45 protein-coding genes and 1 pseudogene (1 of these 46 running past the window's edge) are annotated in these 57671 nt (G+C 71.5%); 23 read left to right on the top strand and 23 right to left on the bottom strand.

The window, feature by feature from the left end; genetic code table 11:
- Together ACTWP8_RS25265 and ACTWP8_RS25270 are read left to right on the top strand one after the other, a co-directional pair.
- Positions 1-227 (top strand): AMP-binding enzyme (locus ACTWP8_RS25265; RefSeq protein ID WP_443324422.1); only part of this gene is annotated, 227 nt, incomplete at its 5' end.
- Positions 228-332: 105 nt separating this feature from the next.
- Positions 333-1052, top strand: coding sequence for a GtrA family protein (locus ACTWP8_RS25270; protein WP_443324423.1), 720 nt, complete (start codon positions 333-335; stop codon positions 1050-1052).
- Here the strand turns inward: ACTWP8_RS25270 and ACTWP8_RS25275 are convergent.
- A complete protein-coding gene (locus tag ACTWP8_RS25275) occupies positions 961-1458 on the bottom strand; it encodes a MarR family winged helix-turn-helix transcriptional regulator (protein ID WP_443318319.1) in 498 nt (165 codons plus the stop codon). The two genes, ACTWP8_RS25270 and ACTWP8_RS25275, sit on opposite strands and share 92 nt — an antisense overlap.
- Before the next feature lie 178 nt (positions 1459-1636).
- Here ACTWP8_RS25275 and ACTWP8_RS25280 point away from each other — a divergent pair, with 178 nt between their 5' ends.
- Both ACTWP8_RS25280 and ACTWP8_RS25285 read left to right on the top strand, forming a co-directional pair.
- On the top strand, positions 1637-2476 hold the full coding sequence (locus ACTWP8_RS25280) for a lysozyme (protein ID WP_443324424.1): 840 nt from the start codon (positions 1637-1639) through the stop codon (positions 2474-2476).
- Positions 2477-2775: 299 nt separating this feature from the next.
- The gene (locus ACTWP8_RS25285) at positions 2776-3591 is read left to right on the top strand and encodes a hypothetical protein (protein ID WP_443324425.1); all 816 of its coding nucleotides are present in this window, start codon (positions 2776-2778) and stop codon (positions 3589-3591) included.
- 98 nt (positions 3592-3689) lie between these two features.
- On the opposite strand, the gene lon is transcribed toward ACTWP8_RS25285, so the two are convergent.
- Positions 3690-6101 carry an endopeptidase La gene (gene lon, locus ACTWP8_RS25290; protein ID WP_443324426.1) on the bottom strand — a complete coding sequence of 804 codons (2412 nt, stop codon included), beginning with the start codon at positions 6099-6101 and terminating at the stop codon, positions 3690-3692.
- 276 nt (positions 6102-6377) lie between these two features.
- Between lon and ACTWP8_RS25295 the strand changes: the two genes are divergently transcribed.
- The 4 genes from ACTWP8_RS25295 (at position 6378) to ACTWP8_RS25310 (ending at position 13418) form a co-directional block, all read left to right on the top strand.
- Positions 6378-7088, top strand: a complete 711-nt coding sequence (locus tag ACTWP8_RS25295; protein ID WP_443324427.1) for a spermidine synthase — start codon at positions 6378-6380, stop codon at positions 7086-7088.
- 92 nt (positions 7089-7180) lie between these two features.
- Positions 7181-7930, top strand: coding sequence for a response regulator transcription factor (locus ACTWP8_RS25300; protein ID WP_443318324.1), 750 nt, complete (start codon positions 7181-7183; stop codon positions 7928-7930).
- A 22-nt stretch (positions 7931-7952) separates the two neighbouring features.
- Entirely contained in the window at positions 7953-9074 is a 1122-nt protein-coding gene (locus ACTWP8_RS25305; RefSeq protein ID WP_443324428.1) for a HAMP domain-containing sensor histidine kinase, read from the top strand.
- A gap of 258 nt (positions 9075-9332) precedes the next feature.
- On the top strand, positions 9333-13418 hold the full coding sequence (locus tag ACTWP8_RS25310; protein WP_443324429.1) for a multifunctional oxoglutarate decarboxylase/oxoglutarate dehydrogenase thiamine pyrophosphate-binding subunit/dihydrolipoyllysine-residue succinyltransferase subunit: 4086 nt from the start codon (positions 9333-9335) through the stop codon (positions 13416-13418).
- Positions 13419-13542: 124 nt separating this feature from the next.
- Here the strand turns inward: ACTWP8_RS25310 and fxsT are convergent, their stop codons facing one another.
- From fxsT to ACTWP8_RS25345, 7 genes are all read right to left on the bottom strand, one after another.
- Positions 13543-16509, bottom strand: a complete 2967-nt coding sequence (gene fxsT, locus ACTWP8_RS25315; protein WP_443324430.1) for an FxSxx-COOH system tetratricopeptide repeat protein — start codon at positions 16507-16509, stop codon at positions 13543-13545.
- 63 nt (positions 16510-16572) lie between these two features.
- Positions 16573-17850 (bottom strand): FxsB family cyclophane-forming radical SAM/SPASM peptide maturase, encoded by a 1278-nt coding sequence (locus ACTWP8_RS25320; RefSeq protein ID WP_443324431.1) that lies wholly within the window; start codon positions 17848-17850, stop codon positions 16573-16575.
- Positions 17847-18032, bottom strand: coding sequence for a hypothetical protein (locus ACTWP8_RS25325; RefSeq protein ID WP_443324432.1), 186 nt, complete (start codon positions 18030-18032; stop codon positions 17847-17849). Before ACTWP8_RS25325 ends, ACTWP8_RS25320 begins: the two co-directional genes overlap by 4 nt.
- Positions 18029-21343: an SAV_2336 N-terminal domain-related protein gene (locus ACTWP8_RS25330; RefSeq protein WP_443324433.1), complete on the bottom strand. Its 3315-nt coding sequence runs from the start codon at positions 21341-21343 to the stop codon at positions 18029-18031. The genes ACTWP8_RS25325 and ACTWP8_RS25330 overlap by 4 nt, the downstream gene beginning before the upstream one ends.
- Positions 21344-21378: 35 nt before the next feature.
- Entirely contained in the window at positions 21379-22434 is a 1056-nt protein-coding gene (locus tag ACTWP8_RS25335) for an AAA family ATPase (protein ID WP_443324434.1), read from the bottom strand.
- Between the two features lie 180 nt (positions 22435-22614).
- Positions 22615-24639 (bottom strand): VMAP-C domain-containing protein, encoded by a 2025-nt coding sequence (locus tag ACTWP8_RS25340; protein WP_443324435.1) that lies wholly within the window; start codon positions 24637-24639, stop codon positions 22615-22617.
- A gap of 46 nt (positions 24640-24685) precedes the next feature.
- Positions 24686-25069 carry a CU044_2847 family protein gene (locus tag ACTWP8_RS25345; RefSeq protein ID WP_443324436.1) on the bottom strand — a complete coding sequence of 128 codons (384 nt, stop codon included), beginning with the start codon at positions 25067-25069 and terminating at the stop codon, positions 24686-24688.
- A 180-nt stretch (positions 25070-25249) separates the two neighbouring features.
- Here ACTWP8_RS25345 and ACTWP8_RS25350 point away from each other — a divergent pair, with 180 nt between their 5' ends.
- The 3 genes from ACTWP8_RS25350 (at position 25250) to ACTWP8_RS25360 (ending at position 27537) form a co-directional block, all read left to right on the top strand.
- Entirely contained in the window at positions 25250-25432 is a 183-nt protein-coding gene (locus ACTWP8_RS25350) for a DUF6104 family protein (protein ID WP_443318334.1), read from the top strand.
- 111 nt (positions 25433-25543) lie between these two features.
- Positions 25544-26506, top strand: a complete 963-nt coding sequence (locus ACTWP8_RS25355; RefSeq protein WP_443324437.1) for a DUF4097 family beta strand repeat-containing protein — start codon at positions 25544-25546, stop codon at positions 26504-26506.
- Positions 26506-27537 (top strand): helix-turn-helix transcriptional regulator, encoded by a 1032-nt coding sequence (locus tag ACTWP8_RS25360; protein ID WP_443324438.1) that lies wholly within the window; start codon positions 26506-26508, stop codon positions 27535-27537. The genes ACTWP8_RS25355 and ACTWP8_RS25360 overlap by 1 nt, the downstream gene beginning before the upstream one ends.
- A 258-nt stretch (positions 27538-27795) precedes the next feature.
- On the opposite strand, the gene ACTWP8_RS25365 is transcribed toward ACTWP8_RS25360, so the two are convergent.
- From ACTWP8_RS25365 to ACTWP8_RS25380, 4 genes are all read right to left on the bottom strand, one after another.
- On the bottom strand, positions 27796-28758 hold the full coding sequence (locus ACTWP8_RS25365) for a zinc-binding dehydrogenase (protein WP_443324439.1): 963 nt from the start codon (positions 28756-28758) through the stop codon (positions 27796-27798).
- Between the two features lie 208 nt (positions 28759-28966).
- Complete coding sequence (locus tag ACTWP8_RS25370; protein ID WP_443324440.1) at positions 28967-30520, bottom strand: alkaline phosphatase D family protein; 1554 nt, start codon at positions 30518-30520, stop codon at positions 28967-28969.
- A 43-nt stretch (positions 30521-30563) separates the two neighbouring features.
- Positions 30564-31157, bottom strand: a complete 594-nt coding sequence (locus tag ACTWP8_RS25375) for a phosphoesterase (protein ID WP_443324441.1) — start codon at positions 31155-31157, stop codon at positions 30564-30566.
- Positions 31158-31448: 291 nt separating this feature from the next.
- Positions 31449-32657 carry an NAD(P)-dependent malic enzyme gene (locus tag ACTWP8_RS25380; RefSeq protein ID WP_443324442.1) on the bottom strand — a complete coding sequence of 403 codons (1209 nt, stop codon included), beginning with the start codon at positions 32655-32657 and terminating at the stop codon, positions 31449-31451.
- A 502-nt stretch (positions 32658-33159) separates the two neighbouring features.
- Between ACTWP8_RS25380 and ACTWP8_RS25385 the strand changes: the two genes are divergently transcribed.
- The 4 genes from ACTWP8_RS25385 (at position 33160) to ACTWP8_RS25400 (ending at position 36857) form a co-directional block, all read left to right on the top strand.
- Entirely contained in the window at positions 33160-34122 is a 963-nt protein-coding gene (locus ACTWP8_RS25385; RefSeq protein WP_443324443.1) for an ABC transporter substrate-binding protein, read from the top strand.
- A 56-nt stretch (positions 34123-34178) separates the two neighbouring features.
- Positions 34179-35117 (top strand): amino acid ABC transporter permease, encoded by a 939-nt coding sequence (locus ACTWP8_RS25390; protein ID WP_443318343.1) that lies wholly within the window; start codon positions 34179-34181, stop codon positions 35115-35117.
- A gap of 5 nt (positions 35118-35122) precedes the next feature.
- Positions 35123-35875, top strand: a complete 753-nt coding sequence (locus tag ACTWP8_RS25395; RefSeq protein ID WP_443324507.1) for an amino acid ABC transporter ATP-binding protein — start codon at positions 35123-35125, stop codon at positions 35873-35875.
- A 313-nt stretch (positions 35876-36188) separates the two neighbouring features.
- Positions 36189-36857 carry a CGNR zinc finger domain-containing protein gene (locus ACTWP8_RS25400; RefSeq protein WP_443324444.1) on the top strand — a complete coding sequence of 223 codons (669 nt, stop codon included), beginning with the start codon at positions 36189-36191 and terminating at the stop codon, positions 36855-36857.
- Positions 36858-36952: 95 nt separating this feature from the next.
- Here ACTWP8_RS25400 and ACTWP8_RS25405 read toward each other — a convergent pair.
- Positions 36953-37330: pseudogene (locus ACTWP8_RS25405) on the bottom strand (S24 family peptidase); the annotation flags it as partial.
- 149 nt (positions 37331-37479) lie between these two features.
- On the opposite strand from ACTWP8_RS25405, the gene sodN reads away from it, so the two are divergent.
- Positions 37480-37875, top strand: coding sequence for a superoxide dismutase, Ni (sodN, locus tag ACTWP8_RS25410; protein ID WP_443324445.1), 396 nt, complete (start codon positions 37480-37482; stop codon positions 37873-37875).
- Positions 37876-38131: 256 nt separating this feature from the next.
- Here the strand turns inward: sodN and ACTWP8_RS25415 are convergent, their stop codons facing one another.
- The gene (locus ACTWP8_RS25415; RefSeq protein WP_443324446.1) at positions 38132-39682 is read right to left on the bottom strand and encodes a UvrD-helicase domain-containing protein; all 1551 of its coding nucleotides are present in this window, start codon (positions 39680-39682) and stop codon (positions 38132-38134) included.
- Between the two features lie 352 nt (positions 39683-40034).
- Here ACTWP8_RS25415 and ACTWP8_RS25420 point away from each other — a divergent pair, with 352 nt between their 5' ends.
- From ACTWP8_RS25420 to ACTWP8_RS25430, 3 genes are read left to right on the top strand one after another with little or no spacing between them, the layout of a single operon-like run.
- Positions 40035-40448 (top strand): hypothetical protein, encoded by a 414-nt coding sequence (locus ACTWP8_RS25420; RefSeq protein WP_443324447.1) that lies wholly within the window; start codon positions 40035-40037, stop codon positions 40446-40448.
- Positions 40445-41380 (top strand): caspase family protein, encoded by a 936-nt coding sequence (locus ACTWP8_RS25425; protein WP_443324448.1) that lies wholly within the window; start codon positions 40445-40447, stop codon positions 41378-41380. The genes ACTWP8_RS25420 and ACTWP8_RS25425 overlap by 4 nt, the downstream gene beginning before the upstream one ends.
- The gene (locus ACTWP8_RS25430) at positions 41317-44163 is read left to right on the top strand and encodes a DEAD/DEAH box helicase (protein WP_443324449.1); all 2847 of its coding nucleotides are present in this window, start codon (positions 41317-41319) and stop codon (positions 44161-44163) included. The genes ACTWP8_RS25425 and ACTWP8_RS25430 overlap by 64 nt, the downstream gene beginning before the upstream one ends.
- Before the next feature lie 71 nt (positions 44164-44234).
- Here the strand turns inward: ACTWP8_RS25430 and ACTWP8_RS25435 are convergent, their stop codons facing one another.
- The 3 genes from ACTWP8_RS25435 to ACTWP8_RS25445 all read right to left on the bottom strand — a co-directional run bounded on the left by ACTWP8_RS25435 (position 44235) and on the right by ACTWP8_RS25445 (position 46570).
- Positions 44235-45170: a nitroreductase/quinone reductase family protein gene (locus ACTWP8_RS25435; protein WP_443324450.1), complete on the bottom strand. Its 936-nt coding sequence runs from the start codon at positions 45168-45170 to the stop codon at positions 44235-44237.
- Between the two features lie 398 nt (positions 45171-45568).
- On the bottom strand, positions 45569-45892 hold the full coding sequence (locus ACTWP8_RS25440; RefSeq protein ID WP_443324451.1) for a DUF6233 domain-containing protein: 324 nt from the start codon (positions 45890-45892) through the stop codon (positions 45569-45571).
- Positions 45893-45955: 63 nt separating this feature from the next.
- On the bottom strand, positions 45956-46570 hold the full coding sequence (locus ACTWP8_RS25445) for a hypothetical protein (RefSeq protein ID WP_443324452.1): 615 nt from the start codon (positions 46568-46570) through the stop codon (positions 45956-45958).
- Positions 46571-46820: 250 nt separating this feature from the next.
- On the opposite strand from ACTWP8_RS25445, the gene ACTWP8_RS25450 reads away from it, so the two are divergent.
- Complete coding sequence (locus ACTWP8_RS25450) at positions 46821-47756, top strand: siderophore-interacting protein (protein ID WP_443324453.1); 936 nt, start codon at positions 46821-46823, stop codon at positions 47754-47756.
- Positions 47757-47777: 21 nt separating this feature from the next.
- On the opposite strand, the gene ACTWP8_RS25455 is transcribed toward ACTWP8_RS25450, so the two are convergent.
- The 3 genes from ACTWP8_RS25455 to ACTWP8_RS25465 all read right to left on the bottom strand — a co-directional run bounded on the left by ACTWP8_RS25455 (position 47778) and on the right by ACTWP8_RS25465 (position 52950).
- Positions 47778-51176 (bottom strand): AfsR/SARP family transcriptional regulator, encoded by a 3399-nt coding sequence (locus tag ACTWP8_RS25455; protein WP_443324454.1) that lies wholly within the window; start codon positions 51174-51176, stop codon positions 47778-47780.
- Between the two features lie 69 nt (positions 51177-51245).
- Positions 51246-52496, bottom strand: a complete 1251-nt coding sequence (locus ACTWP8_RS25460; RefSeq protein WP_443324455.1) for an RNA polymerase sigma factor — start codon at positions 52494-52496, stop codon at positions 51246-51248.
- Between the two features lie 40 nt (positions 52497-52536).
- The gene (locus tag ACTWP8_RS25465; RefSeq protein WP_443324456.1) at positions 52537-52950 is read right to left on the bottom strand and encodes a YciI family protein; all 414 of its coding nucleotides are present in this window, start codon (positions 52948-52950) and stop codon (positions 52537-52539) included.
- 281 nt (positions 52951-53231) lie between these two features.
- On the opposite strand from ACTWP8_RS25465, the gene ACTWP8_RS25470 reads away from it, so the two are divergent.
- Positions 53232-54542: a putative glycolipid-binding domain-containing protein gene (locus tag ACTWP8_RS25470; RefSeq protein ID WP_443324457.1), complete on the top strand. Its 1311-nt coding sequence runs from the start codon at positions 53232-53234 to the stop codon at positions 54540-54542.
- 202 nt (positions 54543-54744) lie between these two features.
- Here ACTWP8_RS25470 and ACTWP8_RS25475 read toward each other — a convergent pair whose 3' ends face one another.
- Entirely contained in the window at positions 54745-55785 is a 1041-nt protein-coding gene (locus ACTWP8_RS25475; protein ID WP_443324458.1) for a family 2 encapsulin nanocompartment cargo protein polyprenyl transferase, read from the bottom strand.
- 321 nt (positions 55786-56106) lie between these two features.
- Between ACTWP8_RS25475 and ACTWP8_RS25480 the strand changes: the two genes are divergently transcribed.
- Together ACTWP8_RS25480 and ACTWP8_RS25485 are read left to right on the top strand one after the other, a co-directional pair.
- Complete coding sequence (locus ACTWP8_RS25480; protein ID WP_443318358.1) at positions 56107-56349, top strand: hypothetical protein; 243 nt, start codon at positions 56107-56109, stop codon at positions 56347-56349.
- Positions 56350-56581: 232 nt separating this feature from the next.
- Complete coding sequence (locus ACTWP8_RS25485; RefSeq protein ID WP_443324508.1) at positions 56582-57457, top strand: 1-aminocyclopropane-1-carboxylate deaminase/D-cysteine desulfhydrase; 876 nt, start codon at positions 56582-56584, stop codon at positions 57455-57457.
- A 112-nt stretch (positions 57458-57569) separates the two neighbouring features.
- Here ACTWP8_RS25485 and ACTWP8_RS25490 read toward each other — a convergent pair whose 3' ends face one another.
- Positions 57570-57671, bottom strand: the 3' portion of a protein-coding gene (locus tag ACTWP8_RS25490) for a Na+/H+ antiporter (protein WP_443324459.1). It continues 1488 nt past the right edge of the window; 102 of the gene's 1590 nt are visible here — the last part of the coding sequence; its start codon lies off the right edge, out of view; the stop codon is at positions 57570-57572.

The raw sequence follows: 57671 nt of genomic DNA on the forward strand, positions 1-57671 counted from the left end.
CCGAGGAACTACGCACCCACGTCGCCACCGCACTCGGCCCCATCGCCAAACCCCAGCGCATCCTCCCAGTCGCCGAACTCCCCAAGACCCGCTCCGGCAAGATCATGCGCAGACTGCTCCGCGACGTCGCCGAAAACCGCACACTCGGCGACGTGACCACCCTCACCGACTCCTCCGTCATGGAACTCATCCAGAGCAAACTGCCCACCGCCACAAGCGAAGACTGAGCGCGAAGCCCCGTGGCGGGGTAATTGCCGCCAACATGGAGGGGCTGGGGGACGACTGACACGGCAAGCGGGGTCCCAAATCCCTGGCTGAAGAGTGCAGTTAACATGTACCGGCCATGGCAGTCGACAGACAAGGCTCGCACCTTGACCATCGCGGGATTAGCGGTACTGCGGCAGAAATTGCAGCGGATTGGCGGTGAGGTCGGCAGATTCGGTGCCGTGGGCGCTGTCGGCTGGCTGGTGGACACGGCGGTGTTCAACCTCTGCTTGCACATGGTGAACCTGCAGACGGTCCGGTCCGGATTGATCGCCAACGCGGTCGCTATCGGCACCAACTACGTCGGGAACCGCTACTGGACCTACCGCCACCGGGACAAGAGTCGCACCACCCGTGAAGCGACCCTGTTCGTGCTGTTCAGCAGCGTGGGCATGGTCATCCAGAACGGTGTGCTCGCCCTGTCGCACTACGGCTTCGGCCATACCTCGCCCTTGGCCGACAACCTGGCAAAGAACGTCGTCGGCCTCGGCTTGGCCACCGGATTCCGCTTCTGGTCCTACCGCACGTGGGTGTTCCGCAGGGAGCCCCGGAGCGAAGACAACGCGTACAGAACCGATAACGCCCTCCAAAGTGCGGGAGCGGGGGAAACCGTGCTCGCGGCCTCTGAGCCATCCAGGTTACGAAGGCCGTGTTGCGCCCCGGAACTCCCGTCCGGGCGGGCCCGGGCGGCTTTCGTCAGTCGTCCGCACCGCCCAGCACATTCAACCGGTGGAGCAGCCGCGCCAGTTCGGCGATCTCAGCGCGGTCCCAGCCCTCCAGCTTCTTGACGTACTGCTCGCGGCGCGCGCTCCGTACCGCCGCGAAGCGGGCGCGGCCCTCGCTTGTGAGGGCGACGAGGGAGGCGCGTCCGTCGGCGGGGTCGGGGCGGCGGGCGATCAGGCCCAGGATCTCCAGCGCCCGCAGCTGGCGGCTCATGGTCGCCTTGCCGACGCCGAAGTACGCGGCGAGCTCGGTGGCGCGCTGCTCGCCCGCGTCCTCGAGCCGCAGGAGCAGCCCGTACGCGGCGGGCTCCAGGTCCGGGTGGACCTCGCGCGCCATCTCGCCGGAGGAGGCACGGGCGCGGCGCAGGAAGACGGCCAACTCCCGTTCGAGCGCCAGAAACTCACGGTCCACGCCACTCACGCCTTCCGCACCTTTCCTCCGCGGCCGATTTCTTTCAGCTGCCGCTGTCATCGCAGCTCGGCCAGTATCCCGCCAGTATTTCGCAGGAGTAGACCATCGGCAGCGCGTTGGTCCTCTTTGACCCCCGTGGCCAGCGGGTATGGGCCTTATGGCATGGCCACACCAATGGCCCGATGCCCACCCCCTGCTTCCCCCCTCCCTCCCCCGCACCTGGTCACCGGAGGCACGCATGTCCGTGCACGGCTCCCTTCGCTGCCTATTCGTCGCCCTCCTCGCCCTCCTGATCGCCCTGACCTGTCCGGCTTTCGCCGTGAGCACCGCGAGCGCCGCCGACCGGCCCGGCCCCGCCGGACGCCACCCCGAGCTCAACTGGATGGGCTCGACCGTCCAGAAGCACGAGCCGGGGATCGCCAACCCCATCCCCGCGCCCTCACTCGCCGCCGCGAGCGTCGAGGGCGTGGACGTCAGCAGCCACCAGGGGAACGTCAACTGGTCGGCCCTCTGGAACAGCGGCGTCCGCTTCGCCTACGTCAAGGCGACCGAGGGGAACTACTACCGGAACCCCTACTTCACCCAGCAGTACAACGGCTCGTACAACATCGGCATGATCCGCGGCGCGTACCACTTCGCGACGCCCAACGACTCCAGCGGCGCCAACCAGGCGAACTACTTCGTCGACCGCGGAGGCGGCTGGTCGCGCGACGGCAAGACGCTGCCGGGCGTGCTCGACATCGAGTACAACCCGTACGGCGCGACGTGCTACGGCAAGAGCCGGGCCGCGATGGTCAGCTGGATACGCGACTTCACCACCACCTACAAGGCGCGGACCGGGCGGGATGCGGTGATCTACACGACCACCGGATGGTGGACGCAGTGCACCGGGAACAGCGGGAGCTTCGGGTCGACGAACCCGCTCTGGATCGCCCGCTACAACACGACGCCGGGCACGCTGCCGAACGGCTGGGCGTACCACACCTTCTGGCAGTACACCTCGAGCGGGCCGATCGTCGGCGACCACGACAAGTTCAACGGATCGTACGACCGCCTCAAGGTTCTGGCCAACGGTTAACGCTCGCCTCTGTCTTCGGACCGTTCGGCTCCGAGAGTCGAACGATCCGAACGGCCCGACAGGGCAACGGTCCCTGCTGCGCGGGCAGTTCTCCTTCGCGGCAGGGGGCCGCCCATCCCCTCCGCCACTCTGGATGGCCCGTTACGCCGCCTCTCCCGGCTTCCTCGATCCAATTCCCCCGTGAGAAAAGCGCCTATTGGGGTGATCCGTCGTTGCCGGAAACGAGAATCATCGTTTCCCCGAGTAGCCCGCAGTTCCTCCCGGTAATTCTCTCAAGAATGGGGTTCACCGTGCGTTCTGTGCGTCCTCGGATCCGACGGAATGTGATCGTCGTCGGCATCGCTTCGGCCAGTCTCGTGGGCTGGTTCGCCTCTCCCGCTGCCCACGCAACCCATGACCGCCCAAAGATCTCCGACTGCGTCGGAAAGGAGAACGGCTACGACCGTTCCGGCCAACTGAGCAACAAGGAATGGGCCCGGGCAGAAAACCACAGTGAGGGATACGGCAAGTACGCGACGTGCCGTTTCGTCATCAAGGACAAGTCCAAGTACGTGGACCTCAGCCAAAGGGTCGTATCGGACACCTACGGCGCCTGCGAAGGGCCGGCGTGGGGCGTCGAGCTGACGGCCGGCGACTCGTTGGCCAGGTCGAAGGCGAAGTCGCGGGAGAAGCAGCGGCTCAAGAGGCACGAGCACTTCATCGAGAGAACCGTCTCGGCGGAGATCTCCGCGACCATCGCGGAAGTGCTGACCATCAGCCTCGGCCGATCCACGACCGTGGGCGACCTCTGGGCCCGCGAACACAGTCGTACGAAAGGTGAGTCCACGGAGTACACGGACACCAAGACGAAGGAGAGGACGATCAGCGTCGACATCCCGGAAGGAAAGAGAGCGTATTTCCAGTACGCTCCCTGGCTCCAGAAGAGCTCCGGCTACCTGGAGATGAGCTACTGGGGTGGTGAGCCCGGCGACAGAAACAACCGGGTCGTGAAGCACATCGACCTGACGACCCATACTCCCGTCCTGAAGGACGACAAGAAGCCGCGTCTGGACTACCAGACCAGGTGGCTGGACTGCCCCACGAAGAAGTCCGCGCGGAAGACGCGGAAGGCGTAAAGGCGTAGAAGGAAAAGCCAACGGCCCCTCTCCCTTCGGCGGCCAACGGCCCCTCTCCCTTCGGCGGGAGAGGGGCCGCGCCGCTCCGGTGGCATCCGTCACGCCGCCACCGGAACTTCCTTCTCCGGCGCAGTGCGGGCCGGTTCCAGCGCCAGCTTCAGCACCTGCCGGACATCGCTCACCGCGTGCACGTCGAGCTTCTCCAGCACCTCGGCGGGCACGTCGTCGAGGTCCGCCTCGTTCCGCTTCGGGATCACGACGGTGGTGATCCCGGCGCGGTGTGCGGCGAGCAGCTTCTGCTTCACGCCGCCGATCGGCAGCACCCGGCCGGTCAGCGACACTTCGCCCGTCATCGCCACGTCCGTGCGCACCCGCCGCCCGGACAGCAGCGAGGCCAGCGAGGACGTCATCGTGATGCCCGCACTCGGGCCGTCCTTCGGCACGGCTCCGGCCGGCACGTGCAGGTGCACGCCCCGCTCCTTCAGGTCGCCGACGGGGAGTTCGAGCTCCGCGCCGTGCGAGCGCAGGAAGGAGAGCGCGATCTGCGCCGACTCCTTCATGACGTCGCCGAGCTGGCCGGTGAGCTGCAGACCGGTCGCCCCGGTCTCCGGGTCGGCGAGCGACGCCTCGATGTAGAGCACGTCGCCGCCCGCGCCCGTGACCGCGAGCCCGGTGGCCACGCCCGGCATCGCCGTACGCCGCTCCTCCGGATCCTGGGCCGACTCCGGCATGTGGTGCGGCCGCCCGATCCAGGGGCGCAGGCCGTCGGGACCGATGGTCACCGGCAGTTCCTGCTCGCCGAGTTCGTGCTTGGCCGCGACCTTGCGGAGCAGCCGGGCGACGGCCCGCTCCAGGTTCCGTACGCCCGCCTCGCGCGTGTACTCGCCCGCGAGCCTGCGCAGCGCGCCGTCCTCGAGCACGACCTCGCCGGGCTCCAGGCCCGCCCGCTCCAGCTGGCGCGGGAGCAGGTGGTCGCGCGCGATGACGACCTTCTCGTCCTCGGTGTAGCCGTCGAGCCGCACGAGCTCCATACGGTCGAGCAGCGCCTCCGGTATCGCCTCGAGGACGTTGGCCGTCGCCAGGAAGACCACGTCCGACAGGTCCAGTTCCACCTCCAGGTAGTGGTCCCGGAAGGTGTGGTTCTGGGCCGGGTCGAGGACTTCGAGCAGCGCCGCGGCCGGGTCGCCGCGGAAGTCGGAGCCCACCTTGTCGATCTCGTCGAGGAGGACGACCGGGTTCATCGACCCGGCCTCCTTGATGGCGCGGACGATCCGGCCGGGCAGCGCGCCGACGTACGTGCGCCGGTGGCCGCGGATCTCGGCCTCGTCGCGCACGCCGCCGAGCGCGACCCGGACGAACTTCCGGCCCATGGCGCGGGCGACGGACTCGCCGAGCGAGGTCTTGCCGACGCCGGGCGGGCCGACGAGCGCGAGCACGGCCCCGCCGCGCCGCCCGCCGACGACACCGAGGCCACGGTCCAGGCGCCGCTTCCGTACGGCCAGGTACTCGGTGATCCGCTCCTTCACGTCGTCGAGACCGGCGTGATCGGCGTCGAGTACGGCCTTGGCGCCCGGGATGTCGTACGCGTCCTCGGTCCGCTCGTTCCAGGGCAGCTCCAGGACGGTGTCGAGCCAGGTGCGGATCCAACTTCCCTCCGGGCTCTGGTCGGAGGACCGCTCCAGCTTGTCGACCTCCTTGAGGGCGGCTTCCCGCACCTTCTCCGGCAGGTCGGCCGCCTCGACGCGGGCCCGGTAGTCGTCGGACTCGTCCCCGGGGTCGCCGCCCAGCTCGGCGAGCTCCTTGCGGACGGCCTCCAGCTGACGGCGCAGCAGGAACTCGCGCTGCTGCTTGTCGACGCCCTCCTGGACGTCCTTGGCGATGGACTCGGCCACGTCCTGCTCGGCGAGGTGGTCGCTGAGCCAGCCGGTGGCCAGCTTCAGGCGGGCGACCGGGTCGAGGGTCTCCAGCAGCTGGACGCGCTGCTGGGGGTTGAGGAACGGCGAGTAGCCGGAGTTGTCGGCGAGCTGCCCGGGGTCGTCGATCTGCTGGACGCGGTCCACGACCTGCCAGGCGCCGCGCTTGCGCAGCCAGCTGGTGGCGAGGGCCTTGTACTCCTTCATCAGCTCGGCGACCGGGACCGGCATGGGGTCCGGGGTCACCTCGTCGATCTGGGTGCCCTCCACCCAGAGCGCGGCCCCGGGCCCCGTCGTCCCGGCGCCGATGCGCACCCGGCTCACACCGCGGATGAGCGCGCCGGGGTCGCCGTCGGAGAGCCGGCCGACCTGCTCGACCGACCCGAGCGTGCCCACCGCCGCGTACGTCCCGTCGATCCGGGGGACCAGCAGCACGCGTGGCTTGCGCCCGGAGGATCGCGCAGCGGCCTGCGCGGCCTCCACGGCGGCTCGCACCTCGGCGTCGGACAGGTCGAGGGGCACCACCATCCCGGGCAGAACGACCTCGTCGTCGAGCGGCAGAACGGGCAGGGTGAGCGATGCGGACGTGGAAGCCATGATCTCCCCTTCGGCATTCAAGTTGAGCGTTAATGACTCAATGCGTCGGGGATCCCGGGTGTTCCCCGGGCGCCGTTCGCTGTGAGCGATCGGACACCGAGTCGGCCCGGCGTGGGCCCGCCCGGCTGGCCATGTTCACCGGAGTCTTCAACCTCCTGTGGGCGACGGTCACCGTCCTCATGATCGTGCGCCCCGGCTCGGCGACGGGGCCCTGACGGCGACGACTACCCTGGGCGCGTCAGAGTCCCGTCGAGCCCCTTCCGGAGACCGTCCGCCATGCCGCCCCTGCCCAGCGCCCCCGCCGCACCGGTCACGGTCGACCGCCGCGAGGGCCCGTTCGGCGAGGTGGTGCTGCGGCAGCGCGGCGAGCACTTCGAGATCATCGCCAACGGCTGCTTCCTGATGGACACCTCCGACGGGCGCTCGGAGCGGCTGCTCATCGACGCCGCGCTCGCCGCCCTCCCCGCGGACCGGGACGAGCCGTCCCTGCTCATCGGCGGTCTCGGCGTCGGCTTCTCGCTCGCCCGCGCCGCCGCTGAGCCGCGCTGGGGCCGGATCACCGTCGTCGAGCGCGAGCAGGCCGTCATCGACTGGCACCGCGCGGGACCGCTCGCACAGATCTCCGCCGAGGCCCTCGCCGACCCGCGCACCGCGATCCTCCACACTGACCTGGTCGCCCACGTCCGCACCCCGCGCGAGACATATCGCGAGGCATATGACGCGCTGTGCCTGGACATCGACAACGGCCCCGACTGGACGGTCACCGAGGACAACGACAGCCTGTACGGGCCGGCGGGTCTTGCCGCCTGCCGGGAGCGTCTCGCGCCGGGCGGGGTGCTCGCCGTGTGGTCCGCCAGACCGTCGGCCGCTTTCGAGGAAATGTTGCGGAATGCCGGATTCACTGGCGTAAGGACCGAAGAGGTCCAGGTCACCCGAGGTGTCCCGGATGTCGTCCACCTCGCCGTAAGGCCGGGGACTCCTGCGTAGCCGAGGTACGCACCGTGCCCGTACGCTGCTCCGTGCAGCGACGGTAAGTAAGCAAGGCTCGGCAGGACACGGGGAACATGCAGGGGCGGGCGATGGAGCAGACACACAACGGCGTGGCGAGCAGCGCGGCTGCCACTCCCGGCGCCCAGCGCCGCGTTCTGGTCGTCGAGGACGACCAGACGATAGTGGACGCCATTGCGGTGCGGCTGCGCGCCGAGGGCTTCCAGGTGCAGACGGCGTGCGACGGCCCGGCGGCCGTCGACACCGCCGAGGCCTGGCAGCCCGACCTGCTGGTTCTCGATGTGATGCTGCCGGGCTTCGACGGGCTCGAGGTCTGCCGCCGCGTACAGGCGCAGCGGCCGGTGCCGGTGCTGATGCTCACCGCGCGCGACGACGAGACCGACATGCTGGTCGGGCTCGGTGTCGGCGCGGACGACTACATGACCAAGCCGTTCTCCATGCGCGAACTTGCGGCCCGGGTGCACGTGTTGCTGCGCCGCGTGGAGCGGGCCACGCAGGCGGCGACCACCCCGCGCAGCGGCATCCTGCGCCTCGGCGAGCTGGAGATCGACCACGCACAGCGCCGGGTGCGGGTGCGCGGCGAGGACGTGCACCTCACCCCGACCGAGTTCGACCTGCTGGTGTGCCTGGCGAACACGCCGCGCGCGGTGCTCTCCCGCGAGCAGCTGCTCGCCGAGGTGTGGGACTGGGCGGACGCCTCCGGCACCCGCACTGTCGACAGCCACATCAAGGCGCTGCGCCGCAAGATCGGCGCGGAGCGGATCCGTACGGTCCACGGGGTCGGCTACGCGCTGGAGACCCCTGCGACCCCGGCGACCTGACCGGCGGACGGCGGACCCGCGGATGAACAACCGGCCGCCGGAGCCCGTGCGGCCCGGCCTCTGGGCCCGGGCCTGGGAGGCGCTGCGCCCGCTCGACCCGTACCGGTCGGTCAAGGCCGCGCTGGGCGCCCTGGTCCTCGTCTCGGTGACTATCACCACACTGCTGGTGCTCGTCGCCATCCGGACGTCGACCGAGCTGCGGATCGTCACCATCTTCTCGATCATCGCCACGATGCTGATCACCCAGTTCGTGGCGCACGGGCTGACCTCGCCGCTGGACGAGATGAAGACCGTCGCCCGCGCGATGGCGAACGGCGACTACAGCCGGCGCGTCCAGGCCGTACGGCGGGACGAGCTCGGCGAGCTGGCCGCGACCTTCAACCACATGGCGGCCGACCTGGAGGCCGTCGACCGGCACCGCAAGGAGCTGGTGGCGAATGTCTCGCACGAGCTGCGGACGCCGATCGCCGGGCTGCGGGCGGTGCTGGAGAACGTCGTGGACGGGGTCTCCGAGGCCGACCCGGAGACGATGCGGACGGCGCTGCGGCAGACCGAGCGGCTGGGCCGCCTGGTGGAGACCCTGCTCGACCTGTCCCGGCTCGACAACGGCGTCGTACCGCTGCGGACCAGGCGCTTCGAGGTGTGGCCGTACCTGTCCGGGGTCCTGAAGGAGGCCAACCTGGCGGCCGCGGCCCGCGCCCACATCGGCGGGGCCGGCGCCCGCGCGGACATCCACCTGCACCTGGACGTCTCGCCGCCCGAGCTGACCGCGCACGCCGACGCCGAGCGGCTGCACCAGGTCGTGGCCAACCTGGTCGACAACGCGGTCAAGCACAGCCCGCCGCACGGCCGCGTCACGCTGCGCGCCCGCCGCGGCGGCACCGGCCCCGGCAGCCTGGACCTGGAGGTCCTGGACGAGGGCCCGGGCATCCCGGAGCCCGAGCGGCACCGGATCTTCGAGCGCTTCAACCGGGGCAGCGTGTCCACGCCGCACGGGCCGGGGAGCGACGGCGGTACGGGTCTGGGGCTGGCGATCGCCCGGTGGGCGGTGGATCTTCACGGCGGCAGCATCGGGGTGGCCGAATCACCTCGGGGGTGCCGGATACGGGTCACCCTCCCCGGGGCCCCGAAGGCGCAGGGTTGACTTAGGTCGAACGGTACGGGCCCGGACGGCAGCGGCTGGGGCACGCAGCGGGTAGCTGAGGAAGCCGCAACCGCGCCCGGACGTGCTCGTTCCGGGCGTAACCGGCGATGTTTCCCGCCTGATCATTCGGCGAAACCAGTCGATCAATGTGACTTGCACGACGACTGACCGGCCCGGCCTGCACCGAACCGTCTAAGAGGCGTAGCCTTTATTTCCGCTGTCCACCACCTAAGGAAGCGGAAGAGGGCGGTTGCCGCCGTGTCGCCACAGTCCCCCAATACCTCGAGCATCTCGACCGACGAAGACGGGCAGGGGAAGTCCCCCGCGACCGCATTCGGTCCCAACGAGTGGCTCGTCGACGAGATCTACCAGCAGTACCTCCAGGACCCGCACTCGGTAGACCGAGCCTGGTGGGACTTCTTCGCCGACTACAAGCCGGGACACGACACCGGCTCTGCGGTGGCTTCGCCACCGCAGGCAACGACCGGGGCGGGGGCCCCGACGGCCCCCGCGCCCAGCGCCGCGCAGGCTGCGCCTGCCACGGGCGCTGCCGCTGCTGCCACGACCGGCCGGACGGCCGCGGGCAGTGCGGCTCCGGCCGCAGGAGCTGCAGGTGCTCCCACCACCGCCGCTCCGACGGCCCCCTCCGCGAACGGCGCCGCAGCCGCTGGCGCGAAGGCTCCAGCCGACGCGCAGGCAGCGCCCGGCGCAGGCACCGCCACCGCCCCGGCCAGGCCCGGCGCCGGCGCCCCGGCCGCACCGCGGACTGCTGCCCCGGCGGCGAAGCCCGCCGCGCAGGCAGCGCCCGGCGCTGCCGCCACCACCGCCCCGGCGAAGCCGGGCGGCGGGGCGGCCGCAGGCGCCGCGCCTGCCGCCGCGCCCGCCAAGCCCGCCGCAGGCGCACCCGCGCCCGCCCGGCCGGCGGCTGCCGCCGGTAAGGCAGCTGAGCCGGCCGCCCCCGCCGGGCCGGAGTTCGTGCCGCTGCGCGGCCCGTCCGCCGCCGTGGCGAAGAACATGAACGCCTCGCTGGAGCTGCCGACGGCCACGTCCGTCCGTGCCGTTCCCGTGAAGCTGCTGTTCGACAACCGCATCGTCATCAACAACCACCTCAAGCGCGCCCGCGGCGGCAAGGTGTCCTTCACGCACCTCATCGGCTACGCGATGGTGCAGGCGCTGAAGGCGATGCCGTCGATGAACTACTCCTACGCGGAGAAGGACGGCAAGCCCACCCTCGTCAAGCCCCCGCACGTCAACCTCGGCCTCGCCATCGACCTGGTGAAGCCGAACGGCGACCGCCAGCTCGTCGTCGCGGCGATCAAGAAGGCCGAGACGCTCAACTTCTTCGAGTTCTGGCAGGCCTACGAGGACATCGTCCGCCGCGCCCGCGCGAACAAGCTGACGATGGAGGACTTCACCGGGGTCACCGCGTCGCTGACCAACCCCGGCGGCATCGGGACCGTCCACTCCGTACCGCGCCTGATGCCCGGCCAGGGCGTGATCATCGGCGTCGGTGCGATGGACTACCCCGCCGAGTTCCAGGGCACCTCGCAGGACACCCTGAACCGGCTGGGCGTCTCCAAGGTCATGACGCTGACCAGCACGTACGACCACCGCGTGATCCAGGGCGCCGCCTCCGGCGAGTTCCTGCGGATCATGCACCAGCTGCTGCTCGGCGAGAACGAGTTCTACGACGAGATCTTCCAGGCGCTGCGCATCCCGTACGAGCCGGTGCGCTGGCTGCGGGACATCGACGTCTCGCACGACGACGACGTCACCAAGGCCGCCCGGGTCTTCGAGCTGATCCACTCCTACCGGGTCCGCGGCCATGTCATGGCGGACACCGACCCGCTGGAGTACAAGCAGCGCAAGCACCCCGACCTCGACATCACCGAGCACGGGCTGACCCTGTGGGACCTGGAGCGCGAGTTCGCGGTCGGCGGATTCGCCGGCAAGTCGATGATGAAGCTGCGCGACATCCTCGGCGTCCTGCGCGACTCGTACTGCCGCACCACCGGCATCGAGTTCATGCACATCCAGGACCCGAAGCAGCGCAAGTGGATCCAGGACCGCGTCGAGCGCCCGCACACCAAGCCGGAGCGCGAGGAGCAGCTGCGGATCCTGCGCCGCCTCAACGCCGCCGAGGCGTTCGAGACCTTCCTGCAGACGAAGTACGTCGGCCAGAAGCGCTTCTCGCTGGAGGGCGGCGAGTCCGTCATCCCGCTGCTCGACGCCGTGCTGGACTCGGCCGCCGAGTCGCGCCTGGACGAGGTCGTCGTCGGCATGGCCCACCGCGGCCGGCTCAACGTGCTGGCGAACATCGTCGGCAAGTCGTACGCCCAGATCTTCCGCGAGTTCGAGGGCAACCTCGACCCGAAGTCGATGCACGGCTCCGGCGACGTGAAGTACCACCTGGGCGCCGAGGGCACCTTCACCGGCCTGGACGGCGAGCAGATCAAGGTCTCGCTGACCGCGAACCCCTCCCACCTGGAGGCCGTGGACCCGGTCGTCGAGGGTGTCGCCCGCGCCAAGCAGGACATCATCGGCAAGGGCGGTACGGACTTCACGGTCCTGCCGGTCCAGCTGCACGGCGACGCGGCCTTCGCGGGCCAGGGCGTGGTGGCCGAGACCCTCAACATGTCGCAGCTGCGCGGCTACCGCACCGGCGGCACGGTCCACATCGTCATCAACAATCAGGTCGGCTTCACCGCCGCACCGGAGTCGGCCCGCTCCTCCATGTACGCCACGGACGTGGCGCGCATGATCGAGGCGCCGATCTTCCACGTGAACGGTGACGACCCGGAGGCCGTGGTGCGCGTCGCGCGGCTGGCCTTCGAGTTCCGCCAGGCGTTCAACAAGGACGTCGTCATCGACCTGATCTGCTACCGCCGCCGCGGCCACAACGAGTCCGACAACCCGGGCTTCACACAGCCGCTGATGTACGACCTGATCGACAAGAAGCGCTCGGTGCGCAAGCTCTACACCGAGTCCCTCATCGGTCGCGGCGACATCACGCTGGAAGAGGCCGAGCAGGCGCTGCAGGACTTCCAGGGCCAGCTGGAGAAGGTCTTCACCGAGGTCCGCGACGCCACCTCGCACCCGGCCCCGGCCCATGTCCCGGAGCCGCAGGCCGAGTTCCCCGTCGCTGTCGACACCAGCATCAGCCAGGAGGTCGTCAAGCGGATCGCCGAGTCCCAGGTCAACGTCCCCGACCGGGTGACTGTCCACCCGCGCCTGCTGCCTCAGTTGCAGCGCCGCGCGGCCCAGGTGGAGGACGACGCGATCGACTGGGGCATGGGCGAGACCCTCGCCATCGGCTCGCTGCTGATGGAGGGCACCCCGGTCCGGCTGGCGGGCCAGGACTCCCGCCGCGGCACCTTCGGCCAGCGGCACGCGGTGCTGGTCGACCGGGAGACCGGCGACGACTACACCCCGCTGCTGTACCTGACCGAGGACCAGGCCCGGTTCAACGTCTACGACTCGCTGCTCAGCGAGTACGCGGCGATGGGCTTCGAGTACGGCTACTCGCTGGCCCGTCCCGAGGCGCTGGTGATGTGGGAGGCGCAGTTCGGTGACTTCGTCAACGGCGCCCAGACCGTCGTGGACGAGTTCATCTCCTCCGCCGAGCAGAAGTGGGGCCAGACCTCCGGCGTCACCCTCCTCCTGCCGCACGGCTACGAGGGCCAGGGCCCGGACCACTCCTCGGCCCGTATCGAGCGCTTCCTGCAGGTCTGCGCGCAGAACAACATGACGGTCGCCATGCCGACGCTGCCGTCGAACTACTTCCACCTGCTGCGCTGGCAGGTCCACAACCCGCACCACAAGCCGCTGGTCGTCTTCACCCCGAAGTCGATGCTCCGGCTCAAGGCGGCGTCGTCGAAGACGGACGAGTTCCTGACCGGCGGCTTCCGCCCGGTCATCGGCGACACCGCGGTTGCTTCGGGCGCGATGGACGCGGGCGCGGTCCGTAAGGTCGTCTTCTGCTCCGGCAAGGTCTACTACGACCTGGTGGCGGAGCGGGAGAAGCGCGGCGCGAACGACACGGCCATCGTCCGGCTCGAGCGGCTGTACCCGCTGCCGGGTGCGGAGCTCCAGGCCGAGATCTCCAAGTTCCCGGGCGCGGAGAAGTTCGTCTGGGCCCAGGAGGAGCCCGCGAACCAGGGTGCGTGGCCGTTCATCGCGCTCAACCTGATCGACCACTTGGACCTGGCGGTCGGCGCCGACGTTCCGCACAAGGAGCGCCTGCGCCGCGTCTCCCGGCCGCACTCCTCCTCCCCCGCGGTCGGCTCGGCCAAGCGCCACCAGGTCGAGCAGCAGGCCCTGGTCAGCGAGGCATTCGACATCTGACCGGCACTGCGGCACGTACGGAAAGGGCCCGGCCCCGCGCGATGCGGGGCCGGGCCCTCCGGCGCTTCTGTCCCCTTCCGTTGGTCCACGCGCGCCCGTGGTGGCGCGCGTGGACCGGGATTCCTCAGATGGGCTGGGGCTCGAAGTCCCAGTACGGGCGGACGCCTTCGCGTATGGAGCGGGTGTGCGCGTGGTCCTCGCCCAGCAGCTCAGTGGCCGCCCCGATCACCTGCTGCCGCAGGGCGTCCGCCTCGTCGGCCCGGCCCGACGCGTGCAGGTCCTGGGCGAGGCCCGCCATGCAGTTGAGGGTCAGTGGGTGGCGCTCGCCGACCACCCCGCGCGCCCGGTCCAGGGCGTCCCGCCCCAGCCGGACGGCACCCGCCGTGTCCCCGGCGCGGTGCCGCGCCAGCGCGGTGTTGAGCACGCAGCCGACCGTCCAGGGGTGTCCGTCGCCCACGGCCCCGGCCATCGCGTCCAGGGTGGCCTGGGCGGCCCGCACCGCGGCGCCGGGGTTTCCCGTCTCGCCCTGGATGAGCGCGACGTTGGCGCGCGCCCCGAGAGCGTACGGGTGGTCCTCGCCGAGCTGGGCGCCGTAGAGCTTGGCGGTCGACTCGGCGAGCTCGCGGGCCTGGGAGAGCTCGCCCTCGTACCGCAGCAGCATGGCGAAGTCGGCCGAGACCATCAGCGTCTCGGGATGCTGCAGGCCGCGCCGCTTGACCAGCCGATCGCGGACCTTGCGCATCATGGCGCGGGCGAACTGCACATTGCCGTCGCGCCGCAGGCAGAGGGCGAGGTTGTGCTCGGCGAGCAGCGTCTGGGTGTGGTTCTTGTCCAGGACCTGCCGGTGCAGGCGGCAGTTGTGGTCCTGGATGGCCAGCGCCTCGTCGTACCGGCCGAGCAGCCGGAGCATCCAGGCCGTGTGCAGCGCGGAGTTGAGGGTGAGCGGGTTGCGCCCGCCGAGGAGGCCGACCCTGGCCTCGAGGATCGAGCGGTGGAGGCGGAGTGAGTCCTCGTACCGGCCCTGGAGGCCGAGGGCGACGGCGAGGTTGCTGCGTATGGCGAGTGTGCGCGGCACCTCCTGTTCGCCGAGTGAGGCGGCGGCCTCCTCCGCGGCCTCCTCGAAGAGGGCGGTCGCCTCGTCGTACTTGGCGAGCGCCATCAGGGTCCCGGCGAGGCCGTCCTTGGCGCGCAGCACCTCGATGACGCGGGCGCCGGTGTCGGCCGTGAGCCGGCCGAGGACGTCCCGGCCGACGGTTTCCGCCTCCGCGTACCGCCCGAGCCTGCGCAGCATGTTGGCCTGCTGGTGGACGGCGACGAGCACGGTGCGGTCAGTGGGGCCCGAGGCTTCGCGCCACCGGTCCACGGCCTGCCGGCTGAGCCACCAGCCGTCGTGGTACTCGCCGCGCGTCCGCAGGTACTCGATGCAGTTGAGGACCAGCTCCCGTACGTCCTCCTCGGCCGAGTCGAGCGCGCCCGACTGATCCAGGTGCGGGATCAGCTCGGCGTAGCGCGCCCAGTTGCGCGGGGATGCGGGCTCCCGGGGGTCGGCGGCGACCAGCACCCGGCAGGCGGTGGCCGAGGCCTTCTTGCGGTCGTCGGGCGGCATGCTGGTGCGCACGAAGCGGTGGAAGAGCCGGTGCATGCGGAGCGTGCCGACGGTGAGGATGTCCATGCGGGGCCCGGTCTCGTACTCCAGCCGCATGGAGGTGGCCTCGGAGAGCGTGCGCAGCGCGGTGTTCCAGCTGCTGGGCTCGGCGACCAGCTCGGCGAGGTGCGGCGGCAGGTCGCTCGCGCGCGCCGACTGCAGGAGCCGTACGGGGACGACGTCCGGCGAGAAGAAGGCGAGCAGTTTGAGGAGCTCGTCCACCTCCGGGGACTGTTCGCGGAGGGTGTTGAGGGTGATCGCCCAGGCGACCTGGAAGCCGCGGGGGTAGTCCTTGGAGGGCAGGACGCCGAAGTCGTTCGGGTCGCCGGTGCGGATGTCCGCCACGTAGTCGCCGACCGAGGCCGTGGGGTTGTTGTCCAGCCACGCCGCCATCTGGTCGAGCAGCAACGGCAGATCCTGGAGGGCGTCCGCCAGCCGGTCCGCGTCCTCCTCGGTCAGCCGGGAGGCGCGGCGGCACGCGAAGGCGACGCTCTCGTTGCGGTCGAACGGCGGCAGTCCGACCAGTTCGGCGCCCTGCTGGGACCAAGCGGTACGGCGCGTGGTGATCAGGACGTGGCCGGGGCCCTCGGGGACGAGGGACTCCAGTTCCTCGGGCTCCTCCGCGCCGTCCAGGACGACCAGCCAGCGGCGGCGAGTGGTGCGCAGCTCCTGCCTGACGGCTTCGATGAGGCCGCCGACCTCATGGTCCGCCCGGATGCCGAGCTCTTCTGCGAGCGCCGCGAACTGTTCCCGGGCCGCGGCCCGCACCGCGGCGCTGACGTGCCACACGATGTCGTACTCGCCCGCGAAGCGGTGGACGAACTCGGTGGCCACCTGCGTCTTGCCGACCCCGCTCGGGCCGTGCAGCGCCACGACCGCCGTCTGGTCACCGCCCGCCGCGAACGCGTCGTGGAGCCGCTCGAGGACCTGCTCGCGGCCGGTGAAACGGCGGTTGCGGCGCGGGGAGTTCCAGATCTCGGGCCGGTCGTCGGGGAAGCGGCGGCTGCGGGCCAGCTCGACCGGCGCGGGCCCGGTGGCCTCGGCCCCGACGGCGGCGAGCAGGCGCCGCCTGGCCTCCTCGGGCCCGAGTCCGCGCAGGCCGATGGGGTCGAGGGCGGCCGCGTCCTCGGGGAGCGGGCGGGTGGTGACGCTGACGGCGGCGATACGGTCGCGGTGGGGCGGCACGGCCAGTCGCAGCGCCTCGCCCCACGCCTCGTTCCGCCCGGACTCGAACCTGAGGTACCAGTCGTCGAGCACGAGGAGCACCCTGCCGTGGCCGCCCAGCAGGCCCGTGATGGCCGAAGCGGAGGGGGCACGGTGCACGGGATCCCAGCGGACCATGCCGGTGGTGCGGCCCGCCGCCTCGAACTGTTCCGCGATCCACTCGGCCCAGGACTGGCTGAGGCCCGCGAAGACGACCGTGACGTGCTCAGGCTTCTCGGTCACTGCGACCGTCTCCCTCTCCAGCAAAGCGATGACCCCCAGCGGGCGAAGCTCTTCAATTGTCCGTCAAAGTGCGGTTGCCGGGGCCGACTTGGTGCCACTCGGGCGGGTTGTGTGCAGTACGTCCCCGAGACGGCCCGCGGCGTGCCGGATGAGCCGTTCGAGGTCCGCGCAGTAGACGCTGGGGTGCAGAAATCCGGTCCCGCGCGCATAGCGGTGGGCGTAGTTGCCGCCGCCGCAGACCTGCCGCACCGGGCATCCCGCGCAGTCGGCGGCGAGCCCCTCCGCGCCGATCTGCCGCGCCGCGACACCGGGGTGCTCCAGCGCCTCGTCGAAGGTGCCGCGGAAGACGTCGAGGCCCGTGGCCGGGGCCCCGGGATACGCGGACTTGAGCGAGTCGACCTGCTCGATCGCCCCGTCCGTGTCGACGACCACGGCCGCCATCGGGGACAGTCCGACGGACTCGGCGGTGCTGGGCGCGCCGAGAAGCAGGGCCACGATCTCGCGGAAGAGCCGCACGTCAGTCGTGCTGTGAGGGGCGGTCCACCACAGGTCGAAGACCTGGGCCAGCCAGTCGCCGTACGGGGTGGGGCGGGGGCGGCTGCGGCCGGGGACGGGGGGCAGGTCTTCGAGGCCGGGGGGCGGCGAGGCCCAGTTGGCGTGCGGGAGGAGGAGGTCGACGGCGGGCGGGCGGAGGGCGAGGAGGGAGCGGTAGACCTCGGCGGGGCCGGCGGCGAGGTCCACCGTGCAGAGGATCCCGGCGTACTGCCCGGGGCGCTGGGCGAGCAGCCGTGCGGCACGGGAGGCCGCGGGCCATGAGGGGCGGCCCGCGTGATCGCTGCGGCGGCGGTTGAGAGCGTGGCTGCCGCCGTCGAGGCTCAGACCGACCCGGATACGGGCGGCGGCCAGGCGGTCGATCACGGACGGGGTGAGCAGGGTGCCGTTGGTCTGTACGGAGGCGGTGACCTCGCAGTCGGCGGGCACCGCATCCCGTATCGCCTCGGCGTACGCGATCACGGGTTCGGGCCCGGCGAGGAGCGGCTCGCCGCCGTGCAGCTCGATACGGATCCGGCGCAGGCGGTGGGCGGCGGCGTGCTCGGCGATCCTGCGGGCCACGTGGCGCACGGTGCGCGGGGGGACGCGGGCGGGGCGGTCGCGCCAGCTGTCGTCCCGGCCCTGGTAGATGTAGCAGTAGCTGCAGGCCAGGTTGCAGCGGCTGTGCACCTTGAGGACGAACTGCCGGAAGGGGACGGGGCGTACGCCTCTGCGGCGGAGGGCGGCGACGTCGAGGCCACGGTGCGGCCAGAGGGGGGCGGGGTCGTCGCGTGTGACGTCCGTGGTCACGGCGCGTCTTCGTAGTACGCGACGACGGTCTCGTCATCCGCGGCCGCCCTGTCCCTGAGGCCCGCGAGGATCGCGGAGAGGACGGGGTGGTCGGGGAGCTTCTCGGGGCCGGGGCCGGGGCCGAGGCCGAGGCCGGCGAATTCGGGCAGCGGTGTGTCGCTCTCGTCGGATGCGGGCGTCACGCGTCGCCCGCCTCGAGTGCCTCGATGCGGGCGGCGATGAAGACCGCGGCGATCGGATCCGCCTGATCGAGGCCACCGGCGTCCTCGAGCAAGGCCACCGCCTTGCGGTACTCCTCCAGGGCGTGTGCAGGACCGGCCGTGGTTTCCAGGACACTGCCTCGGCGCAGCCGAGCCTGAGCCGCCAGAACGGGGTTGCCCTGGCGCTCGGCGAACACGGCGGCGCGCCGGTAGTCGTCCGCTCCGCGTTGCCTGCGCTCACGCGAGCCCGTGATCCTGGCAAGGGCGACCGCCACGTCCCCGCGCAGCAAGGAAGCCCTGGCCACGATCTCGGGTTCCTCCGACTCGCGGGCGGCCGCTCCCAGTATCCAGTCGGCTTCATGAAGGTCGACGAGGGACCGCCCGTACTCGAAGCGCAGGCGCAGTGCGTCACCGAACAGCAGGCGGCGGCGGGCGAGTTCCGGGTGCCCGTCCGGGGTCTCGGCAAGCGCCTCGCGCAGGCACCGTACGGCCTGCTCGGCGTCGGCCGCCGATGCCCTGAGCGGCGCGCTCTTCGACAGCGCCTGTCCGCGGAAGGTGAGCAGCTGCGCGTGGAGGGGGTGGTTCCTTCCGGCGAGGTTGGCCGCGGCATCCAGCCACATCTCGGCAAGTGCGAGTTCGCCGATGCCCCCTGTCTGCTGGTGACGGGACCAGCCCGCTTCGGCTGACTTCCACAGGCATTCGATCCGGAGCTCCCGATTCTGCTCGGCCAGTTGCCGCGCTCGGCTGAGGGCCTCCTTGACCGAGCCGTACACCGCGTCGTCCATCAACCCGCCCGCCGCCAGCTCCCGCGCCTCGGCGAGGTCGAGCCACACCCGCGCCAGCTCATCGTCCGGCCACGGTTCCTCGGCGAGCTCCGCGAGACCCTCCTCGATACGGGTCCGTGCCGACGCGGCGTACTCGCGCACATGCCCGGGACGGGCCGGATCGGCTGTCCCGCTGACCGATCCGGTACCCGCGTAGTGGCGGGCGACGTCCAGCAGCAACCGCCCTTTGATGATCAGCACCGCAGCCAGCGCGTCGGCGACCGGCCCCCACTCCAGCAGCGCGTCCGAAGCCCGGACGGCACGGCCCATCGTCGTGACGTACCAGTCTTCACCGGGCTCGATATCCCAGGGGGCATGGGCCGGCGTGACGCCGATGTCCCGTCCCGCCTCTGCCGCCTTACGGAGCACGTCCACGCGCAGGAGCCCGTAACGCAGTCCGTGTTCGATCGAGGTCCGGGCCACGTCTGGCATGTGGGCCAGGGATTGATCCGCCTGGAGCAGCATCTGGAAGGCGAGCTGCTCGTCCTGCTCTTCCCCGGCCATCTCCGTCAGGATCCGCCCGAGGGTCAGCAGGGCAGACCTGTCCCGCTCGGCGGCACGGTCGGCCGCCGCCCACGCGGCGCGGAGGTCCTCGCTCACGCGCCGGGCCTCCCAGCGCAGCAACAGCGCATCGGCCAACAGGGAGTGGACTGCGGCCCCCGTCTCCTCCCGCGGCTCCACCTCCACCGCGACCTGGAGCAGCCGGACCGCCTCGTCCAGGTCGCGGGCGGTGCCGTCCCGTTCGAAGCGCACCAGGAACTGGCGCGCCTGCTCGACGAGGGCCACGGGGCCGCCCACGACGAACTCGGGCGCCACCGGCACCGCCCCGGAGGGCAGGAACCTCCGCAGCACCTGCTCCGAGACCCGGGCGAACCGGCGCAGCCCCGGGGCATCCGCCTCCCCCTGCCCTGCCGTCGGCCGCTCCACCGAGCCGGCCAGATACGCCGCGGCCATCGCCGGGAAGTTGCGGGCCCTGCGGCCGAAGTGCCGCTCCACGTACTGCGAGCAGTGCTTGAGGACGAGCTGCGCGTCGCCCATCGGCAGCTGCCGCAGCAGTTCCTCGCGTACGCCGTCCAGGAACTCGTACCAGAGCTCGCCGCCGCCGTCCTCGCCCCCATCGCCCTCCCCGCCCTCGGGGGTGGTCCGCCGCAGCAGTCCGCTGAGCAGCACCTCCGCGAGAACCGAGGGACCGGACCCGGCGAGCATCGCGCGCTGGACGAGCTGCATGACCGGCAGCACGAGCGGCACGGCGGACAGATGGACGGCGAGTTGTGCGGCCTCGGGGGAGGCGGAGCGGCGGAAGGCCTGGACCCGGGCGGGGGCTTCGCGCGGATCGGACGAGCGGCGGGCGGCCGTGGACCCGGCGTGGTCCGCGCGGACCCACCCCGCGGCCGCGTTGAGCGAGAGCCCCGCCGTGCCGGAGACCAGCCGGGCCCAGGTGCCGAGCGCCGCCTGCGCGGGCGCGAGCACCGGCACCGGGGTTCCGCCCTGCCCATCGCCGCCCCGCGAGGGCGTGAACTCCAGGCGCCCCGCCGGGCCTTCGCGCCTTCGCAGCACCCCCGGCACGGCCGGCAGGTGCGTGCGCCGCCACATGCGCTGCGGCAGGGGCTGTACGACGGCGACCGGCGCCGTGGCCGTCCAGCGGTGCAGCAGCCGCTGCATCCGCCCGCTGCGCCACATCGGCCCGGCGCAGTCGCTCAGCAGCAGGGTGAGCAGTCGCCCCGTCGGGTCGGCGAACTGCGCGGGAGCGTGCAGTACGGAGCCGGGTGCGGTGGTCGCGCCGATTCCGGGAGCCCCGCCCTCGTCCTCGTGCACGTAGTGCACCCGCACTTCGCGGAAGGCCCCGGCCCGCTCGCAGACCTGCCGTAACTCGTCGAGGGTCTGCTCCCATACGGCCATCGAAGTGGAGACGTCCATCAGCAGCTGGACGCGGGCCTCGCGCCGCCGCACGCCCCGGAGCACCGGTACGACGAGGCCGGTGTCGGCGGCCCGGTCGGCGGTGGTCTGCTCGTCGAGCGCCGTGCGTAAGGGGGGCGCGGGTGCCCGGAAGTGCTTCAGCGGGCGCAGCGCGCGCTGCAGCGAGCCCGGGTCGGGCAGCGCGGCCGCGACCGGTACGCGTACGGGAAGCGTGCCGCCTTCGCTGCCGTCTCCGCTGTCGCCGCCGCCCCGGTCCCGGTGCGGTGGACGGGCGAACAGCTCGGCCCGGCGGCGGCTGCCCGGCCGCCTCGCGTCGACCGGCTCCGGCTGCGCCGCGGCCGGTGGTTCGTTCGCGCCGGAAGCGGTGTCTTCGGAGGCAGGCTGCGCGGCCGGGTCCGCGGCGGCAGCCGATTCGGGACGGCCGCCGGCAGCACCCCGGTCCGGGCTGGCCAACGTGGCCAGCCACAGCGCGTCCGCCAGTTCCTCAGCCGTCGGCTCGATCCCCGCCTCCCGGAGCCGCGCGACCAGCGCCGTGAGCGTCTTCTGGCTCACGGCGCCGGCTGGGCCGGTACGGGAGGCGGACACGGTCACCGCTGCCGGTGGTCTAGCGGTCGCATCAGCAGGTCCGCGACGTCCTCGCGGCTGACGCCCGCCTCCCGGGCCGCGTACTGGGTGAGGAATATGGCGTTGAGGAGCTGGTCGGTGGGGCGGAGTTCGCCGGCGCGCGCACCCTGGGTGAAGAGGTTGATGAGGTCGAGGTGCTGCTCGTCGGTCCCCGCCCCGAAGTGGGCCTGAACCATGGCGGCCAGGCGTTCGTCGCGGGGCGGCGCGAGGTGGAGGTGGATGCAGCGGCGGAGCAGCGGCGCGGGGAAGTCCCGTTCGCCGTTGCTGGTCATGACGACGAAGGGGAAGGCCCGGCAGCGCACCCTGCCGCCCCGCACCGGCACCCGGCGGCCGTCGTCGTCCAGCACCGCCACCTCCTCCTGGCCGGGGCGGTCGGCGATGCGCTCGAGCTCGGGGAGGCCGAACTCGCCCTCCTCCAGGGCATTGAGCAGGTCGTTCGGCAGGTCGAGGTCGCTCTTGTCCAGCTCGTCGATGAGCAGGACGCGCGGCAGTTCGCCGGGCAGCAGGGCGGTACCGAGAGGGCCGAGTCTGATGTACCGGCCGATGTCGTCCTCGGGGCCGCCGCCGGAACCGCCGCCGGAACGGCCGGTGGGACCGCCGCTCGCGCCGCTGTTCCGCGACAGTTGCGCGTCCTGCAGCCTGCCGATGGCGTCGTACGCGTACAGCCCGTCCTTCAGCTCCGTGCGGCTGACGATCGGCCACTGCAGTACGCGCCCGAGGCCCAGCTCGTGGGCCACCGCGTGCGCGAGGGTGCTCTTGCCCGAGCCGGGCTCGCCGGTCACCAGCAGGGGCCGCCGCAGATAGAGCGCCGCGTTGATGAGCTGGAGGGCTTCCTCGTCCTCCGTGGGCAGCGGCACGGCCCGTTCGCCGAGCCGCCGCTTCGAGGCCGCGTCGATGGGAGGCGCTGCCGCCACGGCCGGGCCGCCCTCGAAGTTCCGCCAGGGCGGGGGCGGCGGGAGCTCGCGGATCCGCTCGGGATCGGGCTCTCCTGTGCCGCGGTAGATCAGCCACTCGCTCACTGCTCGCTCCTCGTCGGCGGTTGGTGGGATGCCGCGTCCTGGCCGACGGGGGCAGGCTGTGCCCACAACGGGCCCCTGAAAATGTACCCGCGTGGCGTCCGCACAACGGCCTTATCCGGACAGTGGTTTATGGGTCTCATGGCTCTCACGGGCTTCACCGGCTTCATCGGCTCCAGGTGTTCACGGCGAGTCCACGGTCCCGGCCTGTCCTGCGGGGACGGGCCGTCTGGGGTCGTCGTACAGCACGGCCACGGCCTCCGCCCAGTGGCTGGCGTCCCTCTCCTGGTAAATCTCCTCCCTGATACGGCGCAGCCGGTCGGGCAGTTCAGCCGCTGCGCCCAGCTGCCCCAGCAGCTCGGCCGCACCCGCATGGAAGGTCTCGCACGGGTCCAGGCAGCCGCTCGCGGTGTGTCCTTCGGTGTGCCAGAGCGCGATGCCGTGCCCGGCCTCCAGCGCCATGTCGATGGCCTTGCGGCCGAGGCCCCTGCTCGCGGGGCGGCACAGTACGGGGATGGCGGTGGCCGGCATCTCCTGAAACTGCCGGGACTTCGGCATCTGCCCGAGCGGCGGCGTACGGGACGCCCTGAACTCCCCGGCTCCGGCCGCGCGTTCCCAGCGCTCCCGCCACACGTTGTCCGGATCTCCCCGGCGCGCGATGTCCCGCAGCACCACCCGGCGGCGCGCCCCCAGCGGCAGATGCGCCGCGTCGTACAGCTTGGCCATCTGGCTGAGCTGCCAGCGGTGCACCGCGGTGTCGAAGTGGCCGACGGGCAGGGCCACTTCGAGCGGGGCCGGGCTGTGCGGGGTGTCGACGCCGTGGAAGACCTCGGCGAGCGGCTGGCGCAGCCGCTGGACGAGGTCCTCGGGGGCGACCCCGCGGCCCGTCTCCTCCGCCGCGAAGGGCTCGCCGCCACCGTCGCCGTCATCGCCGTCGTCGACCCGTATCCGCCAGTAGAAGCGGGTGGGTTCCTCGTAGAGCACGGGCTCCAGCTCGACGACGACCGTGGCGCCTTCGCCGGGTCCGGGGTACGGGATGACGACCTGGCCGGGGTCGCTCTCCGCCGCCTGCCGCACGGTGAGCCGCTCCGGCAGCCGGGCGTCGGTGACCACGGTGCGCAGCGGCGGGCGCACCGTGGTCAGCCGCCGCTCGACCCAGTCCGACAGCGCCTTGGCGTCGCCGTCCCTGCTCTCGACGAGGAGGGCGACGAGCCGGAGGTAGTGCAGAAAGGCGATGGCCTCCAGCGGTCTGTCGTTCTCGTAGAGCCTGCCGTGGCCGTCGCGCCAGGTGTGCAGCAGCGGGGCGCGGCCGGGCGGCGGGGGCTCGCCCCGGGCCCGGTCCACCAGGGCGGCGACATCGGGCGAGGCCCGCGGCGGGTCCAGTTCCGCGAGGAGGCGCAGCGCCTCGGTGCGGTCCTCCGGAGTCCACTGGTCGCCACTCGGGGGCACGCTGCTGCGTCCGGGCAGTTTCGCCTGCTCCGCGGTCCAGTGGTACGAGGTGACCGCGGACCGGCCGCCGTGCCAGCGGTCGTGCCAGGCCATGACCTCCTGGTAGACATCGCCGAACTGCCGCAGGGCCGCGGCCGCGATGGCCAGCCCGCCGTCCCGCTCGCTCCTGCGGGACTTGATGATGCCGACGACGGCACCGGCGGCGGGGTCGAGGACCGGCCCGCCCGAGGCGCCCTTGGGGAACTCGGCCTGCGGCGCGAAGCGCATCCCGTACGTGTCGTCGCGCTGGTTGATCTCGGCGTCGGCGCTCCAGGGGACGGCCTGCCCGCGCCCGTGCTCCCCGGGCCGGAAGCCGTAGGCGGTCTTGGGGGCGCCGCCCGGCTGCTCCGCGCGGTCGGTGAACCAGACGCACTCGTGCTCCACGCTGTCGTCCAGCAGCCGGACCAGCGCGAGATCCTCCGCCACCGGCACCTTGTCGTTCCGCAGGTCGGACAGGAGCCAGTGCGCGAGCCGCGCCTCCACCGGCGCGCCGCCGTTCACCACCTCATTGCGGACGGCGAAGACCCGGTCCTGCTGCTCCCGGAGATACGACCGCAGTACGTGGGCGCAGGTCAGCACCCAGCCGGGGGCGATGAAGAAGCCGCTGCCCCACATCGCCGCACCGGTCCCGGCCTGCGGGGGCCCGGCCTGTGGGGTCAGCGCCTGCGCGGTGCCGGCCTCAGCGGTGCCGGCCTGCGCGGTGGTGTCCGCGGCAGGCATGAGCTGAACGGTTGCCGCCCGGGTCAGCGCGTCGAGATGCCCGGCCTCACCCATTCGCGCGCGCCGGGTCGTGCCCAGGGTCGGCGGCCGCGGCGCGCCCTCCGGCTCTCCCACGGCCGAGCTGCCAGGTCAGGGTCACCTCGATCGACGCCTTGGCCTCTCCGTCGGCGAGCACGGCGAGGGCCTTGCCGGGCTTGGCGGCGAGCTCGATGCCGAAGGTGATGCTCGCCTCGTCCGGCCCGACCGCGGCGGCGGCGTCGAGCACGGCCGCGCCCACCCCGCTGATCACCTCTCCGAGCTGCTCGACCTTGGCCGCGGCGGCGTCGAGCACGCCGACGTCCTCGTCGTCCTCCCCGTAGCCCCCCGCGCTGCTGACGCGGGCGAACACCTCGGCGCCCCCGGGCAGTTCGATCTTCTGGATGCGTGTCACGGCTCCCCCGCTCCTGACAGCAACTCGCTCTCCCCTGCTCCCACTTGGAGCTCTGCAAGGGTACTGGCCTGCACCGACGGCAGGCGAGACCCCGGCCTCCCCGAACGGGGGCCCCGCCAGGCGCCGCAATACCCTGGAGGGGAGGAACCATCCGGACCAGGCTGTATCAGGAGCGCCCCCTTGTACTTCACCGACCGCGGCATCGAGGAGCTGGAGCAGCGGCGCGGCGAGGAAGAGGTCACCTTCGAGTGGCTCGCCGAGCAGCTGCGTACGTTCGTCGACCTCAACCCGGACTTCGAGGTCCCGGTCGAGCGGCTCGCGACCTGGCTGGCGCGCCTCGACGACGAGGACGAGGACGAGTAGTACACGTCCGGGTACGGGCCTGGCGCCGGCGCTCGCCCGGCGCCATCCCCGTGCCCCTCTTCCCTTGACTTCCGACCTCCGCGATATATCGTGTCTTTTGAGAGACGCGATATGTCGCCGTACGCCCGTACGCCTGTCCCAGGGGAGGCCGGAGCAGTGTCAGCCAGCAACGAGTGGTCGGTCTCCGAACCACGCACCCTCGACCTCGAGGAACCGGTCAAGCACCTCAGCGTCCGCATCGTCAACGGCGCCGTGAACGTCGTCGGCACCGACGAGGACACCGCCCGCCTCGAGGTCAGCGAGATCGAAGGCCCGCCGCTCACCGTCACGTACGAGGGAGGCACGCTCACGGTCACGTACGACGACCTGCCCTGGAAGGGCTTCCTCAAGTGGCTGGACCGCAAGGGCTGGCGCCGCAGCGCCGCGGTCTCCCTCGCCGTACCGGCCGGGACCCGGGTCGAGGTGGGGGTCGTGGGCGCGAACGCCGTGGTCTCGGGCATCGAGGGCCCCACCGATGTGCGCGGCATCAGCGGTGACACCACACTCGTCGGGCTCACCGGCGCGGTCCGCGCCGACACGGTCTCCGGCGGCGTCGACGCCCAGGGGCTGACCGGGGACCTGCGCTTCAATTCCGTCTCGGGCGACCTCACCGTGATCGAGGCGTGCGGTTCCTCGGTACGGGCCGACTCGGTGAGCGGCAACATGATCGTGGACGTGGACGGCAAGGGCGCGGACCTCGCCCTCACCACCATCTCCGGTGAGATCGCGATCCGTCTCCCGCACCCCGCGGACGCCGAGGTCGAGGCCAACACCACGAGCGGCTCGATCTCCAACGCCTTCGAGGACCTCAGGGTGACCGGCCAGTGGGGGGCCAAGCGGATCACCGGCACGCTGGGCGCGGGCAGCGGCCGGCTGAAGGCGACCACGATCTCCGGAGCCATCGCGCTGCTGCGCCGCCCGCCGGCCGAGGACGGAGAACCGTACGACGACGGCCCGGACGGCGGCCCGGACGACGGCCCGGACGGCGACGGCCCGGACGACGCCGCCCCGACCAGCCCAGGAAAGGTCCTCTGATGCCTCCCGTCTTCGCCCACGGCCGACTCCGCCTCTACCTCCTGAAGCTGCTGGACGAGGCCCCGCGCCACGGCTACGAGGTGATCCGCCTGCTGGAGGAGCGCTTCCAGGGCCTGTACGCGCCGTCCGCCGGCACCGTCTACCCGCGCCTCGCCAAGCTCGAGGCCGAGGGCCTGGTCACCCACGCCTCCGAGGGCGGCCGGAAGGTCTACTCGATCACCGACGCCGGACGCGCCGAGCTCGCCGACCGGCAGGGCGAACTCGCCGATCTCGAGCTGGAGATCCGCGAGTCCGTCTCCGAACTGGCGGCAGAGATCCGCGAGGACGTCCGCGGCGTGGCGGGCGACCTCCGCCGCGAGATGCGCGCGGCCGCCCGCCAGGCCCGGACGGAGGGGGCCGCCAAGGAGGGCTGGGAGGGGTCATGGGGCGACAAGGAGGCCTGGCGCCAGGCCAAGGAGGAGATGCGGCGCGCCAAGGACGAGTGGAAGGAGCAGGCCCGCCGTGCCAAGGAGGAGAGCCGGCGCGCCAAGGAGGACGCCCAGCGGGCCCGTAAGCAGGCGCGGGACGCGCAGATCTTCGCGCGCGAGGAGATCCAGAAGATCGTCAAGCGGGTGCAGGAGCAGACCCAGGACCACATCCGCGCGGGCGACTGGCAGCACGCCGTACGCGATGCGCTCGCCGAAGTCACGCGCGAGATGCGGCGGGTGGCGCAGCAGGCGGGCCCGGAGGCCGCCGAGGGGACGGCGACAGAGGGGGCGCCCGAGGCGACGGCTGAGGGGACTGCCGAGGGGACTGCGGCCGAGGAGGCGGAGAAGCCCGAGTGGGCCCGGGAGCCCGCCGCGCCCTCGGACGACCCGGCCCGCGACCTCGAGCGGATGCTCGACCGCTTCCGCGACGACGTCCGGGACGCGGCCCGCGACCACGGGGTGAGCCCCGAACAGCTGAAGGACGCCCGCCGCCACCTCTCGACGGCGGCGGCCCACATCGGCGCGGTGCTGCGCACCCGCTCCCCGCGGTCCCCGCGGTCCTGAGGCGTCAGCCCCAGCGGTAGCCGTCCCCGATGAGGAACGCCCAGTTCCTCGCCCGCTTGTCGTCCACCCGCGTCTCCTCGTCCATCGGATACAGCCCGATCGGCTGCCGACGTGCTCATCCGATGGATGGACGGGGAAGTTACGGGTGTCGGCGAGGCTCGCCGTGCCAGATCGATTCTGCGGGCCGCGCTCACCGCGGGGCCGCGCCCATCGCGGGGCCGCGCTCACCGCGCCCCCGCACTCACCGCGCGCCCGCGCTCAGACCGTCAGCACGACCTTGCCGAAGAGGCCCCCGCCCGCCATCTTCTCGAAGCCCTCCCGGGCCCGGTCCAGCGGCAGCACGGAATCGATGACCGGCCGTACACCCGTGGCCGCACAGAAGTTGAGCAGGTCCTCCAGCTCGTCCTTGGTGCCCATCGTCGAGCCGACGACCTTCAGCTCCAGGAAGAAGATCCGGTTGAGCTCCGCGGACTTGGGGCTGGGGCCGCTCGTCGCGCCGGAGATGACCAGAGTGCCGCCCGGCTTCAGCGACTTGACGGAGTGCGACCAGGTGGCGGCGCCGACCGTCTCGATCACCGCGTCCACCCGCTCCGGCAGCCGCGCCCCCGGCTCGTACGCGTCGATGGCGCCCAGGTCCACGGCCCGCTTGCGCTTGGCCTCGTCGCGGCTGGTGGCGTACACGCGCAGCCCGCCCGCCTTGCCGAGGACGATCGCGGCGGTCGACACCCCGCCGCCCGCGCCCTGCACGAGGACGGAGTCCCCGGGCCGTACGCCCGCGTTCGTGAACAGCATCCGGTACGCCGTCAGCCAGGCGGTCGGCAGGCAGGCCGCCTCCTCGAAGGACAGCTCCCTCGGCTTGGGCAGGAGGTTCCAGACGGGGACGGCGACCTGCTCGGCGAAGGTGCCCTGGTAGCGCTCGGTGAGGATGGAGCGCGGCTCCTTCGGGCCGACGCCGTGGCCGGTCTGGCCGATGACGGAGTGGATGACGACCTCGTTGCCGTCCTGGTCGGTCCCGGCGGCGTCGCAGCCGAGGATCATCGGCAGCGACTCCTCCCCGAGGCCGACGCCGCGCAGCGACCACAGGTCGTGGTGGTTGAGCGAGGCGGCCCTGACGTTGACGGTCGTCCAGCCGGGGCGCGCCTCCGGGGCGGGACGATCGCCCAGCTCGAGGCCGTTCAGCGGCTGGTCACGGTCGATACGTGCGGCATAGGCGGCGAACATGATCCCGAGACTATGACGCGGGCCGGACGCGGCGGAACCGCACACCGGTGTGACGCGCGCCGCGGTCGCTCACAGCCGGGGTGACGGAGCCCCGAGGCCCGCGATCACCGGGGGGCGAACCACGACCCGTATGCCGTATCAGTCAATCCCCGCCGGATGGCGGCTGCTGGTGGCGTACCGCCCGTCCTGCCGAGGACGATCGCGGCGGTCAATCCCTCCGGTACTGCGCGGGCGAGTCCTTGGTCTCCGGGTCCTCGTACGAGCCCGCCCTGCCCCGGTCCACGTGGAAGGTGGTGAGCGTGGTGACCGGCGAGGCCGGGTCGCGGCGGTCCGCGATCACCCGCATATGGGTGGACCACCGCTCCGGCGTGACCTCGTACACGTCGTAGCCGTAACGATTCCCCTCGAAGTACTGCAGATGCGGGTTGGCCCTGCCCATGACCGGACCGTTGGTCTGGTTCCAGTCCGCGGAGTACCCGCCCGAGGTGACCGAGTGGGCCGTGAACTCGGTGCCGACGACGGGTGAGGACGCGTCGTCGAAGTCGGGCCGGACGTCGTCCACGAAGGCGGAGTGCCAGTCGCCGGTGATGATGACGAGGTCCTCGAGGCCGGAGTCGTGAACGTGCGTCAGCACCTCTTTCCGCTCGGCGAGGAAGCCGTCCCACTGGTCGGTGAACATGTACGGGCCGCCGGGCCTGCCGCGCAACTGGCTGAGCATGATCGAGTTGGCCCAGCAGTGCCAGGCGTCGGGCGCCCGGTCGATGCCCTGCTTGAGCCAGCTCTTCTGCTCGGCGCCCAGGATCGTGCCGTCGGCGAGGTTCTGCGCGGACCGGTACGAGCGCAGGTCGAGCACCGTCACCTCCAGCAGGTCGCCCCACCTCCGCACCCGGTGGATCTCGGGGTCGGGCAGGGCGGACGCGCCGCTGTCGCGGTGCGGCATGTGCTCGTACCAGGCCTGGTACGCGGCCGCGCGGCGCTGCATGAAGGGCGCGCCGCCGCCCGTGCCGCTGTAGTCGTTGGCGACCTCGTGGTCGTCCCAGGTCAGGAACCAGGGGTGGGCGGCGTGCGCCTCGCGCAGGGACGCGTCGCCCTTGTAGAGGGCGTGCCGGACCCGGTAGTCGGCGAGGGTGAAGATCTCGGGCCCGTTGTGGTCGCGGACGGCGTCGCCGCCGACCGGCCCGTGCTCGTAGATGTAGTCGCCGAGATGGATCACGAAGTCGAGGTCCTCGCGGGCGATGCCGCGGTGCGCGGCGTAGAAACCGTCGTGGAACGCCTGGCAGTTGGCGGAGGCGAAGCGGACCCGCGGGACGCTGCCGACGGGTGCGGTCTTCGTACGGCCGGTACGGCTGCGCTTGCCGAGCGCGGTGAAGGCGTACCAGTAGTGCCGCCCGGCGCGCAGCCCGCCGACCGGCACGTGCACGCTGTGGCCCAGCGTCGCGGAGGCGGGCGCCGTGCCGCGGGCGACGACGCGCTTCAGCTCGCTGTCCTCGGCGACGACCCAGCCGACCTCGACGATCTCCGGCAGCTGCTGCTCGGCGGCGAGCGGCTCGGGCGCGAGCCGGGTCCACAGCACGACGCTGCTCGGCTGCGGGTCGCCGGAGGCCACGCCGAGCGTGAAGGGCGCGGGGTCGTAGTCGGCGCCCAGCGCCTCGGCGGCCTCGCGCGCCTGCGCGGGCGAGAGACCGGGGCTCAGCGGCCAGGCGAGGTTGAGGGCGCCCGCTGCGGCCGCGGCCTTCAGCAGATCACGGCGGTTCAGCTTCACGACCGGCCTCCGGCGGTGGCTTCGAGGGTCAGGACACGACGCTTCACGACCGGCCTCCGGCGTTGGTGCCTCCGGTGGGCTCGAGGGTCAGCGATATCGCGTCGGCGTAGCCGTCGTTGGACGTGCCGCTGCCGGAGCGGGTGAAGACGAGCAGCAGCCGGGCGGTGCGTGCGCCTGGCGGCACGGCGGCGCCGACCTTCCGCTCGACGAGGCCGGTGGCCGACTTCCGCTCGGCCGCGGTGACCGGGCCGAGCACGGCCAGCGCGAGCGGGGTCCCCTGCGCGTCCCGGAACTCCACGGAGAGCCGGGCGCCGTCCTCCTGCGTCGCGTAGCCGCCGAGCCAGGCGCTCGCGGTGAACCGCACGTCGCCCGCGTCCACGGCCGGGTGTCCGGTGCGCCCGGTCGCGGGCAGGGTCACGTCCTGCACGAGGGCGGTACGGGGCGAGTTGCCGCCGGAGAAGAACCGGCTGCCGCGCTGCGCGGGCCCGGGGTCGCTCGGCGTCGGGTATCCCCCGCCGACCGCGTACCCGACGAGCGCCGGCGCGCCCTGTCCGACCGTCCATCCTGTGACCGACGGGACCGGCTCGGCGGTCCCTCCCGGCCCGCTCTCGGCGTCCCCGTTGACTACGAGATTCACTGGCGTATGCCTCCCCAACTCCCCGTCCGGCGCTGCGACTCAGGCATCAGGCATCCCACCAGTCACGAGTGAACCAGCGGAAGACCGCAGCGGAACGATGAGGGCGGCGCGGGCCGTTCCCTACGACCCGTCAGCCCTCGTCCGGGGGGACGGGTAACCGCCGAGCCCGGTTGCTCGGGTGGGCGGGTGGGAAGAAGAGCCCGCCGCGGGCGGGCGTCAGGGTGCGAGACGGGCCGTGGCCCACCCCGAGGGGCGAGCCACGGCCCGTACGAACGATCCGCCCGGCGGTGGCTACCGCCGTGCGACGCCCTCCGCCCTCGCCGCCGCGGCCACGGCCGCGGTGACCGCCGGAGCGACCCGCTCGTCGAACGGCGACGGAATCACCTTGTCCGCGCTCAGCTCGTCGGCGACCACCGCCGCCAGCGCCTCCGCCGCCGCCAGCTTCATCCCCTCCGTGATCCGCGACGCCCGCACCTGCAGCGCGCCCGCGAAGATCCCGGGGAAGGCCAGCACGTTGTTGATCTGGTTCGGGAAGTCGCTGCGCCCGGTCGCGACCACGGCCGCGTACTTGTGCGCAACGTCCGGGTGAATCTCCGGGTTGGGGTTGGCCATGGCGAAGATCAGCGACTTCTTCGCCATCTTCGCCACCGCCGACTCCGGAACCGTCCCGCCGGACACCCCGATGAAGACGTCCGCACCGTCGAGCGCCGACTCCAGCGACCCGGTCAGCCCCGCCTTGTTCGTGAAGCCCGCCAGCTCCCGCTTCACATCCGTCAGGTCCTCGCGGTCCGCGCTGACGATGCCCTTGCGGTCGCAGACCGCGACATCGCCGATGCCCGCCTCGACGAGGATCCTGGCGATGGCGACCCCCGCCGCGCCCGCGCCGGAGATCACGGCGCGCAGCTGCCCGAGCGTACGCCCGGTGAGCTGCGTGGCGTTGCGGAGCGCGGCGAGCGTGACGACGGCCGTGCCGTGCTGGTCGTCGTGGAAGACCGGGATGTCCAGACGCTCCTGGAGCTTCCGCTCGATCTCGAAGCAGCGGGGCGCGGAGATGTCCTCCAGGTTCACCCCGCCGAAGGACGGGGCGAACCGGGCGACCGTCTCGACGATCTCGTCCGCGTCCCGGCAGTCCAGGGCGATCGGGACCGCGTCGACGCCACCGAACTGCTTGAACAGGATGGCCTTGCCCTCCATCACCGGAAGGGAGGCCTCCGGCCCGATGTCGCCGAGCCCGAGCACCGCGCTGCCGTCCGTCACGACGGCCACGACCTGGGACTTCCAGGTGTAGTCGTGGACGAGCTCCGGCTGCTCCGCAATGGCGCTGCACACCTTCGCGACACCCGGCGTGTAGGCGAGGGACAGGTCGTCCTTGTCCCGGACCGGGACGGTCGCCTGGACGGCCATCTTGCCGCCGCGGTGCAGGGCGAAGGCCGGATCGAAAGGCTCGCCGTCGTCCGTCGTGTCGCTATCGCCGCGAGGATTCACGATCTCCGCTGCCACTTGTTGACCCCTTTGTCTGAATTCTGTCGAGGGTGGCCGCTCCAGGAATGAGGAGCGGGCGGGCACCGCGTCCGCGGCCCTGCGCGGCGGATGGCCGCTGCGCGGGGGGAGGTACGGACGCCGGGCGCGCCGCACACGCGCCCTGAGCCCCGGGTGAGGGGTGTAACCATCGTTTCTACCGCACGACTGCGGCCTGGAACGAGTCGCTTTCGTCACGCGGGTGTACGGCGCGAGGTTTTTCGGCCCCCGCCAACCGGCCGGGGACATATCACGCAAAGGAGTCGCACTGCGGGAACCGCACTTCAGCGGGCGGCGGCATACGCTCGACATGCGGTTACGTGATCCCGGTGACGGGATCGCCCGTTATCCGATTTTGACATGGCTGGCCCCCTGTTCGGAGCCGTCCGGATGGCAAGATGCCTCAATCAATCACACGAGGTCGCGACACTCGACGCTGTGCCCGACCCATCGGCTACTCCCTGACTCTCCGGAGGAACCACCAATGACCGCAAGCACCACTCGTCGCCCGGCCGCTGCCCGTACCCGGTTGGCCGCCGCCGGCGCGATCGCGGTCGCGGGCGCCCTGCTGCTGACCGCCTGCGGTGACCAGACCGAAAAGGGCGGCAACGGCGACTCGACCGCCGCGGGCGCCGAGGCGCCCCTGTTCTCGAAGCTGCCCAAGGACATCCAGGACTCCAAGGTCATCAAGGTCGGCTCGGACATCGCGTACCCGCCGGTCGAGTTCAAGGAAGGCGGCAAGACCGTCGGCCTCGACCCGGACCTGGCCGACGCTATGGGCAAGGAGCTCGGCGTGCGGTTCGAGTTCCAGAACGGCACGTTCGACACCCTGCTCACCGGCATGCGCTCCGGCCGCTACCAGATCGCCATGTCGGCCATGACCGACACGAAGGAGCGGCAGAACGGCGTCGACCCGGAGACCGGCAAGAAGATCTTCGAGGGCGTCGACTTCGTCGACTACTTCACCGCGGGTGTCTCCATCTACACCAAGAAGGGTCAGACCAAGGGCGTCGAGACCTGGGACGACCTCTGCGGCAAGACGGTCGTCGTCCAGCGTGGCACGGTCTCGCACGACCTGGCCAAGGACCAGTCGGCGAAGTGCAAGAAGGGGGGCGAGAAGGTGATCACCATCGAGCCCTTCGACACCGACGTCGAGGCCCAGACCCGGCTGCGCGCGGGCGGCGCCGACGCGGGCGCCAGCGACTTCCCGGTCGCCGCGTACGCCGTGAAGACCTCCGGCGGCGGCAAGGACTTCGAGCTCGTCGGCGAGCAGGTCGAGGCCGCGCCGTACGGCATCGCGGTCGGCAAGAAGAACACCCAGCTGCGCGACGCCCTGAAGGCGGCCCTCGAGTCCGTGATCAAGAACGGCGAGTACGACAAGCTCATGGACAAGTGGGGCGTCCAGGACGGCGCGGTCAAGGAAATCAAGATCAACGGCGGTTCCTGACGTACGACCTCCCCCGGATTCGTACGGCTCTCGAGGAACGCTGAAAGGCAACACCCGTGACTGTTCCGATCGACAAGACGGGCCCGGAGGACGCGCCGCCGCCGGGCCCGCCGCCTGAGACCATCAAGGCGATTCCCGTCCGGCACTACGGGCGGTGGGTATCCGGCCTCGTGGTGCTGGGGCTGCTGGCGCTGGTGGTGAATGCTTTCGCCGGTGCCGACATCAACTGGTCGGCCATCCCGGACTTCATGTTCGACTCCAGCGTGCTGGAGGGTTTGTGGAGGACGGTGCTGATCTCGGTGCTGTCCATGGTGGTCGGCCTGGTGCTGGGCATCGTGCTGGCCGTGATGCGGCTGTCGAAGAACCCGGTCACCTCCTCGGTGGCCTGGGGCTACATCTGGTTCTTCCGCGGCACCCCGGTCTTCGTCCAGCTGATCCTGTGGTTCAACCTCGCCCTGGTCTTCCCCTACATCAACCTGGGGTTCTACCGGGACGAGATGAGCGACTTCATGACTCCGTTCATGGCCGCTCTGCTGGGTCTCGGCCTGAACGAGGCCGCGTACATGTCGGAGATCGTCCGGGCCGGCATCCAGTCGGTCGACGAGGGCCAGACCGAGGCCTCCCACGCGCTGGGCATGACCCACGGCAGGACGCTGCGCCGGGTGGTGCTGCCCCAGGCGATGCGGGTGATCGTGCCGCCGACCGGCAATGAGTTCCTGAACATGCTCAAGACCTCGTCGCTCGCGGCGAGCGCCTGCCAGTACCCCGAGCTGCTGCGCTCCACCCAGGACATCGGCCAGACCTCGGGCGCCGTCGTCGAGATGCTGTTCCTGGCCGTGTTCTGGTACCTGGTGCTGACCAGCGTCTTCAGCGTCGGCCAGTACTACCTGGAGCGGTATTACGCTCGAGGCACGGTGCGCAGCCTGCCGCTCACCCCGCTCCAGCGGATCAGGGCGTTGGGCATCTTCAAGCGGTCCCCGGAGGTGCGGGCATGAGCGCGATGGTCAAGGCCGAGGGCGTGCACAAGTCCTTCGGCGCCGCCCACATCCTCAAGGGCATCGATCTCGAGGTGGCCCCGCGTGAGGTCTTCTGCCTGATCGGACCCTCCGGCTCGGGCAAGTCCACCTTCCTGCGGTGCATCAACCACCTGGAGAAGATCAACGCCGGGCGGCTGTACGTGGACGGCGAGCTGGTCGGCTACCAGCAGCGGGGCGACAAGCTCTTCGAGCTCAAGGACAGCGACGTCGCGCGCAAGCGGCGCGACATCGGCATGGTGTTCCAGCGGTTCAATCTCTTCCCGCACATGACCGCGCTGGCCAACGTCATGGAGGCCCCGGTCCAGGTGAAGGGGGAGACCAGGGCGGTCGCACGGGAGCGGGCGCTGCGGCTGCTGGACCGGGTGGGCCTGGGCGACAAGGCCGCGTCCTACCCCTCGCAGCTGTCCGGCGGTCAGCAGCAGCGGGTGGCCATCGCCCGCGCGCTGGCCATGGAGCCGAAGCTGATGCTCTTCGACGAGCCGACGTCGGCGCTGGACCCTGAGCTGGTCGGGGACGTGCTGGATGTCATGCGTGGCCTGGCCGAGGACGGCATGACCATGATCGTGGTCACCCACGAGATGGGCTTCGCCCGCGAGGTCGGCGACGCGCTGGTGTTCATGGACGACGGCGTCGTGGTCGAGTCCGGCCACCCGCGCGACGTCCTGACCGACCCGCAGCACGAGCGCACCAAGTCGTTCCTGTCGAAGGTGCTGTAGGCATACATCGCGTGGGGCCCTCCGCAGTGCGCTTGCTGCGGAGGGCCCCACGCGTCGTGCGGCAGCACGCGTTTGTGCGGTCGTACGGGCGTGGGCTCACTGGAGCCCGAGGTCGCCGCGCGGCCGGGTTGCCGAAGATCTTGTAACGCTCGGCCGCCGGCCTGGCCTGCCAGGCCGCCCAGTCGGCGCGCGGGCCACCGTCTCCGTCATCCCGTCCCCCTCCACCTCGTCCGCACTCGTAATACGCTCGAAGCGGCAACGTCTGTTACACGGGCCCGCGACCGACGCGAGACCGCATCCGTAAGGACTACAAGTGGAACTGGCCTATTACTCGGACTATGCCGTCCGCCTGGTCAACAGTGAGGACCCGCCCCGCGGCAAGGACGGGCTCACGTCGGTCGATGCCGTACGGGCTCTCTTCGGTGACGGCTCGCAGGCGGCGCGGCGCGCGACCGACGCCGACGTGACCCGGCTGCGCGCCGTACGGGCCCGGCTCCGCGCCGTCTTCGAGGCGGCGGACGAGGGCGAGGAGGTCCGGGCGGTGGACCTCCTCAACGCGCTGCTGATGGAGTTCCCGGTGAGCCCGCAGGTCTCCGGGCACGAGCTCCGCGACGAGGACGGCCGCCCCAAGTGGCACATGCACATCGCCGACCACGCGGCGAACGCGACCGCGGGCTACACCGCGGCCGCCGTCATGGGCCTCGCCTTCCAGCTCACCGACCTGGGCGTGGACCGCCTCGGCATCTGCCGGGCCACGCCCTGCCGGAACGCCTATCTCGACACGTCGACGAACCGGTCCCGGCGCTACTGCTCGGACCGCTGCGCGACGCGCGCCAACGTGGCCGCCTACCGCGCGCGCAAGCGCCTGGAGACGGAGCGGTCGGGCCGGCCGCCCGGCGACCTTACGGACGAGGGCGCGGCGGAGCGCACGAGCCGCACGGCGGAGAAGACCCAGGCCAGCAGCGCGGCCGGCGACCGCTGACCGTCGAGCGCGCCCAGCGGGCGCAGCCGCACACGGGCGCGGGCGAGCACGAACTCCTCCGGCACGGGGCCGAATTCCCGGCTGTCGTTCTCGGTGTACGGGTTGTCGCCCAGCACCCACCAGCCGTCCTCGCGCCGCTCCACGGCACGCTTCACGATCAGCAGGTCCTGCTGCATCGGGTGGCGCAGCATGATGACGTCACCGGGGCGCACCGGGGCCCCGTAGTGGACCACGAGCCGGTCGCCCGGCTTCAGCGTCGGCACCATCGAAGGACCGACGACGTCGGCGAGCCCGAAGGCCCGAGCCGCCCGCTGCTCACGGTCCGGCTCCGGCTCGCGCCCGAGACCGTGCCCACGGCGCTGACCGCGTTCGCTGTGTCCGCTGTGTTCACCGCGTACGCCGCGATCACCGCGCTCGCCGTCTTCACCGCGCTCGCCGTGTTCAAAACCCTGCCACCGGCCACCTTCCGGCATCCGGCACCTCCCGGCTCCCGGTCCGTTCCTCCACCAGTACCAGCCTGACACTGGACTTTTGTCCTAAGCCCCCTGGGGCACTCGCGAAAACGCCTCGCCCAGGGAGTAATCTCCCACCTGAGAAGACGATCACGAGGAAGGACAGCTCTATGCTCTCCCGCCTGTTCGCCCCGAAGGTGCAGGTCAGCGCCCACTGTGACCTGCCCTGCGGTGTTTACGACCCGGCCCAGGCCCGGATCGAGGCCGACTCGGTCAAGGCCATCCAGGAGAAGTACCAGGCCAACGAGGACGTGCACTTCCGCGCCCGGGCCATTGTCATCAAGGAGCAGCGCGCGGAGCTCGCCAAGCACCACATCTCGGTGCTCTGGAGCGACTACTTCAAGCCGCCGCACTTCGAGAAGTACCCGCAGCTGCACCAGCTGGTCAACGACGCCCTGAAGGCCGCGAGCGCCGCCAAGGGCTCGACGGACCCGGCGACCGGCCAGAAGCTGCTGGATCTGATCGCCGAGATCGACAAGATCTTCTGGGAGACCAAGAACGCCTGATCTTGATTTATCCCCTCTGACCTGTGGTTTTCTTCACCGCAGGACGTTTCGGTCCGCACCCGGTCCGCAGGACTCCGAGCACGGAGTCCATGACGGACCGGGTGCGGTCGTATTCGCCGGTCCACAGGGTGCGCGTAGATCCGCAGGATGATGACGGCGGATGCCTGCCCGAGCACCACCTGGACCTGCCGGACGCGGAGGGCCTTGTCGGTGATCCACGTGACTGCATCGCCCGCGATCGCCGCCTCCTGCCACGTCACTCATGCTGGGTCTTGTCCTCATGCGCAAGGGGCCCGAGTTTGTCCCAGGGGCTGGATGCATGCGACCGCCCTGGCGGGAGAGGGTTTGCAGTACCTGGCTGGCCTTGGGGGTGTGAGTGGATCCATGTCAGGCCGCCGATATCGAGCTGGTGGCGGGCGCGGGTCACGGCAACGTATGCGAGACGCGCTTCGCCGGGGTGAATCCGGCCGGGGCGGCCGAGAGCGTCTGGTTCGGGCTCGGGAAAGTCGTCACCGATGCGTACGCTCGACCACTCACGCCCCTTGGCCTTGTGGACGGTGGAGACGGTCACATCGCATTGGTCCTCCGCTCCGAGGCGGTCCACGGCGCCGAGTGCGGCCTCGGTGCCGATGTCGTCGATCAGCTCGACCCAGGGGAGAAGGTCGGCGCCATTTGGATCGTTCTCGGCGTACTCCTGTAGCTCGCCCCACGTCTTGAACAGAAACAACTCGTGGTGACGGGTTCCTTTGCCTGCCTTCAAATCACGTGCGGCCATGGCCAGACTGCGCAACGAGCCGCCTCCGCCGGCCATGGCAACCTGACGACCGTCATCCATGAGGTGTAGCACTTCGCTCATCGCTCCACCGTTGGTCCGGCACAGAATCGCGTCCGGACTCTTGGCCTCCTCGATCCGTGTCGTGATCTCGGAGTGCCCGGTCAGGCGTAGCGGGGAGCGCGTGATGGCAAGCCAACGGTTGGCTTCATCTGCCAGTGCAGAGCCGAACCGGAAGGACTGTGACAAGCTGAGGTGGGTGCCATTGAAGCCGGTCATGATGTCGCGAGCGCCGCGCCAACTGTAGATCTGCTGGGCGGAGTCACCAACCAACACCAACTGGGCGTGATCACGCTGCCCCATGAGGACATACTCCAGGGCGGGATTGGTGTCCTGAGCCTCGTCGAGGAGTAGGTAGTCGCCGGCGATGTAGGGATCAGTTAACTGCCAGACCTTCAGGTAGTGGTCATGGTCGACCCGCAGTTTGTCACCGTCGGGGCGACAAAGATCTTCCCAGGCGTGCTGTGCGTAGGGCAGGACAGCGCTCGTAAGGACACGATGGATCTGCGGGTCCTCGGCGCCGCGCTGAACGGGAACGTGCTGAGGGCCCAGCTCGCGGTCCGCGGACTGGCAGTACCGCAGCACTGTTTGTTTGGTGACATATGCCAGATTAGTTGCCTCGAAGACCTTATGCCCCACGGTCAATGCCCTGCGGAGGCCAAGGATTTCCGCCGTCCTCCATGCCGGTACGCGTGCACCTCCGAACCGGTGCCGGTACTGATATCCGACGGCGCGATAGGCGAGTCCGTGGCCCGTGCTGCACTGTACGCGCGACGGGAATCGACTGGCCGCCTCGTCTTTGATCGCCCGGTTGAACGCGATGTAGACACCGCGGCGCGAGAGGTCGGAAGCAGCCAGTAGCTCCAGGGTGGAAGTCTTCCCCGTGCCCGCGCCGGCCTGCAGGACCAGATCGTCGCCGGCAGTGAATCGTCGAATGGCAGCCTCTTGCTCCTCCGTCGGCCTCAGCAAGGTCAACTCCCGCTCTCCCAGCTCTCGTGCGGCGCCCGCCGCTGCGATCGTTCCCCTACAGGCGGAGGGTGCCAGATCCCGCTGACATGCGCGGCCAGGAATTCGAACACCCCGGAAATCTGTCCGAATTCTTCAGCTCGCTCGGGGGAAATCCGTAAGGAATCACGATGCGGAGACCCGTGCGCGTCTGCGCCCTTGTGTGCGCCCCGCGTACCGGCGTTAGCGTCCGGCCCTTGCCGTACCACTGAGCGTGATTCGGGGGCCCAATGGTGAGGGACGCAGCGGAAGTACTGAAGGACCTGTCGAAGCCGTGGAACGTACAGGTTCACTCATCCTCCGCCCAACTGAGGAGCGGCGCATGAAGAACGGGGGGCGCCGGTGGCAGCTTGTTGTTCCAGCCGGTGGCGACGCACTACGGCAAGAACGGCTGACGCGAGACCTACATTTCGCGCTGGGGAACGCAGACGGGCTCGCCGTCGGGTTCGTCGATGGCGACGAGTCCGTCGAGGCCGGTCACAAAGGCGCCGGTGTGGGAGATGTGGCGCTATGGGCGGCCGCAGTCGCAGCCTCCCGCCCGATTTCCCAGATCCTGATCACGCTGATCACGGAATGGTGTGGCAAGGAACGGCACCGCAAGGTCGAGCTCACCTACGAAGAAAACTCCGTCACGATCACAGGTCGGCCGGACGCGGCTCAGGAGCGAATGGTCCGCGACTTCCTGGACAAGGTGAGCGGCGACGTGAACGGCAGTGCGGGAGGCGACGCCTCGTGACCCGGCTGATCCGTCGCAGGGCCCTGCTGATCGGCAACGACCGGTACGACGACGGTCGCTTCAGCGCTCTGCCGTCCACTCAGGCGGACATCTGGGAACTGCGCCAGGTCCTGGAGCACCGCAACATCGGCGCCTTCGCCTCGGTCATGCCCCTGACCGACCTCACCGCCGACGACATGCGGCAGGCCATCAGCGAGTTCCTCGAGAGCTGTGACCAGGACGAGTTGGCCCTGGTGTACGTATCCGGGCACGGAACCCGACTGGTCCAGTCCGGCGGAGAGTTCTCTTTCATCGCCACGGACACGGACTTCGACCGGATCGCGGAGACCGGAGTGAGCGCCGGCTTCGTCAACGAGCAACTGGAGCAGTGCTGGGCCCCGCAGAAGGTCATGATGATCGACTGCTGCCGTAGCGGCGGATTCGCCGTGGGGCTGCGCACCTCCGACCGGCAAGCCGCGTCGGTGGCGAAGTCCGGCGAGGAGTCCCTGCTGACCAGCCGTGGCGTCTACGTACTGTCCTCCTCACGGGCCGGTGAGGACTCCTACGCCGACACCGTGAGCACCGCCGAGGTGAAGCCGTCCGCCTTCACGACCGAGGTGATCGAGGCGCTGCGGACGGGGAAGGTGGGCAAGGACGGCAGCGGCGAAGTATCGGTGGACGATCTGTTCCACTACGTCAACCGGCGTATGCGGGCCCAGGGCGGCCGTCAGGTGCCGGTGAAGTCCGCGCACGGCGTCGACGACCGCATCGTCCTCGCCAGCTGCCCGCTCGGCAGCGCCCCGCTCCTCGTGCCGCTGAGCCGTAGGCCGGCGGCACAGCCAGAGGGTCCAGCGCGTCCCCAGCCCAAGGCGGCGCTGCCCCAGCCCACATGGAACGATCTCCTGACTACTACCGGGAGTGCGTTCTGTCGGACGACACCGAGACGCCACTGATGTCGGTCGGCGATCACGACACGTCGTACGTCTGCCTCTCCGGCTCGGAGCGCTTCTTGGCCGGTGACGTGGACGATGACGGCTGCACGGCTCTCCCCGCGGAGGCAGCCTCGCTCGTCGAGTCGGCGGCGGAGCGCGATGCCGAACTCTGGGCGGGCTATCCCGCCGTGGTCCTCAACGGACCGCGCGGTGGGCGCCCCTGGCGCCACCCGAAGTTCGCTCCGCTGCTGGTGCGCCGCGTCGAGATCGTCCACCAGGACGGCCAGGTGCGTCTGAAGCCGTACGGTCCCGTCCAGCCGCATCCTCGTCTGGCCCGGGACTGGCTGGGTGAAGAAGAAGCCGCCCAGCTTGCCGACACGTACCAGCCCACCTGGCATCGCGGGCAGCACGATCGCATGGCCGTCGAGGTACGCAACCTTCTCACGCAGGAATTCGAGTTGCCGTGCGTGCAAGAGCCACGCCCCGATCAGCTTGACGACCACATCGATGTACGTACGCCCGGCCACGGAGCTCGCAACGCCGCCGTCCTCTTCCTGGCGCTTCCCGACACCAACTTCACGAAGAAGCTGATCGACGACTTCGACGCCATCGCAAGACTCACGACCCGCATACCTTCGACGGCACTCGCCGCCCTCTCCCCCGATCAGGCAGAGCGGACGCAGGCTCTCGCGCACTCGGAATCGGCGCCCGCACGTCTTGTGACGCCTCTGCCCTGCAACGAGGCTCAGGCCGCGGTCCTCAACTCCGCGATGACGCACCGCCTCACCGTGGCGACCGGGCCACCGGGCACTGGAAAGAGCCAGCTCGTGGCCAACCTCGTTGCCACCGCGGTGGCCGGCGGCCAATCCGTGCTCGTGGCGTCCACCAACAACGAGGCCGTGGACGAGGTCTGGCGTCGTTGCGAGAAGCTAGTCCCCGGCACCGTGGTGCGCACCGGCTCCGCCCGGGCGAAGGCGATGGACTACACGCAGACCGAGGCCACCGCCCTCCACGCGCTGCGCGCCATGGCGATTCCCGCACGCACCGTGGCCACGGTGGCCATGGATGCGGAGGTGGCAAGCGGCCGGCTGTCACGCGTGCGGCAGGACCTCGCTCGTGCAGCAGCACTCGAGAAGGAACTGCGCCGCGCAGGCGAGGCCCGGGAGGAACACGCCCATCAGCTCGGCATGCCGACGGCCGAACTGGTCAGCCTCCTGGCGGAGGTGACGGACCTGGATCAGGTGATGCACAAGGCGAAACGCCTCGCCCGCGCGCGCATCCTCGGCAGACAGCGGCGCAACCGCCTGCTGCGCCGAGTCGGCCTTGGCACCTACAACGGTGGCTCCGCCGAGGGCTGTATCGCGCTTGCCGACTTCGCGGCCGCGGAGGCGAACTGGCGCCGCAGACACGGGCAGGCAGCGGATGTGCAGGATGACGAACTGGCTGCGGCGCTGAACATGGCGGAGCAGGCCGTCCAGACCAGCTCGCGTGCCCTCCTGGAGACCACAGTCCAGACCAATGCCCGCAGAGGACGTCAACCCATCCTCGGCCTGCTGAGTGCGCGGGACAGTGGCCGCAGCGACTGGCCAGCAGTGAAAGCGGCCCTGCCCGCGGTGCCCGCCTGGGCCGTGACCAGCCTCTCGGCGCGACGATTCCCACCCGAGCCCGCACTCTTCGACCTGGTCATCATCGACGAGGCCAGCCAGTGCGCCATCCCGCACGTCCTGCCTCTGCTCTTCCGGGCGCGACGCGCCCTGGTCATCGGCGATGCCATGCAGCTGCCGCACATCGCGAAGATAGGCCCGGAGCGCGAGGCCCTCATCCGGCGCACGGCCGGGCTGCGTTCCGACTGGCAGGAAAAGCAGCGCCTCGCGTACCGGCGGCACTCCGCCTTCCACGCTGCCGAACGCTCCGCGGGAGGCACCCTGCTCCTCAACGAGCACTTCCGCTGCCACCCGGACATCGCGGCCGTCTCCAACGAGCTTTTCTACGACGGCGGGTTGACCGTCCTCACCGACACCCGGGACCGGCCGTCCCTACCTCGTCCCCCGATCTTCTGGTCGCATGTGGCAGGAAGGGCCGCTCGCCCTCACTACGGGAGCTCATGGGTCAACGGCGACGAGATCAGCCAGGTGGAACGCTTCGTACGGGACCTGCTGGAGCACTTGCCGGCCGAAGCCACCATCGGCGTGGTCACCCCCTTCAAGGGCCAGGCCGAAGAGCTGCGCAGCCAGTTGCGCCGATACGACCAGGAACGGCTGCGCGTCGGCACGGTGCACACCTTCCAGGGCGGTGAGCGCGACGTCATGGTGTTCTCTCTCGTCGCCGGTGCAGGGATGTACCCCGGCGCAATCGGCTGGGTCGACCGCCAGCTCAACCTCTGGAACGTCGCCATCACCCGAGCCCGCAGCCACCTCATCGTGGTGGGAGACGCGGACCTCTGGAGAAAAAGGGGCGGTGTCGCCGCGACCCTGTTGGAGGCTGCCGGTGACATCGTTCCTCGTGCCGGCGAGGGCGAGACGGACGAGCTGTTGAAACGCCTCTACCAAGAGCTGTCCAAACAACCGGGTACCAGCGTCGCGCTCGGAGAAAAGATCAATGGGCACCCCGCCGATGCGATCATGAGAAAGGCCGAGGACGCTCCGACTGCCGTGTTGTTCGACTCTGGTCCGAGCGACGACAGCAACGCGGCACGACACCTACGGCTCATGCTGCACCGCAAGAAGCTTCTGGACGGCGGCAAGCACGCAGGCACCGCCATGCGCTATCCGGCCTGGAAGCTGTACGAAGACAAAGCGGGCTGAGCGTGCGAGAGAGGTGGCAGCGGAGTCGTGGTCGCCCAGGTCCAGGCAGACGTGCGCGGACAGATTGCGCTTCAGACCGCGTCGGGTGCCGGTGGGGCCGGGGGCAGGGGGATCTCGGACAGGACGGGGAGGAGGGACTCCTCCTCGTAGTCGAGGTGGGCTCGCAGTTCCTCCGACATACGGTCCAGCTCGGTGCGGAACCGCTGGGGGTCGGCAGCGTTGATGTCGGCCAGCAGGGCGAGTAGTTCGCCCTGGATGCGCGCGACCGTCCGGTGTTCGGCGTCGAGCCGGTCGAGGGCGTCGGCGAGGTGGGGGTACTGGCTCGCGAGTGCGGGGAAAACGTGGGCGTCCTCGCTGGTGTGGTGGAACTCCAGGGACTGGCAGAACGCCAGGCAGTGCTGCCGGAGTTGCAGGCCCAGGCCCAGTGTTGGCGGTTCGCCGGGGCCCCGGTGGGCCGCCCGCGCGGCGAAGACGGCGTCGGCCTCCTCGCGTACATGCCGCAACTGCGAGCGCAGCCAGGTGTGGACCTCCAGGAGCTTGTCGGCGAGGCTGGCGGCCTCGCGGACCTCACGGCGGCCCTCCCCCGCCTCGGGCTCGGAGCGCTCCAGGACCACGACCGGCAGGGTTCGGGTGGTGCGGGACTGGTAGTCGGCGTATCCGGGCTCCGCGCTCACCACGCGCGCGAACAGCCCGTCGCGCCACGCGCCTTCGGCGGGGACCGCGACCGCCTCGAACACCTCGGTGCCGATCTCCACACGTACGAGGGGATGGGCGAGCAGGTTGTGGTACCAGGCGGGATGACGGGGCGCGCCGCCGGCGGATGCGACGACCAGCAGCAGGTCGCCGTCGCGAACGTAGCCGAGGGGAACGGTGTGCTCCTGCCCCGACTTCGCGCCGGTGGTGGTCAGCAGAAGGAGGTCGCCGCCCTCGAAGGGACCACCGACCTTTCCTCCGTTGGCTCGGAACTCCTCGATGATCGGTTGGTTGAAGGATGTGGGCGTGGGCATGCGGTGTCGGGTCTCCAGAGAAAGTGTGGGGAGGTGCGGGGATCCGCGGACGGTTCGCCGGGACACGGGCACACGGCAGCCGTCTGCAGCATGGCGTACTTGGGGGGCGTACTGACGTCACACCCGGCGGTGCCAGGCATCCGGGCACCGCGGGAACAAGGGGCTACGCGCGGAACAAGGGACCTCGCGCGGCGGCACTTACGTCAGTCGCGGCCTGTGGAATACGAACCCATGGCATCGTCCCTTCGCGAAGGGTGCCCGCCCAACTGCCAACCGGCCCACTGCTCTTTGGTCGGCGTCACGCGACACGCCCATCATTACAACCACCCGGTGGCCGCCTGTCAACGCGGAAGATCCTCCCGGTCCTCCGCCTCCGGGGCGGAGGACCGACGTCTTCGTCAGGCCGGATCCGGGCGTATGCCGCGGCGCAATAACTCGCCCATGCACAGGTCGCACGGGGCGATCCGCGGGTCCCGGAGGGCCTTCGTCGCCTGGTCGGCGTTGAGCGTCGGCTCTCCCTCCCTCCAGCAGCCGCGGCGGTGGATGGTGCCGCGTCGCGTTACGCCGGGCCGGGTCCGCTCCCAGATGACCCACCACTCCACGTCGGTCCGGCCCCCGCGCTTCTCGGCCTTCACGATGGCGGCCTCGACGGCGGCGAGCTGGAGCCGGAGGTACGTCTCGAGGACGCGGAGGCGCGGCAGGTCGGGCGGCAATTCGTGCACGTGTTCGAGTCTAGGGGTCGGGTCTCCTGCTGAACGGACCGGCTCAACGGAGCGGCCGAAGGGTCACGCGCGCCGGGGCGCCGTCGCCAGCAGGGCGAAACCGAGGGCGAATGCCAGCATCGTGAGCACGCCGCGGGGCCAGAAGATGTGGCTGTCGGTGAAGGACCAGCAGGCGATGAGGAGCAGCACCGCGCCGGGCAGGACGCGTGCCCCATGCCGTAGGAACAGCGCGACGGACGCGGCGAGTACGGCGACGCCGAGGGCGTAGGCGCCGGCGTGACCGAGGGCGTCGCCGGTGCGGAAGAGGGGGTGCACGACGGTGCCGGGGTGCACGCCCGCGTGCCCGCGGACCGTTCCTGCGGCGATCCCGGCCACCGCGTCCAGACCGGTGTAGAAGACCGCGTAGCCGAAGGCGCCGACCCACGCGACGACGGTGGCAGCACCGGCGGCGTCACGGCCCGGCCGCCCCCACAGCGGCACCACCACGCCCAGCGCCAGCAGAGGAAACAGCGGCAGCAGCCAGATGTGCAGACCGGCCCAGTGGCCGGCGGTGGACCGGGTGAGCGCGTCCGGGTGCCCCAGCCCGGCCCCGGCCAGCAGCAGGGGCGGAGCGCTGACGAGGACGATGTCGCGGAGGACGATGGTGCGGAGGGCGGGGCCCAGCTCGCTGGTGGGCATGCCCGCGAGCGTAGAGGAGCGATACGGCCCGGCAGGGCGGGAACGACCCGCGTAAGCGAACCGTAAGACATGCGGCCCGCCTGCACGCGCGTGTAGGCGGGCTGTCGGTCGCGTATAGGGGGCCGCTGCGAGGGTCGTTGGGGCGGTGCGGGCCCGGCCCCGGGCCGGATGGCCGTGCCCAGCGGTCGGCCGCGTGGCCGCACCAGTACAGCTGCCAACCCCTATACGCATCCTTCAGGAGGTTCGTTCTATGGAGCAGCCGCTGCCCGTACGGCTCATCCAGGTCACCGAGGTCAAGCGGGTCACGCCGCGCATGGCCCGCATCACTTTCGGCGGAGACGATCTCGCGGATTTCGGCCTCGACGGCCCCGACCAGCAGGTGAAGTTGTACTTTCCCAAGCCGGGCCAGGCCGTGCCCCGCCTTCCCGAGGCGGGGACGGATGGCGACGTCATGCGGTGGTACGAGGCGTTCAGCGCGATCCCCGAGGACGAGCGGCCCTGGATGCGCAGCTATACGATCCGCGCGCACCACCCACAGCACCGCACCATCGACATCGATTTCGTCCTGCACCGCGACGCGGGCGGGGGCCCGGCGACGCGGTGGGCGGGGGCCGCCGCGGCCGGGGACACGCTAGGGATGTTCGGGCCGTCGGCGATGTTCGCCAGGCCCATCCCTCTCGGCACGACCGACTGGCTGCTGCTGGCCGGGGACGAGGCTGCGCTGCCCGCCATGAGCACGCTGATCGAGGCCCTGCCCGAGGGCGCTCGCGCGGTGGCCTGGATCGAGGTCGCCGACGCGGCCGAGGAGCAGCGGTTCGAGACGGCGGGCGAGTTGACCGTCCACTGGCTGCACCGCGGCACGGACCCGGCCGGGCAGGGCCACACGCACAACCAGTCGCTCGGCCACGCACACAGTCAAGCGCACAGGCACGCACACGGCCAGGCGCTCGTCGAAGCCGTGCGCGCAGCGGAGTTCCCGTCCGGGTCCGGTTCGGTGTTCGCCTGGCTCGCCGGTGAGGCGGGCACGGTACGCGCGCTGCGGCGGCACATGGTCAACGACCGCGGCATCGACAAGAGGTCCATCGACTTCACCGGGTACTGGCGGCTCAAGCTCACCCAGGACGACGCCCCGACCCCGGACGATCTCGCCGACGCACGGGAACTCCTGGCGCGCGCCCGGCAGTAACCGGGAACTCGTCACGAGCCCTCAGACCAGGGCGGCGGCTTCCTTCACCGTGAGGCCGCCGCCCTCCGCGTACGCACGCTCGTACGCCGCCGCCTCCAGCACCCCGCGCACCGCACCCTCCGCCCGCCGCCGGATCTCGGCCTCGTCCGGAAACGGACGGAGACCGAAGCCCCCGGTCAGGGCGTTACGGTCGTACGCGCCCAGCAGCCGCGCCCCGTCCTCCGCCCCGCCCAGATGCGCCTTGGCCCAGGCCGCGCCCAGGAACTGGTCGGTGACGAGCCGCGGCGCCACCAGATAGGCCAGGCTCTCAAAACGCCGCACCGCCTCCCGGATGTGCCCCTCGGCCTGCCCGTACTCCCCGTCCAGGCAGTCCAGCCAGCCGCGCAGCCCCGCCGCCACGCCGCCGAAGAACGCCGGTGTGCCGGGCGGGAACGCCCGCTCCGTCTCGTCCAGTTGCTCCCGCGCCCGCCCCGTACGCCCCGTGCGCCCGTAGTGCTGGATGAGCAGCAGCCCGGCCGTGCTGATGGTCTCCCCGCCGAACCGGCGCGACTCCGCCACCGCCTCGAGCAGCAGGCGCTCGGCGCGCTCCCGGGCCCCGGTGCCGACGGCGGTGCGCAGCCGTACGTCCGCAAGCCGGGCCTTGAACACCGGGACCTGGAGGCGGGCGCCGATCCGCGCGGAACCCTCCATCGCCCGCTCGAAGTCGGCGGCGGCCTCCTCGTACCTCCCGCGCCGCTCGTACGCCTCCCCGCGCGCGGACAGCGACTCGGCGATCCCCCACGGGTCCCCGGCGCGCTCGAACAGCTCCAGCGCCTGGTCGGCGTCGCGCGCGGCGCGGTCCAGCGCATCGGGGCGGTGGCGCAGTTTGGCGCGCATCAGCAGCGTGAAGCCCAGTTCCCAGCCGTGGTCAGGCCCCAGCTCCCGGCAGTCGCGCACGACGGCGTCCAAGGTCTCCTCGAGACTGGCGAACTCGCCCGTCATCAGCCGGGCGAAGTACCACACGGAGCCCGGCTGCCGGCAGGTCTGCGGCTGTCCCTGCCGGTACGCGGTCACGATCCGGCCCAGATACGCCTGGGCCTCGGGCTTCGCCAGGTCGGCGGCGTCGTCCTCGGTGCTGCCTGCGCGGATCATCAGCCGTACTCCCCGCCTGGCCTCCCACAGCTGCTCATCGGACCAGGGCGGCGGAGCGTCCGTGCACCGGTCGCGCAGGGGTACGGCCGCCTGTACCGGCTCGTCGAAGGGGTCGGGTGCCAGCGTGGCGACAGCGGCCGACCAGATACCGGCGTCCACATGGTGGCCCAGCAGCTGCCAGAACCAGCTCATGGACAGCACAAGACAGAGCGCGTCCTGCTCCTCCCGCAGGTCAACTGCCGTGCGCAGCGCGGTCCGTAGGTTGTCGTGCTCCGCCTCGAACCGCTCCAGCCACTCCACCTGCCGCGGTCCGCGCAGCTCCCCTTCACCGGTCCGGGCCAGCTCCCGGTAGGCGGTCAGATGGCGCCGCTCGACGGCCTCCCGCTCACCGGACGCGGCCAGCCGCTCGCCCGCGTACTCGGCGACGGTCTCCAGCAGCCGGTAGCGCATCCCGCCTCGCCCGTCCGGAGCGGCGACGACCAGCGACTTGTCGACAAGGGAGCTGAGCGGCTCGACGACATCACCTGGAAGACCCGCATCCGCACACACCGCCTCCGCCTCGTCCAGTCGGCAGCCGCCCGAGAAGACCGCCAGCCGCCGCAGGACGGCCCGCTCGCCCTCCTCCAGCAGGTCCCAGGACCAGTCCACCACCGCCCGCAGCGTCTGCTGCCGGGGCAGTACGGTCCTGCTTCCGCTGCTCAGCAGCCGGAAGCGGTCGTCCAGCCGGTCCGCGATCTGCCGTGGCGTGAGCGCCCGCAGCCGGGCCGCGGCCAGTTCGACGGCGAGCGGCAGCCCGTCGAGCCTGCGGCAGATCTCGGCGCACGCCGACGGGTCCTCGTCCGTGCGGAATCCGGGCCGCGCGGCCCGGCCGCGGTCGGCGAGCAGCCGCAGCGCCGTCTCCTGCGGCAGCGGGCCCACGGGCCGTACGGACTCGCCGGGCACGCCCAGCGGCTCCCGGCTGGTGGCCAGTACGGTCACCCCGGGGCAGGAGGTGAGGACGGTTTCCGCCAACTCGGCCGCGGCGCCGATCACATGCTCGCAGTTGTCCAGCACCACCAGCATCCGCCGCTGCCCGCAGTGCTCCACCAGCTGCGCGAGGGGATCCCGGGCCCGGGCCGCCCGGGCCGCAGCCGGCTCGGCCGCGCTCAGCTCCTGCGCCGCGCTCCGCACCCCGGTCGTACGCGCCCCGAGCGCCGTCAGCACCGCCTCCGGCACCGTCCCCGGATCCCGTACGGGCGCCAGTTCGGCCAGCCATACGCCGTCCGGCCACGCCCCGCCGGCAGCCGCCTCGGCCGCGGCCTCCGCCGCCTCCAGCGACAGCCGGGTCTTGCCTGCGCCGCCGGGGCCGGTCAGGGTGACCAGCGGCTGCCCCCTCAACTGCTCGGTCAGCTCCGCCAGTTCCGTCTCCCGCCCCACGAAGGAGGTGAGCCGGGCGCGAAGGTTGCCGGGCGGGTGCGCCCCGTCCCCTCCCGGGCGTTCCGGGGACGCGGGCCCCGGCGGAGGTCCGGCTGCGAAGCCCCCGGGCCCGGAAAGGGCTGGGGCCGGGGAGAGCAACTCCGCGTGCAGCGCGCGCAGTTCGGGCCCCGGATCGGCGCCCAGCCGGTCGGCCAGCCGAACCCGCACCTCCTCGTACGCCTGCAGCGCCTCGGCCTGCCGCCCCGCTGCCCGCAGCGCACGGATCCGCAGCGCCTGCAGCGGCTCGTCCAGGGGATGCCCCGCGGTCAGCGCCGCCAGCTCGGCCAGCGCACCCTCCGCCCGGCCCGCCGCCACCTCCGCTGCCAGCCGGAACCTGCGCGCCTCCGCATACCGCCGCTCGGCCCGTACGGTCAGCGGCTCACCGTCCCGGCCCGGCAGGTCCGCCAGCACCGGCCCGCGCCACAGCGCCAGCGCCTCGTCCAGCACCGCGGCCGCCTTCTCGGCCTCGCCCTCGTCCAGCGCGGCGGAGCCCTCCGCCGCCAGCCGCTCGAAGCGGAAGAGGTCGATCTCGTCCCGCTCCGCGGCCAGCCGGTAGCCCGCGGTCCCGGGCGCCGAGACCACGGTCTCCTTGCCCAGCGCTCGTCGCAGCCGCCCGACGAGCGCCTGGAGCGCGGCCGTCTCATCGGCGGGCGGTGCCTCGTCCTCGCCCCACACCTGGGCGGCCAGCTGTCCCGTCGGCACCGCCCGGCCGCCGCCCGCGGCCAGCGCGGCCAGCAGGGCCCGCAGCCGTGCCCCGGCGAGCGGCACCTCGGTGCCGTCGGGGCGGAGCACTTGCGTGGCGCCGAGTACGCGATAGCGGTAGCGGTGGATCACCCGCCCATTGTCCCCGCGCCGACGGCGCGGGCCTTCCCGCCCGCCCTCACCGAAAAGGGCGGCGGGGCCTCAGACCAGCCGGGCGGCGCGGCCCTGGAGGTAGCGGCGCTCCGGGATGCTCAGCGTCAGTCGGGCCGCCTTCCCGTACGCGGTCCTGGCCGCCTCCGTGTCACCGGCCATCTCCAGGAGGTGGGCGCGGACCGCCTCGAGGCGGTGGTGTCCCGCCAACCGGTCGTCGGTGTCGAGGGATTCGAGCATCGCGAGACCGGCCCGCGGGCCCCGTACCATCGCGACCGCGACGGCGTGGTTGAGCGTGACCATGGGCCCTGGCGAGAGGCGCTCCAGCAGCTCGTACAGCGCGAGGATCTCCCCCCAGTCGGTGTCCTCGGCACGTGCGGCCTCGTCGTGGACCGCGGCGATGGCCGCCTGCAGCTGGTACGGGCCGACGGACTCGCCGCGGGACGACAGCGCGTCGGTGACGAGCTCGACTCCCTCGGCGACCGACTCCCGGTTCCAGAGGGACCGGTCCTGCTCGGCGAGCGGGACGAGGGAGCCGTCGGGCGCCGCGCGCGCCGGACGGCGGGCATCGGTGAGCAGCATGAGGGCGAGCAGCCCCGCCACCTCGCCCTCGTGCGGCAGCAGGCGGCGCACGGCGCGGGTGAGCCGGATCGCCTCCGCGGCCAGGTCGGTGCGCTGCAGGCTGGTGCCGGATGTGGCGGTGTAGCCCTCGTTGAATATCAGGTAGAGCACGTGCAGTACGGCGGCGAGCCGCCGCGCCCGCTCCCCCGGCTCCTCCGGCTGCCTGAAGTGGCTGCCCGTCGCCTTGATGCGCTGCTTCGCCCGGCTGATGCGCTGGGCCATCGTCGCCTCGGGGACGAGGAAGGCGTGGGCGATCTCGGCTGTGCTCAGACCGCCGACCGCGCGCAGGGTGAGCGCGATCCGGGAGGCCTGGCTGAGCGCGGGATGGCAGCACAGGAACAGCAGCGTGAGGGTGTCCTCCTCGGACGGCGCCCGGGCCTCGCCGGGCGGCGGAGCCACGAACTCGTCCGGCGGCGTCAGCGCCGCGGCCGTCTCCTCGCGGCGGCGGCGTGACTGCTCGGCGCGCAGCAGGTCGGTCAGGCGGCGGGAGGCCACTTTGATCAGCCAGCCCCGGGGATTGCCGGGCACGCCCTCATCCGGCCACTGCACGGCGGCCGCGAGCAACGCCTCCTGTAGGGCGTCCTCGGCGGCGTCGAAGTGCCCGTAGCGCCGTACGAGCGCGCCGAGGACCTGCGGCGCCAGGCGTCGCAGCAGGTCCTCGGCTCCCTTGTCACCGGTCACGTCCCTGGTCCTTGTCACGTCTCCCGTCGCTTGTCCCCGGTCACATCTCGCACCCGCCCGGCCCCTGGATCGGGTGCACGATCACCGGATAGTTCGGGGCACCTTCCGGCAGGGGGCAGGCGTACGCCCGGGCGGCGATCTCGGTGGCCCGGTCGGGGTTCTCGACGTCGATCACCCAGTACCCGGCCAGGACTTCCTTGCTCTCCCCGTACGGCCCGTCCGTCACGACCGGCCGGCCGTCCTTGTCCGCGGTGACGAGCTTGGCCTGGGACGGCTCCGCCAGCCCCTGGGCGTCGACCAGTTCGCCCGCCTCGGCGAGATCGTTGTTGATCGCCCCCATGTGCTCGAACATCGCCTTGAGATCGGACGGCGTCCAGGCGGGCCCGTCCGTCCGCTTGCCGCTCATGGCGTCGTAGTCGGACTGCTTTCCGAGAACCATCAGCAGGTACTTCATGTCGTGTCTCCTCAGGTGCCGGATAGTGCGGCTGGTGGCGGCGCCCCCTTCGGGCACCTCTCGCATGAGACGTCGGAGCCGGGGGCCCGTCCTCGACATCCGGCCGGCAGAAATTCCGAAGGAAATTCCGGCGGGAGATTTCCGCGGGACATTCCCGGAGCCGGGCGATCTCTCGCGCAGAACGTACCCAACCGGCCACTTCCCGCCACCGGAGCCACACCCCGTCCGTGCCGGTCCGGTGAGAGCATCGATCTTGTGGCGTGCGGAGACGGAGGGCATCGATGACCGGTCAAGCACAGGGGGTGACCTGGCGGGTCACCGGGAGCCGCGGCTTCGAGACGGCATGGGTCGAGGTCTCCGGAACCGTCCTGCGGGCCCGCGGCCGCGTCCTCGGCACCCTGCCGGAGCCGTACTGGATGACGTACGAGCTGGAGACCGGCGAGGACTATGTGACGCGCCGGCTGCTCGTCACGGCCGAGGACGCTTCCGGTGACTCCCGCAGCCTCGACCTGCGGCGCGGCGACGACGGGCAGTGGACCGCCAACGGGCAGCCGCTGCCGGAGGTGGCGGGCGCCGACGACTGCGACCTCGGCCTCTCCCCGCTGACCAACACCATGCCCGTGCTGCGGCACCGGCTGCACGAAGGGGCCGGGGCGGGGACGGGGGCAGAGGCGGAGGCGGGGGCCGAGGCGGGGGCTGCCGCCGAGGGCGGGCCCGGGCAGCAGGACTTCCTGATGGCCTGGGTCTCGGTCCCGGACCTGACCGTGCAGCCCTCGCGCCAGACCTATACGTACCTCGGCCCGGCGGAGCACGGCGCGCGGGTGCGGTTCACCTCGGGCGACTTCCGCAGCGACCTCGAGTTCGACCGCGACGGGCTGGTCGTCACGTATCCCGGCCTCGCCTTCCGGCTGCGCAGCCCGGACCAGGACCTGGCCGCTGAGCAGCGGCGGCAGTGGCAGGAGACGTACGAGGAGCGCCCGGACCTGTACGGGCCGCAACCCTCCGAGCCAGCGGTCCACGCCGCGGTGATGTTCCGCAAGGCGGGCGCCCGTACGGTCCTTGAGCTGGGCGCCGGGCACGGCCGCGACGCGGTGTACCTGGCGCGCGCCGGATTCGAGGTCACCGCCACGGACTTCAGCGCCACCGCGCTCGCGCGGCTGCGCGAGCACGCGGAGGCGGAGGGCGCGGCCGAGCGCGTGCACACGATCGAGCATGACGCACGGGACCCGCTGCCGCTGCCGGACGAGAGCGTGGACGGGGTCTACGCCCACATGCTGCTGTGCATGGCCCTGTCGACCGAGGAGATTCGTGCCCTTGTCGATGAAGTGATGCGCGTGCTGCGCCCGGGCGGAGTCTTCGTCTACACGGTCCGGCACACCGGCGACGCGCACTACGGGGTGGGCACGTCGCACGGCGACGGCATCTACGAACACGGCGGTTTCGCCGTCCACTTCTTCGACCGCGAGCTGGTCGACGCCCTCGCGGAGGGCTGGGAGCTGCGCGAGGTGCACGCTTTCGAGGAGGGCACCCTGCCACGGCGGCTGTGGCGGATCACCCAGACCAGACAGCCGGGGCCCGCCGTGGCCCCCTGAGCACAGCCCCGGCCGGTTGTGGGCATGCGTTCCGCGGGGCGGTGGGGGGTGCCCCCATGCCGCTCAGCTATGGGGGAGGGTGGGCACGACCCGACCACCGGCCCGCACCCGCGCACGAAACGGAAACCTCGGGGAAAGGCTGGCGCGCCGTCGCCGGATGCGGCTGCGGGTGGGCAACGGGCCCCACCCGCGGCGGCGCCACTCAGCGGGTGCGGCGCGTGACGAACTCCGCGAGCGCCAGCAGCTCCCCGGCCTGGGCGAGGTCGGGCACCGCCCGGGCCAAGTGATCCATCGCGCCCGCCATCCGCACGCACGCCTCCCCCTGCGCCCAGTCCCGCCCGCCCGCGCGCTCGACCTCCTCAGCCGCCTGCCGCAGCTCGGCACCGTCCAGCGGGCCGGCCGCCGCGTATATTCCCGCGAGCTCGGCCGCGCCCGGCCTGCCGGAGGTCAGCGCGGCGACGACCGGGAGCGACTTCTTACGGGCCGACAGGTCGGCGCCGGCCGGCTTGCCGGTGGTCGCCGGGTCACCCCAGATCCCGATCAGATCGTCGATGAGCTGGAAGGCGAGCCCGGCCTGCCGGCCGAAGTCGTCCATCGCGTCGGCGGCGGCCCCGCCCGCCCCCGCGTAGAGCGTGCCGAGTGCGCAGGCGCAGCCGAGCAGGGCCCCCGTCTTGGCCTCCGCCATGGCCAGGCTCTCTTCGAGCCCGACGTCCGCCCGGTGCTCGAACGCGCAGTCGGCGTGCTGCCCGTCGCACAGCTCCACGACGCACGCCGCGAGCCGGCCCGCGGCCTCGGTGCCCGCGGGATGCGGGTCCTCGGCCAGGGTCCGCAGGGCCAGCGAGTGCAGCGCGTCCCCCGCGAGGATCGCGTCCGCGACCCCGAACACCGCCCAGGCGGTGGGCCGGTGGCGGCGCGTGGCGTCGCGGTCGATGACGTCGTCGTGGAGCAGCGTGAAGTTGTGCACCAGCTCCACGGCGGCCGCGGCCCGCACGGCCTGCTCGGGCCGCCCGCCCAGCGCCCGCGTCGCGGCCAGCACCAGCGCCGGGCGGATGGCCTTGCCCGCGTCCCCCGCGGTCGGTGAACCTTCGGCGTCCTGCCAGCCGAAGTGGTACGCGGCCACCCGCCGCATCGAGCCGGGCAGCGAATCGACCGCGGCGCGCAGCACCGGGTCCACGGCTCCGCGCGACCGCGCGAGAAGATCCGCGGCGTCCCGCGGCTCCCGGCATCGTGCATACGTGTCCATGGTCCCCACCCCTCCCTCGCCAACGCAGGTCTCCCACCTGCCCATTCATCGTGGCAGCGGGCTCTTCGGCGGGCCATTACTCAAAGGAGTGGGAATAGGTCACGCCGGGTCGGGGAGACCCGCGATCCCGGCCCTCCCCCTGCACGGCGTACGAGGAGAGGCGCGATATCCGGTCTCGGTTAGGCTGAGAACGACCTTTTGGCCGTGAATTCATGCATTCCGGGCGGAAGCGAGGGAACCCGTCCCGGATCGGAGCCGTTGTGCGGACTGAGGGACCGGAACCACCTCCGTCCCGGCCGCACCGATGAGCAGGAGGCAGCAATGGCAGGGTTCCTGGACCGCGCCAAGGAGCAAGCGCAGCGCGGGCTCGAGCAGGGCAGGCACAAGCTCGACGAGGTGCAGGCGCAGCGGGCCGGAGGCGACCTGCTGAAGAAGCTGGGCGCGGCCTACTACGCGCAGCAGCACGGCACCGGCTCTCCCGAAGCCACCCAGAAGGCCATGGCCGCGGTGGAGAGCCACGCCTCGTCGCACGGCGACTCCTTCATGCGCGGCGAGCGCAGCTGATCATGCGCCACTGACCCGCCGCTGACCGCGGGTCGCGAAGGACCGCGGTCGATCGGGGCGGACCGCGGCCGGTCACAGCCGACCGCGCGCAGCACCGCGCGTGCCCCCGCCGACCAGCCGGCTCATGTACACACGTGACAATGATGAGGTGAGCATCCCCGCCCGCGCTCCCGCTCCCCTCCAGGGCCGCGACTTCGATCCCGCCCTCGGCCACGCCCTCGATCTCGACCGGCTGGAACCGCGGCTGCCGTCGCCGCTGCAGCCGGTCGAGGACGAGCGGTTCGCCCGGCGGGGCGTCGGGCTCCTCCTCAAGCGGGACGACCTCATCCACCCGGAGCTGCCGGGCAACAAGTGGCGCAAACTCGCGCCGAACCTGCGCGCCGCAGCCGAGCAGGGCCGCACCACCCTCCTCACCTTCGGCGGCGCCTACTCCAACCACCTGCGGGCCACCGCCGCCGCCGGGCGGCTGCTCGGCTTCTCGACGATCGGCGTCGTACGGGGCGGGGAGCTGGCCGACCGCCCGCTCAACCCCTCTCTGGCGCGCTGCGCCGCGGACGGCATGCGGCTCACCTTCCTCGACCGCGATACGTACCGCCGGAAGGCTGAGCCCGAGGTGCCGGCCGCGCTGCGTGAGCGGTTCGGCGACTTCTTCCTGATACCCGAGGGCGGCAGCAACGCCCTGGCGGCCCGCGGCTGCGCCGAGCTCGGGCGCGAGCTGCGCGGCGCCGCCGACACCGTGGCCGTGGCCTGCGGCACCGGCGGCACCCTGGCGGGGCTCGCCACGGGACTCGCCCCGGAGCAGACGGCCATCGGCTTCCCGGTCGTCAAAGGCGGCTTTCTCGACAAGGAGACCGAGCGCCTCCAGCGTGCGGCGTTCGGCGCGCGGACCGGCCACTGGCGGCTCGACGACCGCTTCCACTGCGGCGGATACGCCAGGACGACCCCCGAACTGCACGCGTTCGCCGAGGACTTCGAGGACCGCCACGGCCTGCCCGTGGAGCGCCTCTACGTCGCCAAACTGCTGCTCGGGCTCACCACCCTCGCCGAGGAAGGCGCCTTCGCGCCCGGCACAACGGTCGCCGCCGTCGTCACCGGCACCCCGTCGTAACCGGCACCCCACCCTGACCCGACCGTCGCCCTGACAAGGCCCCGCCGCGACCAGCCCCCACCGTGGCCAGCCCCCCGTCCGTGCCCCGGCCATCGCCGTGAAACCGGACCCCTCACTCGGTGGCGTCCTCCCGGTAGAACGCCGCCGCCTCCTCCAGATCCAGCCTGCGCAGCAGCACGCGCAGCATCTCGTCGTCGATCCGCCGCTCGTCCCG

The organism is Streptomyces sp. 7N604 (assembly GCF_052245475.1).
Lineage (GTDB): Bacteria > Actinomycetota > Actinomycetes > Streptomycetales > Streptomycetaceae > Streptomyces.

Coding starts and splice junctions, on each gene's coding strand:
- ACTWP8_RS25270 (WP_443324423.1), top strand. CDS start 333: ATGTACCGGCCATGGCAGTCGACAGACAAGGCTCGCACCTTGACCATC.
- ACTWP8_RS25275 (WP_443318319.1), bottom strand. CDS start 1,458: ATGACAGCGGCAGCTGAAAGAAATCGGCCGCGGAGGAAAGGTGCGGAA.
- ACTWP8_RS25280 (WP_443324424.1), top strand. CDS start 1,637: ATGTCCGTGCACGGCTCCCTTCGCTGCCTATTCGTCGCCCTCCTCGCC.
- lon (WP_443324426.1), bottom strand. CDS start 6,101: ATGGCTTCCACGTCCGCATCGCTCACCCTGCCCGTTCTGCCGCTCGAC.
- ACTWP8_RS25295 (WP_443324427.1), top strand. CDS start 6,378: ATGCCGCCCCTGCCCAGCGCCCCCGCCGCACCGGTCACGGTCGACCGC.
- ACTWP8_RS25300 (WP_443318324.1), top strand. CDS start 7,181: ATGGAGCAGACACACAACGGCGTGGCGAGCAGCGCGGCTGCCACTCCC.
- ACTWP8_RS25305 (WP_443324428.1), top strand. CDS start 7,953: ATGAACAACCGGCCGCCGGAGCCCGTGCGGCCCGGCCTCTGGGCCCGG.
- ACTWP8_RS25340 (WP_443324435.1), bottom strand. CDS start 24,639: ATGCCTGCCGCGGACACCACCGCGCAGGCCGGCACCGCTGAGGCCGGC.
- ACTWP8_RS25355 (WP_443324437.1), top strand. CDS start 25,544: ATGTCGCCGTACGCCCGTACGCCTGTCCCAGGGGAGGCCGGAGCAGTG.
- ACTWP8_RS25360 (WP_443324438.1), top strand. CDS start 26,506: ATGCCTCCCGTCTTCGCCCACGGCCGACTCCGCCTCTACCTCCTGAAG.
- ACTWP8_RS25365 (WP_443324439.1), bottom strand. CDS start 28,758: ATGTTCGCCGCCTATGCCGCACGTATCGACCGTGACCAGCCGCTGAAC.
- ACTWP8_RS25385 (WP_443324443.1), top strand. CDS start 33,160: ATGACCGCAAGCACCACTCGTCGCCCGGCCGCTGCCCGTACCCGGTTG.
- ACTWP8_RS25395 (WP_443324507.1), top strand. CDS start 35,123: ATGGTCAAGGCCGAGGGCGTGCACAAGTCCTTCGGCGCCGCCCACATC.
- sodN (WP_443324445.1), top strand. CDS start 37,480: ATGCTCTCCCGCCTGTTCGCCCCGAAGGTGCAGGTCAGCGCCCACTGT.
- ACTWP8_RS25420 (WP_443324447.1), top strand. CDS start 40,035: ATGAAGAACGGGGGGCGCCGGTGGCAGCTTGTTGTTCCAGCCGGTGGC.
- ACTWP8_RS25430 (WP_443324449.1), top strand. CDS start 41,317: ATGGAACGATCTCCTGACTACTACCGGGAGTGCGTTCTGTCGGACGAC.
- ACTWP8_RS25435 (WP_443324450.1), bottom strand. CDS start 45,170: ATGCCCACGCCCACATCCTTCAACCAACCGATCATCGAGGAGTTCCGA.
- ACTWP8_RS25445 (WP_443324452.1), bottom strand. CDS start 46,570: ATGCCCACCAGCGAGCTGGGCCCCGCCCTCCGCACCATCGTCCTCCGC.
- ACTWP8_RS25450 (WP_443324453.1), top strand. CDS start 46,821: ATGGAGCAGCCGCTGCCCGTACGGCTCATCCAGGTCACCGAGGTCAAG.
- ACTWP8_RS25465 (WP_443324456.1), bottom strand. CDS start 52,950: ATGAAGTACCTGCTGATGGTTCTCGGAAAGCAGTCCGACTACGACGCC.
- ACTWP8_RS25470 (WP_443324457.1), top strand. CDS start 53,232: ATGACCGGTCAAGCACAGGGGGTGACCTGGCGGGTCACCGGGAGCCGC.
- ACTWP8_RS25475 (WP_443324458.1), bottom strand. CDS start 55,785: ATGGACACGTATGCACGATGCCGGGAGCCGCGGGACGCCGCGGATCTT.
- ACTWP8_RS25480 (WP_443318358.1), top strand. CDS start 56,107: ATGGCAGGGTTCCTGGACCGCGCCAAGGAGCAAGCGCAGCGCGGGCTC.